The organism is Geomonas ferrireducens (assembly GCF_004917065.1).
Lineage (GTDB): Bacteria > Desulfobacterota > Desulfuromonadia > Geobacterales > Geobacteraceae > Geomonas > Geomonas ferrireducens.
On sequence record NZ_SSYA01000003.1, the window covers coordinates 387,391 to 444,463 of the forward strand.

Annotated in this window: 53 protein-coding genes and 3 tRNA genes (2 of these 56 running past the window's edge); 49 read left to right on the top strand and 7 right to left on the bottom strand. The window is 61.9% G+C overall.

Annotation, left to right across the window (positions count from 1 at the left end; all coding sequences use genetic code 11):
• From clpX to acnB, 25 genes are all read left to right on the top strand, one after another.
• A protein-coding gene (gene clpX / locus E8L22_RS17540) for an ATP-dependent Clp protease ATP-binding subunit ClpX (RefSeq protein ID WP_129127478.1) crosses the window boundary here: on the top strand, positions 1-853 show its 3' portion. 401 nt of this gene lie to the left of the window's left edge; only the last 853 of its 1,254 coding nucleotides appear in the window; its start codon lies beyond the left edge, outside the window; the stop codon is at positions 851-853.
• Between the two features lie 9 nt (positions 854-862).
• Positions 863-3,286: an endopeptidase La gene (gene lon / locus E8L22_RS17545; protein ID WP_136526432.1), complete on the top strand. Its 2,424-nt coding sequence runs from the start codon at positions 863-865 to the stop codon at positions 3,284-3,286.
• Positions 3,287-3,372: 86 nt separating this feature from the next.
• The gene (locus tag E8L22_RS17550) at positions 3,373-3,648 is read left to right on the top strand and encodes an HU family DNA-binding protein (RefSeq protein ID WP_129127480.1); all 276 of its coding nucleotides are present in this window, start codon (positions 3,373-3,375) and stop codon (positions 3,646-3,648) included.
• Between the two features lie 28 nt (positions 3,649-3,676).
• Positions 3,677-3,753: transfer RNA gene (locus E8L22_RS17555), tRNA-Asp, on the top strand.
• Positions 3,754-3,763: 10 nt separating this feature from the next.
• Positions 3,764-3,839 (top strand) — tRNA-Val (locus E8L22_RS17560).
• 104 nt (positions 3,840-3,943) lie between these two features.
• Positions 3,944-4,020, top strand: a tRNA-Asp gene (locus E8L22_RS17565).
• A 211-nt stretch (positions 4,021-4,231) separates the two neighbouring features.
• Positions 4,232-4,972, top strand: a complete 741-nt coding sequence (locus tag E8L22_RS17570) for a polyprenol monophosphomannose synthase (RefSeq protein WP_136526433.1) — start codon at positions 4,232-4,234, stop codon at positions 4,970-4,972.
• Positions 4,972-5,157, top strand: a complete 186-nt coding sequence (locus E8L22_RS17575; RefSeq protein WP_136526434.1) for a hypothetical protein — start codon at positions 4,972-4,974, stop codon at positions 5,155-5,157. The genes E8L22_RS17570 and E8L22_RS17575 overlap by 1 nt, the downstream gene beginning before the upstream one ends.
• A 73-nt stretch (positions 5,158-5,230) precedes the next feature.
• Positions 5,231-6,436 carry a type II secretion system F family protein gene (locus E8L22_RS17580; RefSeq protein WP_136526435.1) on the top strand — a complete coding sequence of 402 codons (1,206 nt, stop codon included), beginning with the start codon at positions 5,231-5,233 and terminating at the stop codon, positions 6,434-6,436.
• Between the two features lie 7 nt (positions 6,437-6,443).
• Positions 6,444-8,165: a GspE/PulE family protein gene (locus E8L22_RS17585; protein ID WP_136526436.1), complete on the top strand. Its 1,722-nt coding sequence runs from the start codon at positions 6,444-6,446 to the stop codon at positions 8,163-8,165.
• A gap of 15 nt (positions 8,166-8,180) precedes the next feature.
• Entirely contained in the window at positions 8,181-9,089 is a 909-nt protein-coding gene (pilM, locus tag E8L22_RS17590) for a type IV pilus biogenesis protein PilM (RefSeq protein WP_246044763.1), read from the top strand.
• Between the two features lies 1 nt (position 9,090).
• Positions 9,091-9,660: a PilN domain-containing protein gene (locus E8L22_RS17595; RefSeq protein WP_136526438.1), complete on the top strand. Its 570-nt coding sequence runs from the start codon at positions 9,091-9,093 to the stop codon at positions 9,658-9,660.
• Entirely contained in the window at positions 9,660-10,214 is a 555-nt protein-coding gene (pilO, locus tag E8L22_RS17600) for a type 4a pilus biogenesis protein PilO (protein ID WP_136526439.1), read from the top strand. The genes E8L22_RS17595 and pilO overlap by 1 nt, the downstream gene beginning before the upstream one ends.
• A complete protein-coding gene (locus E8L22_RS21415; RefSeq protein WP_162604867.1) occupies positions 10,211-10,846 on the top strand; it encodes a type II secretion system protein PulP in 636 nt (211 codons plus the stop codon). Before pilO ends, E8L22_RS21415 begins: the two co-directional genes overlap by 4 nt.
• Before the next feature lie 22 nt (positions 10,847-10,868).
• Positions 10,869-13,409 carry a cohesin domain-containing protein gene (locus E8L22_RS17610; protein WP_136526440.1) on the top strand — a complete coding sequence of 847 codons (2,541 nt, stop codon included), beginning with the start codon at positions 10,869-10,871 and terminating at the stop codon, positions 13,407-13,409.
• 18 nt (positions 13,410-13,427) lie between these two features.
• On the top strand, positions 13,428-13,928 hold the full coding sequence (locus E8L22_RS17615; protein ID WP_136526441.1) for a type II secretion system protein: 501 nt from the start codon (positions 13,428-13,430) through the stop codon (positions 13,926-13,928).
• Positions 13,929-13,932: 4 nt separating this feature from the next.
• Positions 13,933-14,346 carry a type II secretion system protein gene (locus tag E8L22_RS17620; RefSeq protein ID WP_136526442.1) on the top strand — a complete coding sequence of 138 codons (414 nt, stop codon included), beginning with the start codon at positions 13,933-13,935 and terminating at the stop codon, positions 14,344-14,346.
• Between the two features lie 18 nt (positions 14,347-14,364).
• Entirely contained in the window at positions 14,365-15,036 is a 672-nt protein-coding gene (gene ftsE / locus E8L22_RS17625; RefSeq protein ID WP_136526443.1) for a cell division ATP-binding protein FtsE, read from the top strand.
• Positions 15,023-15,970, top strand: a complete 948-nt coding sequence (ftsX, locus tag E8L22_RS17630; protein ID WP_136526444.1) for a permease-like cell division protein FtsX — start codon at positions 15,023-15,025, stop codon at positions 15,968-15,970. The genes ftsE and ftsX overlap by 14 nt, the downstream gene beginning before the upstream one ends.
• 1 nt (position 15,971) lies before the next feature.
• On the top strand, positions 15,972-17,168 hold the full coding sequence (locus E8L22_RS17635; protein ID WP_136526445.1) for a murein hydrolase activator EnvC family protein: 1,197 nt from the start codon (positions 15,972-15,974) through the stop codon (positions 17,166-17,168).
• Between the two features lie 36 nt (positions 17,169-17,204).
• Positions 17,205-18,539 carry a S41 family peptidase gene (locus E8L22_RS17640; protein ID WP_136526446.1) on the top strand — a complete coding sequence of 445 codons (1,335 nt, stop codon included), beginning with the start codon at positions 17,205-17,207 and terminating at the stop codon, positions 18,537-18,539.
• 172 nt (positions 18,540-18,711) lie between these two features.
• Positions 18,712-20,091, top strand: a complete 1,380-nt coding sequence (locus tag E8L22_RS17645; RefSeq protein WP_136526447.1) for a cohesin domain-containing protein — start codon at positions 18,712-18,714, stop codon at positions 20,089-20,091.
• A gap of 163 nt (positions 20,092-20,254) precedes the next feature.
• Positions 20,255-21,712, top strand: a complete 1,458-nt coding sequence (gene gabD / locus E8L22_RS17650) for an NADP-dependent succinate-semialdehyde dehydrogenase (RefSeq protein ID WP_136526448.1) — start codon at positions 20,255-20,257, stop codon at positions 21,710-21,712.
• A gap of 23 nt (positions 21,713-21,735) precedes the next feature.
• Entirely contained in the window at positions 21,736-22,488 is a 753-nt protein-coding gene (gene fdhD / locus E8L22_RS17655) for a formate dehydrogenase accessory sulfurtransferase FdhD (protein ID WP_136526449.1), read from the top strand.
• A gap of 219 nt (positions 22,489-22,707) precedes the next feature.
• Positions 22,708-25,227, top strand: coding sequence for a bifunctional aconitate hydratase 2/2-methylisocitrate dehydratase (gene acnB, locus E8L22_RS17660; protein WP_136526450.1), 2,520 nt, complete (start codon positions 22,708-22,710; stop codon positions 25,225-25,227).
• Between the two features lie 174 nt (positions 25,228-25,401).
• Here acnB and E8L22_RS17665 read toward each other — a convergent pair whose 3' ends face one another.
• Positions 25,402-27,168 carry a M3 family oligoendopeptidase gene (locus tag E8L22_RS17665; protein ID WP_136526451.1) on the bottom strand — a complete coding sequence of 589 codons (1,767 nt, stop codon included), beginning with the start codon at positions 27,166-27,168 and terminating at the stop codon, positions 25,402-25,404.
• Positions 27,169-27,455: 287 nt separating this feature from the next.
• Here E8L22_RS17665 and E8L22_RS17670 point away from each other — a divergent pair, with 287 nt between their 5' ends.
• Complete coding sequence (locus E8L22_RS17670) at positions 27,456-27,836, top strand: helix-turn-helix domain-containing protein (protein ID WP_246044765.1); 381 nt, start codon at positions 27,456-27,458, stop codon at positions 27,834-27,836.
• Between the two features lie 3 nt (positions 27,837-27,839).
• On the opposite strand, the gene yrfG is transcribed toward E8L22_RS17670, so the two are convergent.
• Positions 27,840-28,535 carry a GMP/IMP nucleotidase gene (gene yrfG / locus E8L22_RS17675; RefSeq protein WP_136526452.1) on the bottom strand — a complete coding sequence of 232 codons (696 nt, stop codon included), beginning with the start codon at positions 28,533-28,535 and terminating at the stop codon, positions 27,840-27,842.
• A gap of 69 nt (positions 28,536-28,604) precedes the next feature.
• Positions 28,605-29,981 carry a threonine synthase gene (gene thrC / locus E8L22_RS17680; protein ID WP_136526453.1) on the bottom strand — a complete coding sequence of 459 codons (1,377 nt, stop codon included), beginning with the start codon at positions 29,979-29,981 and terminating at the stop codon, positions 28,605-28,607.
• Positions 29,982-30,387: 406 nt separating this feature from the next.
• Between thrC and rimP the strand changes: the two genes are divergently transcribed.
• The 8 genes from rimP to rpsO all read left to right on the top strand — a co-directional run bounded on the left by rimP (position 30,388) and on the right by rpsO (position 38,254).
• On the top strand, positions 30,388-30,867 hold the full coding sequence (rimP, locus tag E8L22_RS17685; RefSeq protein ID WP_136526454.1) for a ribosome maturation factor RimP: 480 nt from the start codon (positions 30,388-30,390) through the stop codon (positions 30,865-30,867).
• Between the two features lie 40 nt (positions 30,868-30,907).
• The gene (gene nusA, locus E8L22_RS17690) at positions 30,908-32,062 is read left to right on the top strand and encodes a transcription termination factor NusA (RefSeq protein ID WP_136526455.1); all 1,155 of its coding nucleotides are present in this window, start codon (positions 30,908-30,910) and stop codon (positions 32,060-32,062) included.
• 1 nt (position 32,063) lies between these two features.
• Positions 32,064-32,657: a DUF448 domain-containing protein gene (locus E8L22_RS17695; RefSeq protein WP_136526456.1), complete on the top strand. Its 594-nt coding sequence runs from the start codon at positions 32,064-32,066 to the stop codon at positions 32,655-32,657.
• The gene (gene infB, locus E8L22_RS17700) at positions 32,658-35,558 is read left to right on the top strand and encodes a translation initiation factor IF-2 (RefSeq protein ID WP_136526457.1); all 2,901 of its coding nucleotides are present in this window, start codon (positions 32,658-32,660) and stop codon (positions 35,556-35,558) included.
• A gap of 94 nt (positions 35,559-35,652) precedes the next feature.
• Positions 35,653-36,012 carry a ribosome-binding factor A gene (locus E8L22_RS17705; RefSeq protein ID WP_136526458.1) on the top strand — a complete coding sequence of 120 codons (360 nt, stop codon included), beginning with the start codon at positions 35,653-35,655 and terminating at the stop codon, positions 36,010-36,012.
• The gene (locus tag E8L22_RS17710) at positions 35,993-36,961 is read left to right on the top strand and encodes a DHH family phosphoesterase (protein WP_136526459.1); all 969 of its coding nucleotides are present in this window, start codon (positions 35,993-35,995) and stop codon (positions 36,959-36,961) included. Before E8L22_RS17705 ends, E8L22_RS17710 begins: the two co-directional genes overlap by 20 nt.
• A gap of 2 nt (positions 36,962-36,963) precedes the next feature.
• A complete protein-coding gene (truB, locus tag E8L22_RS17715) occupies positions 36,964-37,848 on the top strand; it encodes a tRNA pseudouridine(55) synthase TruB (RefSeq protein ID WP_198420202.1) in 885 nt (294 codons plus the stop codon).
• 139 nt (positions 37,849-37,987) lie between these two features.
• A complete protein-coding gene (rpsO, locus tag E8L22_RS17720) occupies positions 37,988-38,254 on the top strand; it encodes a 30S ribosomal protein S15 (protein ID WP_129127510.1) in 267 nt (88 codons plus the stop codon).
• Positions 38,255-38,270: 16 nt separating this feature from the next.
• On the opposite strand, the gene E8L22_RS21420 is transcribed toward rpsO, so the two are convergent.
• Positions 38,271-38,540, bottom strand: coding sequence for a hypothetical protein (locus E8L22_RS21420; protein WP_162604854.1), 270 nt, complete (start codon positions 38,538-38,540; stop codon positions 38,271-38,273).
• Here E8L22_RS21420 and pnp point away from each other — a divergent pair.
• The 12 genes from pnp (at position 38,434) to E8L22_RS17780 (ending at position 51,350) form a co-directional block, all read left to right on the top strand.
• A complete protein-coding gene (gene pnp / locus E8L22_RS17725) occupies positions 38,434-40,524 on the top strand; it encodes a polyribonucleotide nucleotidyltransferase (RefSeq protein ID WP_136526461.1) in 2,091 nt (696 codons plus the stop codon). The genes E8L22_RS21420 and pnp overlap by 107 nt on opposite strands.
• 53 nt (positions 40,525-40,577) lie before the next feature.
• Positions 40,578-41,834 (top strand): M16 family metallopeptidase, encoded by a 1,257-nt coding sequence (locus E8L22_RS17730; protein ID WP_136526462.1) that lies wholly within the window; start codon positions 40,578-40,580, stop codon positions 41,832-41,834.
• Positions 41,834-42,274 (top strand): dUTP diphosphatase, encoded by a 441-nt coding sequence (gene dut, locus E8L22_RS17735; protein ID WP_136526463.1) that lies wholly within the window; start codon positions 41,834-41,836, stop codon positions 42,272-42,274. The genes E8L22_RS17730 and dut overlap by 1 nt, the downstream gene beginning before the upstream one ends.
• A 100-nt stretch (positions 42,275-42,374) precedes the next feature.
• Positions 42,375-43,478, top strand: a complete 1,104-nt coding sequence (locus E8L22_RS17740) for an aminopeptidase (protein WP_136526464.1) — start codon at positions 42,375-42,377, stop codon at positions 43,476-43,478.
• Between the two features lie 2 nt (positions 43,479-43,480).
• Positions 43,481-44,089, top strand: a complete 609-nt coding sequence (locus tag E8L22_RS17745) for an L-threonylcarbamoyladenylate synthase (protein ID WP_135872210.1) — start codon at positions 43,481-43,483, stop codon at positions 44,087-44,089.
• 23 nt (positions 44,090-44,112) lie between these two features.
• Positions 44,113-44,466 carry a hypothetical protein gene (locus E8L22_RS17750; RefSeq protein WP_136526465.1) on the top strand — a complete coding sequence of 118 codons (354 nt, stop codon included), beginning with the start codon at positions 44,113-44,115 and terminating at the stop codon, positions 44,464-44,466.
• Positions 44,467-44,580: 114 nt separating this feature from the next.
• Positions 44,581-44,949, top strand: a complete 369-nt coding sequence (gene queD / locus E8L22_RS17755) for a 6-carboxytetrahydropterin synthase QueD (protein ID WP_135872206.1) — start codon at positions 44,581-44,583, stop codon at positions 44,947-44,949.
• On the top strand, positions 44,942-45,694 hold the full coding sequence (locus E8L22_RS17760) for a 7-carboxy-7-deazaguanine synthase QueE (RefSeq protein WP_136526466.1): 753 nt from the start codon (positions 44,942-44,944) through the stop codon (positions 45,692-45,694). Before queD ends, E8L22_RS17760 begins: the two co-directional genes overlap by 8 nt.
• 144 nt (positions 45,695-45,838) lie before the next feature.
• Positions 45,839-46,756 carry an AAA family ATPase gene (locus E8L22_RS17765; protein WP_136526904.1) on the top strand — a complete coding sequence of 306 codons (918 nt, stop codon included), beginning with the start codon at positions 45,839-45,841 and terminating at the stop codon, positions 46,754-46,756.
• Between the two features lie 113 nt (positions 46,757-46,869).
• The gene (locus E8L22_RS17770) at positions 46,870-47,619 is read left to right on the top strand and encodes a DUF58 domain-containing protein (protein ID WP_246044766.1); all 750 of its coding nucleotides are present in this window, start codon (positions 46,870-46,872) and stop codon (positions 47,617-47,619) included.
• A complete protein-coding gene (locus E8L22_RS17775; RefSeq protein ID WP_136526468.1) occupies positions 47,606-49,492 on the top strand; it encodes a transglutaminase family protein in 1,887 nt (628 codons plus the stop codon). Before E8L22_RS17770 ends, E8L22_RS17775 begins: the two co-directional genes overlap by 14 nt.
• 61 nt (positions 49,493-49,553) lie before the next feature.
• The gene (locus tag E8L22_RS17780) at positions 49,554-51,350 is read left to right on the top strand and encodes a tetratricopeptide repeat protein (protein ID WP_136526469.1); all 1,797 of its coding nucleotides are present in this window, start codon (positions 49,554-49,556) and stop codon (positions 51,348-51,350) included.
• Positions 51,351-51,354: 4 nt separating this feature from the next.
• Here E8L22_RS17780 and E8L22_RS17785 read toward each other — a convergent pair whose 3' ends face one another.
• Both E8L22_RS17785 and E8L22_RS17790 read right to left on the bottom strand, forming a co-directional pair.
• The gene (locus E8L22_RS17785) at positions 51,355-52,083 is read right to left on the bottom strand and encodes an energy transducer TonB (RefSeq protein ID WP_136526470.1); all 729 of its coding nucleotides are present in this window, start codon (positions 52,081-52,083) and stop codon (positions 51,355-51,357) included.
• 258 nt (positions 52,084-52,341) lie between these two features.
• Entirely contained in the window at positions 52,342-54,591 is a 2,250-nt protein-coding gene (locus tag E8L22_RS17790) for an NADP-dependent malic enzyme (RefSeq protein ID WP_136526471.1), read from the bottom strand.
• A 289-nt stretch (positions 54,592-54,880) separates the two neighbouring features.
• Here E8L22_RS17790 and E8L22_RS17795 point away from each other — a divergent pair, with 289 nt between their 5' ends.
• From E8L22_RS17795 to E8L22_RS17805, 3 genes are all read left to right on the top strand, one after another.
• The gene (locus E8L22_RS17795) at positions 54,881-55,357 is read left to right on the top strand and encodes an HIT family protein (RefSeq protein ID WP_136526472.1); all 477 of its coding nucleotides are present in this window, start codon (positions 54,881-54,883) and stop codon (positions 55,355-55,357) included.
• Positions 55,354-56,256, top strand: coding sequence for an ROK family protein (locus E8L22_RS17800; protein WP_136526473.1), 903 nt, complete (start codon positions 55,354-55,356; stop codon positions 56,254-56,256). The genes E8L22_RS17795 and E8L22_RS17800 overlap by 4 nt, the downstream gene beginning before the upstream one ends.
• A 105-nt stretch (positions 56,257-56,361) precedes the next feature.
• Positions 56,362-57,060, top strand: coding sequence for a DsbC family protein (locus tag E8L22_RS17805; protein WP_136526474.1), 699 nt, complete (start codon positions 56,362-56,364; stop codon positions 57,058-57,060).
• Positions 57,061-57,062: 2 nt separating this feature from the next.
• On the opposite strand, the gene E8L22_RS17810 is transcribed toward E8L22_RS17805, so the two are convergent.
• Positions 57,063-57,073, bottom strand: partial view of an endonuclease Q family protein gene (locus tag E8L22_RS17810; protein ID WP_136526475.1) — the 3' end only. 1,231 nt of this gene lie beyond the right edge of the window; only the last 11 of its 1,242 coding nucleotides appear in the window; its start codon lies beyond the right edge, outside the window — the gene reads right to left on this strand; its stop codon occupies positions 57,063-57,065.

A 57,073-nucleotide genomic window follows, 5' to 3' on the forward strand; every position in this document is an offset into this window, starting at 1 on the left:
CCTCAAGGTCCCCTTTGCCATGGCGGACGCGACCAACCTGACCGAAGCGGGCTACGTGGGCGAGGACGTCGAGAACATCATCCTCACCCTGTTGCAGGCCGCCGACTACGACGTCGAGAAGGCACAGAAGGGGATCATCTACATCGATGAGATCGACAAGATCGCCAGGAAGTCCGATTCCCCCTCCATCACCCGCGACGTGTCGGGCGAAGGTGTGCAGCAGGCGCTTTTAAAGATCATCGAAGGGACCGTCGCCAGCGTGCCTCCCAAGGGGGGACGCAAGCACCCGCAGCAGGAGTTCCTGAAGGTCGACACGACCAACATCCTCTTCATCTGCGGCGGCGCCTTCCCGGGCCTCGACAGCGTCATTCAGCAGAGGATCGGCGTGAAGACGCTCGGCTTCGGCGCCGACGTCAAGAAGAAGGTCGAGAAGAAGGCGGGCGAGCTCCTGGCCGGGGTGACTCCTGAGGACCTCCTGAAGTTCGGCTTCATCCCCGAGTTCGTCGGGCGTCTCCCCATGCTCGCCTCGCTTTCAGAGCTGGACGAGGAGGCTATGGTGCAGATCCTCAAGGAACCGAAAAACGCGCTGATCAAGCAGTACCAGAAGCTGTTCGAGATGGAGCACGTGAAGCTCAAGTTCACCGACGGCTCCATGATCGCCATCGCCCGCGAAGCGCTCAAGAGAAAGACCGGCGCCCGCGGCCTCCGTTCCATCCTGGAGAACGCCATGCTCGACATCATGTACGAGATCCCGTCCCAGAGCATGGTGAAGGAGGTGGTCATCAGCGAAGAGGTGATCTACAACAAGGAAAAACCGATCATCGTCTACGAGAACGTGGCGGAAAGCGCCTAACAGGACAATATGACCGAAGAAACCAGCACCAGACGCAGAAAGAAGAGAGGGAATCCGGAAAGATTCCCTCTCTTTCCTTTACGGGACATCGTCATCTTCCCCCACATGGTGATCCCCCTCTTCGTGGGGCGCGAGAAGTCCGTGCTCGCCCTCGAAGCGGCCATGGCTCAAAACGACAAGCTGATCCTTTTGGCTACCCAGAAAAACGCCCGCACCGAGGATCCCGAGCCGGGTGACATTTATACGGTGGGAACGCTGTGCCAGGTGATCCAGCTCCTGAAGCTTCCCGACGGCACCGTTAAGGTGCTCGTGGAGGGGAAAAGGCGCGGCTCCATCGTTTCCTTCAATGACAGACCCGACTATTTCGAGGTCGACGTTGAGCCGCTTGTCGAGAAGCCGGACAACGTCACCGAGGTGGAAGCGCTCAAGCGCGGCGTGCTCGCCTCCTTCGAGAGTTACGTCGGGCTGAACGGCTCGGTTCCCTCCGAGATCCTCCAGTCCGTGCAGGGGATCGCCGATCCTTCCCGTCTAGCCGACACCATCGCTCCGCACCTGAACCTCAAGGTGGCCCAAAAGCAGGAACTCCTGGCCGCGGTGCAACCGGCCCGGCGCATGGAGCGGCTCCTCTCGCTCATGGGGGCGGAGATCGAGATCCTGCAGATCGAGAAGAAGATCCACGCCAGGGTCAAGAAGCAGATGGAGAAGACCCAGAAGGATTACTACCTGAACGAGCAGATCCGGGCCATCCAGAAGGAACTGGGTGGGAAGGACGAGTTCAAGCAGGAGTTGAGAAACCTCGAGGCGAAGGCCGGGAAGCTCCCGCTTTCGGCCGAGGCGAAGCAGAAGGTCCAAAGCGAGATCAGGAAGCTGAAGTTCATGTCCCCCATGTCCGCCGAGGCGGCCGTGGTGCGCAACTACGTGGACTGGCTCCTCGCGCTCCCCTGGGGCAAGTTCGCCGAGGAGAGACGCGACATCCCGGCTGCGCGCGCCTGCCTGGAGGCGGATCACTACGGCCTCGAGAAGGTCAAGGTGAGGATCCTCGAGTACCTCGCCGTCAACGCGCTCGCACCGGGGATGAAAGGACCGATCCTCTGCCTCGTGGGACCTCCCGGCGTCGGCAAGACCTCGCTCGCGCGCTCGGTCGCCAAGGCCACGGGCCGCGATTTCGTCAAGATCTCGCTGGGCGGGGTGCGCGACGAGGCGGAGATCCGCGGGCACCGGCGCACCTACGTCGGGGCGATGCCGGGGAGGATCATCCAGTCGCTCAAGAAGTGCGGCTCCTCGAACCCCGTGTTCCTCCTGGACGAGATCGACAAGATGAGCTCGGACTTCCGCGGCGATCCCGCCTCGGCGCTCTTGGAGGTGCTCGACCCCGAGCAGAACGCCTGCTTCAACGACCACTTCCTCGACCTCGACTACGACCTCTCGAAGGTGATGTTCATCACCACGGCCAACTCGAGCCACACCATTCCGAGGCCGCTTCTGGATCGTATGGAGGTAGTGCGGCTGGACGGCTACACCGAGCATGAAAAGCTCGCCATCGCGAGGCAGTACCTGATCCACAAGCAGGCCGAGGGCAACGGGCTTGCCGGCAAGGGGGTCGCCTTCACCGACGCGGCGCTTCTCGAGCTGATCCGGCGCTACACCCGCGAGGCCGGCGTCAGAAACCTCGAGCGCGAGATCGGCGCCGTCTGCCGCAAGATCGCCTTCTCCATCGCCGAGGGGGGAAAGCCGCGCCGCTCCGTGCAGCCCAAGCAGATCGCAACCTACCTTGGCCCCCCGCGCTACAAGTACGGTGAGGTGGGGCAGGAGGATGCGGTGGGGCTCGTGACCGGCCTCGCCTGGACAGAGGTCGGCGGCGAGCTCCTCAACATCGAGGTGGTCGCACTCCCAGGGAAGGGTAAGCTGACCGTCACCGGAAAGCTCGGCGAGGTGATGCAGGAATCGGCTCAGGCGGCGATGACCTACGTCCGCTCTAGAGGTGAACTCCTAGGTTTTCCCAAAGACTTCTACCAACACCTCGATATCCACATCCACGTTCCTGAAGGGGCCATCCCGAAGGACGGCCCCTCGGCGGGGATCGCCATGGCGTGCGCGCTCACATCGGCCCTCACCAGGAGGCCGGTGCGCCGCGACATCGCCATGACCGGCGAGGTGACCCTTCGCGGCACCGTGCTCCCCATCGGCGGGCTCAAGGAAAAGCTCCTCGCCGCCGGACGCGGCGGTATCAAGACCGTCCTCATCCCGAAGGAGAACGAGAAGGATCTGGCCGAGGTTCCCAAAGAGATCCTTTCCGGGCTCACCGTACACCCGGTGGCACACATGGACGAGGTGCTGGGACACGCCCTGCTCGCCGCAGTAGGGCTTCCTGCAGCAACCCTGTATGGGGATCAGGCCCAAGGAGCCGGCGAGGCTCCGGTGGTGCCCCACTGAAAAAAAATTAGAAAAAAGGTTGACAGCCCGAAGCGGGCTCTGATATAAGGTGGCTTCACTTTGCGATGCATCTCTAGGAGGAACTAATGAATAAAGCTGAGTTGGTAAGCGCCATTGCCGAAGAAGCACAGTTGACCAAGGTTGATGCGGACAAGGCTCTCAGCGGTATCCTCGATGCCCTGACCGACTGCCTCGCTGGTGGAGACAAAGTCACCCTGGTAGGCTTCGGCACCTTCAGCGTCGCCGAGCGCGCCGCACGTACCGGCAAGAACCCGCAGACCGGCAAGCAGATCGAAATTCCTGCTTCCTCCGCTCCGAAGTTCAAGGCTGGCAACACCCTGAAGGCCCTGGTTAACGGTTAAGCGGTTCCTTCGGGAACCTGAAGGATGCGGGGTTGTAGCTCAGTTGGTTAGAGTGCCAGCCTGTCACGCTGGAAGTCGCGGGTTCGAGCCCCGTCAACCCCGCCATACAAATAATGGGTGAATAGCTCAGCTGGGAGAGCGCCAGCCTTACAAGCTGGATGTCGGGGGTTCGATCCCCTCTTCACCCACCATTAGAAACACCGTTCAACGTTTAACGTTCAACGTTTCCGACTAACACGTTACGTCCTTGGTTCAAACGCTGAACGTTGAACCGACGCTAACGGGTTCACAAGTTGGGGTTGTAGCTCAGTTGGTTAGAGTGCCAGCCTGTCACGCTGGAAGTCGCGGGTTCGAGCCCCGTCAACCCCGCCATACGAGGAAAGGCCGCCATGCAAGGCGGCCTTTCCTTTTTTCGTTCTGGTCACCGGTCGCGACACCCGGCCCTTACTTTCCCTTTAGCTTGACTTGGCGCCGCTAAATCGTATATCCTCTGCGAAGCTCTTGTTTCGGGTGTATTTGCCGGCGAACCGGCCATGATATTGCGGTCTTAGCGTATTTATTGCGAACAAAAGGCGATCCCCCCTTGAAACCCATCAAGCCCATCGTGGTAATCCCCACCTACAACGAAAGAGACAACCTGGAAAAGCTGGCGCGGGAGCTCCTCGCGCTCGACCCGGCCGTGGAGCTTCTGATCGTGGACGACGCCTCCCCGGACGGCACCGGTGAGCTGGCAGACCGGCTCGGGGCCGAGACCGGACGGGTTTCGGTGATGCATCGAAGCGGCAAGCTGGGGCTCGGTTCCGCCTACCGCGAGGGTTTCGCCCGGGCTCTTGATATGGGGGCCGACCTCGTGGTGCAGATGGACGCCGATTTCTCCCACGATCCCGCCATGATCCCGTATTTCTTCGAAGAGGCCCGGCAGGCCGACCTGGTCATCGGTTCGCGCTATCTGAACGGCGTGAGCGTGGTAAACTGGCCGCTGCGCCGCCTCATGCTGAGCTACTTCGCCAGTGTCTACACCCGGGTGATAACCGGGCTCACCATCTCCGACTGCACGAGCGGTTTCAAGTGTTTCCGGGCCGACACCCTAAGGGCGATCGATCTCTCCAGCATACGTTCCGACGGCTACTCGTTCCAGATCGAGATGAACTACCGCTGCAAGGAAAAGGGTTTCCGCATCAGCGAAATACCCATCATCTTCATAGACCGGCACGCCGGAACCTCCAAGATGTCCAAGCGCATCGTCCGCGAGGCGGTGGTGATGGTATGGAAGCTGAAACTCGGCACGCTGCTGCGCAAACTGCTGCCGTGGGGGAGGGGATAATGTCCTCGTCTTTTTGGTCTGCGCTCTGCCTGGCCGGGCTTTGGGGCGGAATCTTCTGCACCATCCTCCTGATTCTCAAGGCGTTCCCCGCCCGGGACCGCTTTGACGGGCGCTCGGCGTTGCAGTGGGGTGGGGCTGGACTCGTCTGCTTCGCGATCTGGATACTCGGCATGACCCAGGCGTGACGCCGTTGTAGACGGAATCACTCCCTGTTTTACTGTTTTAATTCTCTCTTAATTGTGATAGTGATATTGGCTTATGCCCATATATACCTGCAAAATAGGCTCCTCTGACGGCAGGATTCTGGTCAAGGAGCTTGATTCGGTCAACGCCAACCTGCTAAGGCAGAGTCTGGAAGAGCAGGGTTACGTCGTATTCGAGGTGCGCAAGAAGCCGTTCCAGTTCCTGCTTGAGTCCGGCATCGGTCGCAGGAAGATCGGCAGCAAGGAACTCCTGCTCTTCAACCAGGAGTTCCTGGTGCTGCTCAAGGCGGGGCTTCCCATCATACAGGCGCTCGATACCATCCTCGAGTCGGGCACCGGTAAGCTGAACGAGATCCTCGGCGCCGTGCGCGAGGACATCAAGGGGGGGCTCGCGCTCTCCGCAGCGCTGGAGAAATACCCGAGGATATTCCCGCAACTCTACATCGCCTCGATCCGCGCCGGCGAGCGCACCGGTGACCTGCCACAGACCATCCGGCGCTACATCGCCTTCCTGAAGAGGACCGAGGGGTTCCGCGGGAAGATCATAAGCTCGCTTTTCTATCCGGCGATCCTGATTTCCGTTGCCGTGATCGCCATCGCCCTGCTCCTTGTTTACGTGGTCCCGACCTTCAGCCAGATCTACGCTGACTCGGGCAACGCCCTCCCGGTGCCGACGCAGATGCTGATCAACTCTACTAAAGCGCTGCGCCACTATCTACCCGTGTTCATCGGCATGGTCGCGGTAGGTGCGGTGCTGTTTCGGCGCTGGAAGGAAACCGAGGCTGGACGCTACCGGGTGGATGCGATAAAGATCAAGACGCCCTTCGTGGGGGGCATCGCCATTCGTTACGCGCTGGCGGGATTCACGAGGACCCTTGCCACCGTGCTCGGCTCCGGGATCCCGGTGGTCGAGGCGATGCGCATGTCGGTCGGCACCCTGAACAACAAGGTGCTGGAGCGCGGCCTGTTGATGGCGGTGCACCGCGTCGAGGAGGGGAGTAAGCTCTCCACAGCACTTGAAAACATGAAACTGCTTCCGCCGCTGGCGCTACGCATGCTGACTGTCGGCGAAACTACCGGCGCACTGGAGGAGATGTTGGGCGACATCTCGGACTACTTTGAGGATGAGATCGAGCGTAACCTCCACGTTTTGAGCACCGCCATCGAGCCCGCCATCATGATCGTCATGGGCGTCGTCATAGGCACCATCATCATCACCATGTACCTGCCGATCTTCAAGATCGCCAGTACCGTAGGCTAGAGGGACCATGCTGAAGCCGTTCAAGAGACAGAGGCTCGGTGACATCCTCGTGGAGCGGGGAGACCTGACCAAGGACCAGTTGGCGTACGCTCTGGACAAGCAGCAGTCCACCAAAGAGCGCTTGGGGGCCATATGCCTTGCCGACGGCCTTATCAGCGACACGGTTCTCGGGCGGGCACTGGCCGAGCAGTTTGGCCTTGAGTTCGTCGATCTCAAGGGGGTTCGCCCGGACGAGTCGCTCTTCAACGTCGTCCCCCCCGAGGTGATGTTCCGCTATCACTTCGTTCCCCTTGAAATGGAGGGCGATCTCCTCGTCGTCGCCATCTCCGATCCGACCGCGGTGCTGCAACTGGACGAGATGGCGCTGCTTCTGGAGCGCCCCTTGAGCTTTCGGGTCGCCGCGGACTCCGAGATCACCTACCTCCTGAAGCGGGGTGAGGGGACGAGCCGTGTCCTGAAGGAAGTCTCCGAGGACTTCATGCTCCAGCTCGTCACCGAGACTGACAAGGGGGAGGAGATCCTCTCCGTCGAGAATGTCTCGGCCGACACGAGCCCCATCATCAAGCTGGTCAACTCCACCATCCTCGATGCGCTCACCCGGCGCGCCTCCGACATCCATATCGAGACCGCCCAGGAAGGGGTGATCATCAAGTACCGCATCGACGGCGTGCTCTACAAGGCGACCGACCCGATCGACAACCACTTCCAGGGACCGCTCATCTCCAGGCTCAAGGTCATGAGCGAACTGGACATCTCGGAGCGGCGCATCCCGCAGGACGGCAGGTTCAAGGTGAGGATCGGCGCCAAGTCGATCGACTTCCGTGTTTCCATCATGCCCAGCGCCTTCGGCGAGGACGCCGTCATCCGTATCCTCGACAAGGAGAGCATCGCAAGCGACCTCCGGGGGCTCACCCTCGAGACCCTCGGCATGGCCTCCCACGAGATCAAGCGCTTCAGGAAGATGATCAAGGAGCCCTACGGCATGGTGCTCGTTACCGGCCCTACCGGCAGCGGCAAGACCACTACCCTCTACGGCGCGCTCACCGAGATCCATACCGGCCTCGAAAAGATCATCACCATCGAGGACCCGGTCGAGTATGTCCTTTCCGGCATCACGCAGATCCCGGTGAACGAGAAGAAGGGGCTCACCTTCGCCCGCGGCCTGCGCTCCGTTTTGCGCCACGACCCCGATAAGATCATGGTCGGTGAGATCCGCGATTCGGAGACGGCCCAGATCGCGGTGCAGTCCGCCCTCACCGGTCACCTCGTGTTCACCACTGTGCACGCGAACAACGTCTTCGACGTCATCGGCCGCTTCACCCACATGGGTATCGACCCCTATAACTTCGTCGCCTGTCTGAACTGCGTCATGGCGCAGCGCCTGGTCAGGAAGATCTGCCCGGCGTGCAAGAACGCCGTGGTGCACACTGACGATGAGCTGCGCGAGTCGGCCATCGATCCCGAGCGCACCCGCGGTCTTACCCTCTACGAGGCGCGTGGGTGCGACGACTGCAACGGAACCGGATACCGGGGACGTTCCGCCATCGTGGAGCTGCTGGACTTAAACGACGAGATCCGTGAGCTGATCATCTCGAAGGCGCCGGCCGCCGCGCTGAAAAAGGCCGCCAAGGCAGCCGGGACCATGTTTCTGAGGGAATCCGCGGTGGCCAAGGTGCTGGCCGGGGAGACGACCCTCAAAGAGATTAACCGTGTCACCTTTGTGGAGTAGGTGCCTGATATGCTAATGTCCAGCAAAAGTCTCGGGCTTGAGCTCTCCCCCGCCGGGTTCAGCTTTGCTCTTGCGAGCGGTGGGAAACTCCCCCGCGTGGAGGCGGGGATCTCCCTGCCGTTTGCGCCGGGGATGCTGACCCTGTCCCGCCGCGAGCCCAACATCACCGACGCCAAGGGGTTCGTGGCCCAGTTGAAAGAGGCCCACCTGCGCCTGCTCACCAGGGAGCGCGCCGTGAACGTCTCACTCCCCGACGCCGTCGGCCGCGTGGTGCTCCTTGAACTTGAGGCGCGCTTCAGGAGCCGCGAGGAGGGACTGGACGTGATCCGCTGGAAGCTCAAAAAGAGCCTCCCTTTCGACGTCGGCTCAGTCCAGCTTGACTACCAGATTCTGGAGGAGAAGGAGAACGGCGCCGTTTCTCTCCTGGTCTCCCTGATCTCGCGTCCGGTGGTGACCCAGTACGAGGAGCTGCTCGTGGAAGCGGGGCTCGAGCCCAAGCTGATCGACTTCACCTCCTTCAACCTCTACCGTCTCTTTACCCCGCGCCTGGACCTCGCCGAAGACGGTGCCTTCGTTTCCTACTACGAAGGGACCATGACGGTGCTGATCTTCAACGGCGGCGTGCTGAACTTCTACCGCAGCAAGGACGCGGCCGGGGAGGTGCAGCACCTGTTTCGCGAGGTGAACAGCTCTTTCCTGGTTTACGGGGACCAATTCCCCGGACAGGCGGTGAGCGAGGTCTTCTGCATGGCATCCCCAGGGGATGCCGAGTCCTTCCGTGCGCTCGTCGCGGAAGCGAGCGGCATGGAGCCGGTACTGCTCGACCTGGAGCGCATGGTGCGCCAGGGTGCGACCCTTGGGCTGGACCGCCCCGGCATGCACGCGCTGGCCGGCGCCCTCGGCGCCGCGCTTAGGAGCCTTTAACATGAGACTCACCATCAACCTCGCCACCAGGCGCTACGTCAACAAGCGCCAGCTGAACGCGGTGCTGGCAGTCTGCTTCGCGGTCGCCGCGCTGCTGCTCGTCTACCTCGTGCGTGAGGTCGCCACCAACCAAGCGGAGATCAACAGGCTCAAGGGACAGATGGCCGCGGCGAGCCGCGGGCCTGCGGGTGCTCCCCCCATCCCGGCGGCGCAGATGGGCGAGCTCGATGCAAAAATCGCCTTCGCCAACACCTTGATCGATCGCAAGACCGTGAACTGGGTGGGGCTTTTGGACAAGCTGGAGCAGGTGGTGCCTGCCGGGGTCATGGTGACCCTGGTCGATCCGTCCGAGCAAACGGGAGCGGCAGAGAAAGTGAAAGAAACGAAGGGGACGCAGGCGATCAAGGTCTCCGGCGTCGCCCTTAGCTTCGCGCACCTTCGCGCGCTGCTGGAGAGCATGGAGCGGACGCCCGGCTTTTCCGACGTCCTTCTTTTGAACCAGGGCGAGTTGAAGGTGGACGACTCCCAGCGCGGTTACACCTTTTCCATTTCCTGCAAGGTCAGCTACTGATGAACTTCCAGACGATACTCGACATGATTGCCGCACGGCGCAACGCGTTTGCCTTTCTGGCGTTTCTGCTGCTGATCGCCGGAGGGGTCGAGGCCTACCTCGCCACCTCCCAAAGGCCGGAACTTGCCAAGCGTCAGCAGGAGTGGTTCGCCAAGCGCGACGCCCTCGCCCGCGGGGAGACCGAAGCCGATGCCACACGGTACCAGCGCGGCATGCACGACCTGGAGCAGTTCCAAAAGCTCCTTATACCGAAACGCGATTTTGCTGCCGCCTTGACTCGAATTTACGAGACCGCCAGCCGCAACTCCCTGTCACTGCAAGGCATTTCCTACAAGCCGGGAAAGACGGTCAAGGGGACGCAGGTACTGCCATACGTCGTCTCCTTTCAGGTGAGCGGGAAGTACGGAGCGGTCAAAAAGTTCCTTGCTGAGATGGGGCAGTTTCCGGATATGGTGACGGTGGACAGCATGTCGATCGGCAACCCGAAGGTCACCCAGGAAAAGGTCGATTTGAAGCTCCAGACTACGGTCTATCTGCTTACGGAGGGGGCATGAACCGCCAGAAACTTGCGCTTTTCCTTCTGTTGATAGCCCTGATCGGTGCCGTGGCCTACGCTTTCCTACGTTCTCCTAGGCAGCAAGAAGCCGTCGTCCTCAAGAACCGGCCCGGGGCAAAGGCCACCGCGATACGCAAGGAGCCGGGGGCGCAGAAAACGGCGCCGGTTCCTGCCGGAGTGGTGCGTCTGGACCTGTTGCATGGAAACATCGCCGGGGCCGGCGCTTACCGGCGCAACATCTTCGCCCCGCTTTTCAGGGAAGCGGTAAAGCCCGGGACGCTCAAACTCCCGCCGCCACCGCCGCCGCCCCAGAAACTACCTCCGCCGCCTCCCCCGGTTGCCACGCCGGTGCCGCCGCCACCGCCGCCGCCACCGACACAGGCGCAAATGGACGAGACGGAACTTGCGAAGATCGTCTTTCTTGGGTTCCTCAAGAAGGGGGGGGAACGTACCGTGTTTCTCTCCAAAGGGGGGGCGATCTTCGTGGTCAAGAAGGGGGGGCAGGTTGGCCCCAAATTCAGGGTCGCCGACATTACCGATGACGCCATCACGATAAAATCGGTCGATTCCGACCGGCAGATGGTGATACCGCTGGTAGAGAACAGGTCGCTCAGCACGCGCCGCAAGTAACCAGGCCTCAAGGAGCAACTGCATGCATAGACTAAGATCGATCTCAACCCTCATGCTGGTTACCGTGGCCCTCTCCGGCTGTGCCGCGGGACGCACAGCTTTCAGCAAGGCCGAGCAGCTCGAGCGCGAAGGGAACCTGGACGGTGCGCTGGTAAAGTACGCCGAGGTCGCCTCCGCACATCCCGACAACGGCGAGTACCGGGTCAAGCTCCTCAACGTGACCGCTTCCGCCGCCAGGGTCCACTTCAAAAAAGGGGAGACCTTCTTCGACAAGAAGAACTACGACGAGGCCGTGCGCGAGTTCCAGAGCGCCTTCGCCATGGACCCCGGTTACGTGGAGGCGAAGCTGCGCGCCGAGCAGGCGCTGAAGCTCAGGAACGCCCAGACCTATCTGCAGGAGGCGCTGGACTTCGAGAAGGAGCACAAGCTGCGCGACGCCATGATCTCCTTCAGGCACGTGCTGCAGTTCGACCCTGAAAACGGCCCGGCGAAGGAGGGGCTGGACCGCATCCTCCTCACCAAGAAAAGCAAGCTGGACGGGTTCGATCTGAATCTCAAGTCGACCAAGCCGATCACTTTGAAATTCAAGGACGCGAAGCTCAAGGACATCTTCTCCATCCTGACCCAGCTCTCCGGGATCAACTTCGTCTTTGACGACGCGGTGAAAGACGTCAACATTTCGCTGCACCTGGAAAACGGGAGTTTCCAGCAGGCCATGGAGCTTTTGACCGGTTTGCAGAAGCTGGACAAGAAGGTGCTGAACGAAAGCACCATCATCATCTATCCGAAGACCCCGGACAAGCAGAAGCAGTACGAGGAGCTCTTCCTGCAGACCTTCTATCTGAACAAGCTTGACGCGAAAAAGGCGGTCAACCTCGTGCGCACCATGCTCCAGGTGAAGAAGATCTACGTGAACGAGGAGGCCAACGCCCTGGTGATCCGCGACACCCCGGAGGTGATCGAGGTGGCGCGCAAGATCCTGGAGGCGAACGACGTCCCCGACGCCGAGGTGCTTCTCGAGGTTGAGGTGTTCGAGCTTTCCAAGAAGGACTCCGAGACCTTCGGCATGCTCCTTTCGCGCTACGGGACCTCGATGGGAGTCACCACCCCAAGCGGCAAGTTCTTCTCTGACTCGCTGAGCACCACGGCGACCACTTCCGCCACCACCGGGACCACTACCACCGTCGCGGATACGAGCAGCCTGCTCAACCTGTTCCGGGTGAGCGGCTACAACGGTTACATCACCATCCCCAACGCCACCTTCAACTTCGGCAAGACCATGGCCAACGGCGAGACCCTGTCCAATCCGAAGATCAGGGTGAAGAACCGCGAGAAAGCGAAGTTCAACGTGGGGACCCGCGTGCCGATCACCACCACCTCCTCCACCTCCACCGGCACCAGCGTCAACGTCCAGTACGTCGATGTCGGTGTCAAGGTGAACGCCGAGCCGACGATACAACTGAACAACGAGGTCGCCATCAAGCTGGGCCTTGAGGTCAGCTCGATCCTGCAGCGTGATACCGTCGGTACCGACCAGGCGACCACCGTGGTCACCATCGGCACAAGAAACCTCGACACGGTGCTGTCGTTGAAAGACGGGGAGACCAGCATCATCGGCGGTCTGATCCAGAAGAGCAAGACCGACAGCAAGGACAAGGTCTTCCTGCTGGGAGACATTCCGATTATCGGATCGCTCTTCTCGAATACCGACAAGTCGAACGACAAGAACGAACTGCTCCTGGCGATCACGCCGCGCATCGTGCGTGGGGTCTCGGTGCCGGACACCGATGTGGCGGCCTTTTGGTCCGGCCGCGAGGACGATCCGTCCACGAACAAGCCTTACCAGTCCTTCATCGAACCCGAGTTCGTGCCGCAGGACGCGGCTCCGGCTCCGGCCAAACCGGCCCCGGCGACGAAGCCCGCACCCGCGCCGGCTGCGGCTTCCGCTCCTCCCCCGGTCGCGGCACCGGTCCCAGCCCAGGTCCCTTTCGATGAGCCGAACCCGGAGGACAACCCTGAGCTTCTCCAACCGGTGAACCTGGCTCCCGAAGCGCCTGCGGCCCCGGTTACCGCGCCGGTCGCTCCCGTGGCCCCCGCAGCACCCGCGGCACCGGCGGCTCAAGAGACGCCCGCCGCCCCGGTAGCGGCCGCCCCGCTGGCCAAGGCGCTGCTCGCTTTCACGCTGCCCCCTTCGGTTAAGATCAACGACCAGTTCACCGTGCAGGTGACCGTGGCGGATGTGCCGGGTCTTGAGAGAGCGGTGTTCGTTGTGAACTACGACCCGAAGGTGCTCGAGCCGGTTGCACAGTCGGAAGGCCCGCTGCTGGAGCAGACCGGGAAACCTGCCTCCTTCCAGTCCTACGCCGACAAAAAGAAAGGTGAGGTCTGGATTTCCGGCACGAAAGGGGAGGGGACTCCTGCCAACGGCGCGGTGGCCCTGCTGACCTTCAAGGCGATAGCGAAGGGGAGCACCGCTCTTTCCTTCTCCAACACGAGCTTCACCGGCAAGGGGGGAGCTGCGATCACCGTCACCCCTTTCAAGTCGGTAGTGGAGGTAAAATAGCCCCTCGGGCTTTTCATCATGCGGAAAACCCTGGCAGACAATCGAGGACTTAGCCTGATCGAGCTGGTGGTGACCATGGTCATCCTCACCTTACTCGCTTCGCTGATTCTCCCTTCGGCGCAGTTGGCCTCGAAGAGGACGAAGGAGCTTGAGCTGAGGAGGAGCCTGCGCGAGATGAGGACCGCCATCGACGAGTACAAAAAGAACCACGAAAAAGTGCAGTCGGAGCAAAAGACCCTGCCTGGTGTGGAGGGGTTGACGACTCACTACCCCAAGACGCTGCATCTGCTGGTTGAAGGCGACGATTTCGGCGGGCTGGTCAAGGAGAAGAAGAAGTTCCTCCGCCGCATTCCCAAGGACCCTTTCTATACTGGCGACGGGGATGACGATACCGTGTGGGGGCTGCGCTCCTCCCAAGACCCGCCCGACAGTACCAACTGGGGTAAGGAAGACGTCTTCGATGTGTACTCCAAAAGCGACGGGGTCGCGATAGACGGCACGAAATACAAGGAGTGGTGACCTCATGTTGAAGAGGATACTCAATACAAAACGGGGCTTCACGCTCATAGAGCTGATGATCGTCGTCACCATCGTCGGCATCCTTGCGGCTATGGCGGCTCCCAACTACCAGTGGGGCATCATCAAGGCGCGTGAGGCCGTGTTGAGGGAGGATCTCTACAACTTCCGCACCACCATCGACCAATACTACGCTGACCAGGGGAAATACCCGGAATCGTTGCAGGAACTGGTGGACAACAAGAACAAGTATCTGCGGGAGATCCCCAAGGACCCCTTCACCAAATCTAAAGAGACCTGGGTGGTGAGTGCCCCCCCTGCGACGGAGACCACCGACGGCGCCGCAACGGGAGGCGTCTACGACGTGCACAGCGGCTCCACGCTGATCGGCAGCGACGGCGTCCCGTACAACGAGTGGTAGCGGAGAGGCTTTCAGACGATGATACAGATGCATAACGTTTTCATGTCGTACCAGCCGGAATCGAGCGCGCTGGCCGATATCAACCTCAAAATCCCCAAAGGGGATTTTGTTTTTTTGACCGGGCAGTCCGGAGCTGGCAAATCCACGCTCTTGAAGCTGGTCTACGCCGACCTCACCCCCACCCGGGGGCAGGTGCTCATCGACGGGGTCAACCTGACCAGGCTCTCGCGGTCGCAGATCCCCATGCTGCGCCGCTCCATAGGGGTGGTCTTCCAGGACTACAAACTCCTTCCGAACCGCACCGTACTCGAGAACGTGGCGATCACGCTCGAGGTGCTCGGGTGGGGCAAACGCGACATCGGCAAGAAGGTCTTCCACATACTCAAACGCATGGGGCTAGAGGACAAGGTGAACGCGACGCCGCTCAGGCTCTCCGGGGGCGAGCAGCAGCGCGTAGCCCTCGCGCGCGCCCTGGTGAACGACCCGAAGATCCTCGTGGCTGACGAGCCTACCGGTAACCTCGACGACGAGAACAAGGAAGCGATCCTCTCGATCTTCAAGGAGGCCAACAACCGTGGGACCACGGTGGTCGTGGCGACCCACGACAGGCGCGTCATCGAGAACTCCCATCGCACGGTGATCCGGCTGGACAAGGGGCGGATCGTGGAGGTGCCCGATGTCCAAGGGTAACAAGGGGGCGGTGCGCCCGAAGCTCGAACAGGAAGGGTTCTTCGGCAGGTTTTCCTACTTCTCCAGCCGCGCGGTGGCGAATCTCAGGCAAAACGTCTTCGTAAGTGCGGTGACCGTCGGGACCATCGCCCTTGCGCTTCTCATCGCCTCGCTATTTCTCCTGGTGTATGTGAACCTGGATGGGATGGCGCAGGGGTGGAGCGACAAGGTGCAGGTGACCGCCTACTTCGATCAGGAACCCGCGCCGCTTGTCGTGGCCGCGCTGAAGGGGAGGGTGCAGGCACTCCCCGGCACCGCGAAGGTGATCTTCGTGAGCCAGGCCGAGGCGGAAAAACGGCTCAGAAGCCGCCTGAAGGGGCAGGAATCGCTCCTCGAAGGGATCACCCAGGAGGTGCTCCCGGCATCGCTCGAGATCCGCCTCGACCGTGAGCACCGTGACAACGATTCGGTTGCCGCCTACGTCAGGAAACTGAAGCAGATCCAAGGAATCAATGAGGTGCAGTATGGCGAGGAGTGGGTGCAGCGCTTCAACTCCTTCATGAACCTCTTCCGGCTCATGGGGGGGCTGCTCGGCGCCTTCTTGACCATCACCGTGCTCTTCATCGTCTCCAACACGATAAAGCTCACCATCTACGCGAGGAAGGACGAACTGGAGCTTTTGGGCCTTGTGGGAGCGACCCGCTTCTTCATCAAGGCCCCCTTCCTGATCGAGGGGGTGCTGCAGGGGGCCGCCGGCGCGGTGATATCGCTTCTGGCGCTGCTTGCCTGCTACTACACGTTCCTGAAGAACGCCGGTGATTTCCTCGGCATCAACCCGGCCTCGGCCGGACTCTCCTTCCTCCCCGCCACGCACCTGGCCGGCATCGTCGCCGGCGGGGTCCTGCTCGGCTTTATAGGAAGCGCCACCTCGCTCAAAAGGTTCATCAACGTCTAGCATGCGCCTACTAACTGCCATAAACCTGCTCATGCTGGTTCTCGCTCTGCCGCTTTTAAGCTACGCCGGCGCGAAGGAGGACCTGCAGGACATCAAGAAGCAGATCAAGGAGAAGAACCGCCTCATCACGAAGACCCAGAAGGTGGAGACCAAGGTCTCGGGTGAGCTGGTGCAGATCCAGAAGTCCCTCGCCGAGAAGCAGTCGACCCTCGTGGCGCTCGGGCGTGACCTGGCCGTGGTCGAGAAGGGGGTGGACCGCACCCTCCAGGACATCGAGAAGGAGCGTCAGGAGGCGGAGCGCAAGAAGGCCCAGATCAACCGCCGTGTCGCCGCCCTCTACAAGGGGGGGGACACCGGGAACCTGCGTGTCTTCTTCTCCTCGGAATCCTTTCCGCAGATGAGCGAAAACCTGCGCTACATGCGGAGCATCCTGCAAAACGACAAGAAGCTCTTCCAGCAGTACAACGACAACGTACAGCGGCTGAACAAGCTTAAACAGCAGCTGGAGCAGGATGCGGCGCGTAAGGAAGGGATCCGCCGCTCCATGGAAGCGAAAAAGCGCGAGATCGAGCAGGAAAAGAGCCGCAAGGCAACCTACCTCGTCAAGGTGCGGCAGGACAAGCAGGGGTATCTCACCTCGCTGCAGGAGCTGCAGGCCAATGCGGCGCGCCTGCAGAGCATGATCCGGAAGCTTGAAGCCAAAAGTAGAAAAGCGTATAGTGCCAAAGGTCGTTCCAAGGGTAGCGAGGGGAAACAGCCCGGGGTGACCGCCAAGGCGACGCCCGTCCCCGGTCGCGGTCTCGGGGCGCAGAAGGGGAAACTGTCATTGCCGGTAAGAGGCAACATCGTGGACCGCTTCGGCAGGCACAAGCACCCCGACTTTGACTCATTCACGGTCAGCAACGGGATTTCCATCCAAGCCCCAGCCGGCAGTGCCATTCATGCCATCGACGACGGCGAGGTGATTTTCGCGAACTATTTCAAAGGGTATGGTAATATGATCATCGTCGATCATGGAGAGGGCTTCTTCAGTCTCTACGCACACGCCTCATCGATCGCGAAGAGAGTCGGCGCCAAGGTCACGAGAAACGAGGTACTTGCGAGTGTGGGTGATGTCGATTCGACGAAGGGACCCATGCTTTATTTCGAGATCCGCTACCAGGGAAAACCGGTTGACCCGTCCCCCTGGTTCAGATAAGCAGGGTATCGCAAGAGAAAAACTCAGGGAGGCAAAATGTTCAAGGGCAGCAAATTCAAGAAGACAACCCTGTTTGTCACTACCGTTGCACTGCTGACGCTGGTCATCGCGTTCGGCGTACAGCGCAGATGTGCCGCCCAAGGGGGCGGAAACGATTATCAGTCCATCGAACTGTTCACCGACGTCCTCGCCATCGTGAAGAAGAGCTACGTCGAGGAAGTAGACACCAAGAAGCTCGTCTACGGTGCCATCAACGGCATGCTGAGCTCGCTCGATCCGCACAGTTCCTTCATGCCTCCCGAGACGTACAAGGAGATGAAGATCGACACCAAGGGCGCCTTCGGCGGTCTGGGGATCGAGATCACCGTGAAGGAAGGCATCCTCACCGTCATCTCCCCGATCGAGGACACCCCCGCCTTCAAGGCCGGGATCAAGGCGGGCGACCAGATCCTCAAGATCGACGACAAGTACACGAAGGACCTGACGATTACCGACGCGGTGAAGAGGATGCGCGGCGTTAAGGGGACCAAGGTCACCCTCACCATAATGCGGGAAGGGTTCGACAAGACGAAGGAGTTCGTCCTCGAGCGCGACATCATCCAGGTGAAGAGCGTCAAGTACAAGGTGCTCGACGACGGTTACGGCTACGTCAGGATCTCCCAGTTCCAGGAGAAGACCGACGACGACCTCGAGAAGGCGCTGCAGGCGCTGCAGGCCGACAAGAAGGTGCTGAAGGGACTCGTGCTCGACCTGAGAAACGACCCAGGCGGGCTCCTGGACCAGGCGGTCCGTGTCTGCGAGCACTTCGTACCGGAAGGGAAGCTCATCGTCTATACCGAGGGGCGCGAGAAGGATTCCCAGATGCGCTTCACCTCCAGGAAGAGCCACAAGCAGGGCGAGTACCCGATCGTGGTGCTGATCAACAGCGGCTCGGCCAGCGCTTCCGAGATCGTGGCGGGCTGCCTGCAGGACCACAAGCGTGCCGTCATCATGGGGACCCAGAGCTTCGGCAAGGGTAGCGTGCAGACCATCATCCCGCTCTCCGACAACTCGGGCTTGAGACTTACCACCGCGCGCTACTACACCCCGAGCGGCCGCTCCATCCAGGCCAAAGGGATCACCCCGGACATCGTCGCCGAACGCGTCGAGATCGCCTCCACCGGCGAAAAGCGCGAAGGGATGCACATCCGCGAGAAGGACCTCGAGAACCACTTCGAGAGCGACAAGAAGGACGACCAGGACGAGAAGACGGCGAAGCCCGCCCCCTATAAGACCGACGAGATGATCAAGAGCGACTCCCAGGTGCTGCGTGCCCTCGACCTCTTGAAGGGGTGGGAGATCCTCAAGACCATGGGAAAACTCCCTTCCTAGGGGTAAGGACGATCTGGAACCACAAAAAAGAAGGGGTAGCATGGCGCCGCCCCTTCTTTTTTTTTGCCACAGCAAGGCGGTGTAACCGGCTCAGCCGTTCTCTTGACACCCGCCTCCGTGCTGCGTAGAGTAACCCGGGTGCGGCAGTCACCCAAAGCAGTCGAGGTCAGCCATGATGATACAGACTCTCTCGCGTGTGCTTCTTTTTCTTTCACTCACCCTCCTTCCCGTTCCAGCTCTAGCCTTGCCGATCCTCTCCATCTCATCGCCCGGGGCTGACGGTGTCTTCGTGCTCTACGGCGCACAGATGTCCGGCGTCGCCGGTCTCGACGTGACGGTAAGTTTCGACGCTGCGACACTCAGCAACCCTCGGGTGACCATGGGAAGCCTCGTTTCCGGGATGATGAGTGCGGCGAACGCGGGTACTCCGACCATCCGCATGGCCATCGTCGGCACCAAAGAGCTGAGCGGCAGTGGTGTCATCGCCACCATCGCCTTCGATCGTACCGGGAGTTCTCCCGGAAGCATCACCCTGCTTACCGCGAGCCTCATCGATGCCGCGGGGAAGAAGGTCGCCATGGCCTCACCCATAGTCACCAATCCCCCACTGCCGTCGACGTCGGACAGTGCAAGCGGCGACGGCCAGACCGGAGGGAGCTCCGGGAATAGCGGTGGAAGCGGAGGAAGCGGAGGAAGCGGAGGAACCGGGACCGGGACAGGAACAGGAACGGGGACAACAGGGACAGGGACCACAGGAGAAACGTCCGGCTCGGGCGTGGGCACGCCCAAAACGGGTGGATACGTCGGTGGTACGCTCACCATGCCGGGGCAGGATACGACAGGCCAGGAGACCACGACGGGGCCAATCACCTCTGGAGACGATTACTCCTCCGCGCAGGAGTCGCAGAGGCGGGTACGGACCAAGAAGGGACAGCCGGACAACGTTGAACCTCAGCTCGAGCCACGGCCTTCGGACGAGCGCGGGGGGGCATCGACCGCCAACGGGAAGCCGGCCCAAGTCGTGGAACCGGTCAAGATCGAAAGCGTGCTGGCCAAATTCAAGGATTTCAAAGGGGAACGCACCCCGGCCAACCTGACGGCGCTCTTCGCTCCGACGCAACAGACGCAGTACACCCAGGTCCCGGCGGTGGTGCTGGCGGACGGCAAGGCGACGGCCACGCTGCATGTTTATATCAACGTGGGCGACGCGACCCCCAGGTTCAGTTTCGCCGACTGCAGCTATGTTTCCTACGGCCGCATCGAGAAGGGGTGGGAGATCCAGGCCCGCCCCGACCGCGACGCGGTGAGCGCAAGCATCGCGGTGCTCTACAACGGTCAGAGACAGGAATTCCCGCTGGTGGTGGCCCCTGCGGTTCGGCTTGCCAAGAAAGGTCAGAAAAAGGTCACCGAAGCAGACTTCCAGCGCTTCCTCGCTGATCGCGGCACCGATTCTGCACCGCACTTCGACTTGAACAAGGACGGCAAACGAGACTACGTCGATGATTACATCTACACGGCGAACTACCTGGTGCAGACAGATCAGGTCAAATAAAAGCACAAGCAACAGTTGTTTTCTGTTTCAGCACTGACACAGATGCCCTCCAGCCCATTAGCCGGAGGGCATCTGTCGTTGCGGAGGGGCTTTTCAGTTGCCGCACCGTCGACGATGTTGTATACAAAAACTGCTGCGATCATTTCACACATGGGAGGAACAGATGTTGAACCTAAAAGACGGCAGTCTTTTTCAGCAACTCTGCTTCATCAACGGTGCCTGGACTGCGGCCGACAGCGGTGAGACCATCGACGTAACCAACCCGGCAACGGGAGAGAAGCTCGGCACCATACCGAAAATGGGAGCGGCCGAGACACGCCGCGCCATAGAAGCGGCGCAAGCCGCACTCCCCGCGTGGCGCGCGAGGACGGCCCAGGAGCGCTCCGTCATCATAAGGCGCTGGTCCGAGCTGATGCTGGAGCACCAGGAGGATCTGGCGGTACTGATGACCGCCGAGCAGGGCAAGCCGATTGCCGAGGCCCGCGGCGAGACAGTCTACGCCGCCTCCTTCCTCGAGTGGTTCTCCGAAGAGGGGAAAAGGATTTACGGCGACGTCATCCCCTCGCACCAAAGCGACAAGCGTATCGTCGTCCTCAAGGAGCCGATCGGGGTCTGCGCCGCGATAACCCCGTGGAACTTCCCTTCCGCCATGATCACCCGCAAAGCCGGGCCCGCGCTTGCCGCCGGCTGCACCATGGTCGTTAAGCCTGCGACGGCGACACCTTACTCGGCCCTCGCTGTAGCCGAACTCGCGCGGCGTGCCGGCGTGCCGGACGGGGTCTTCTCCGTCGTCACCGGTTCGGCGGCGGGTATCGGGGGCGAGATGACCGCGAACCCGCTGGTCAGAAAGCTCACCTTCACCGGGTCGACCGAGATCGGTAAGAAGCTGATGGCCGACTGCGCGGGGACGGTGAAGAAGGTCTCCATGGAACTGGGCGGCAACGCCCCCTTCATCGTCTTCGATGACGCCGATCTCGACGCCGCGGTGGAAGGAGCACTCATCTCCAAGTACCGCAACACCGGCCAGACCTGCGTCTGCACCAACCGCTTCCTTGTGCAGGACGGCATCTACGACCGGTTCTCCGAGAAACTCGCCGCCGAGGTTGCCGCGATGAAGGTGGGCGACGGCCTGAAGGGAGAAACCCAGCAGGGGCCGCTCATCGACATGGCTGCGGTGGAGAAGGTGGAGGAGCATATCGGCGACGCCCTCGCCAAGGGGGCGCGCGTGGTGACCGGCGGCAAACGCCACGCCCTTGGCGGCTCCTTCTTCGAACCGACCGTGCTCGCCGACGTCTCACCGGATATGCTGGTCGCGCGGGAAGAGACCTTCGGGCCGGTGGCCCCGCTGTTCCGGTTCAAGACCGAGGAGGAGGCGATCCGTCTTGCCAACGACACCGAGTTCGGCCTCGCCGCTTACTTCTACAGCCGTGATATCGCGCGGGTGTGGCGGGTGGCGGAGGCGGTCGAGTACGGCATCGTCGGCATCAACACCGGCCTCATCTCCACCGCCGTGGCTCCCTTTGGCGGGGTGAAGGAGTCCGGTGTCGGTCGCGAAGGATCCAAGTACGGCATCGAGGACTTCCTCGAGGTCAAGTATCTCTGCATCGGCGGGATAAGATAGCTGCGCAGAGAAGCAGGTAAACCATGACCGAGGTGCTTCAATACAACGACGGGAAGGTGCTGCGCGGCGAGATCGATGTCGTGCGGGAGTTCCCCCTGGTTCTCAGGGTGAACGACCGGGAATTGGTTACCCTGGTTGCGTCTCCGCACGACCTGCGCTTCCTGGTGGCCGGCTTCCTGAGGCTCCAGGGGTTCGTCGCTTCGGCCGATGATTTTCTGGTCCTGAGCGTTTGCAACGACTACGGCATCGCCAACGTCCGTATAAAGGGGGAGCTCCCCCATGAACTGAAGCCGGTGCTCACCTCGGGGTGCGGCACCGGCGTTACTTTTTCCCTGCCGCAGGGCAGGCAGGCTTCAACCCCGCGCGGCGGTATCGCGGTCGGTGCCGTCTTCGAGCTGATGAGGCAGCTCGCCCAGACCTCGGACCGGTACAAAAGCCATGGCGGCCTCCACTCCGCCGCCATCGGGGACGTGGAAGGAAGGCTCCTTCTGCACGCCGAAGACCTCGGCAGGCACAACACTATCGACCGCCTGGCGGGGGAGGCTTTGCTTAAAAGGATTTCTCTCGAAGGCACCATCCTCGCCACCTCAGGCCGCGTCTCGACAGAGATGGCCGCGAAGGCGGCGCAACTCGGTATCGCGGTCGTCGTATCCCGTACCTCGCCCACCGACATGGCGGTGCGCATCTGCGACGAAAGCAGCATTACGCTGATCGGCTACCTGCGCGGCGCCAAACTCACCGCATATACCCATTCCGAATATATTTTATTTTCTTAATATTTTCACTCCGCACACCGCTAAACACCTCCGCTGATTCCAGATAAAACGCCATAGTAACAGTCTTTTCACACGGATCTGCGCCATGTTACAGGCACTTTCAACAATTGACAAAGCAGGGTAAAAATTGTATACAGTATCCGTTCAAATGAAGTACCAGCTGAGAGAAGAGTTATCATAACTTCCGTAAATAGCTGCACATTATCTGGAGGAGGAATCATGATCGAAGCGTACCTGAAGCAAGAGGCAGAAAGAAAAGCACTCGGGATTCCTGCGAAACCGCTCGACCCTGAGCAGACCGCGGAACTTTGCAAACTGTTGGAAGCACCCCCGGCAGGCAAGGAGGAGTTCCTGCTCCACCTCCTGAAGGAAAGGGTCTCCCCGGGCGTCGACCCGGCTGCCGAAGTGAAGGCCGGCTTCCTCGCCGCCATCCTCACCGGCGCCAAGAAGTCCCCGCTGGTCTCCAAGAAGGACGCGGTTCAGATCCTGGGCACCATGCTGGGCGGCTACAACGTCTCCCCGCTGGTCGCAGCGCTGAAGGACGCGGAAGTTGCCGACGAGGCCGTTAAGGCGCTTTGCGGCACCACCCTCGTGTACGACGCATTCGACGACGTTTTCGAGCTCTCCAAGAGCAACGCCGGCGCCAAAAAGGTCCTCGAGTCCTGGGCCAACGCCGAGTGGTTCACCTCCAAGCCGGGCCTGCCGGAAGTTGTGAAGGTGAAGGTCTACAAGGTCGAAGGCGAGATCAACACCGACGACTTCTCCCCGGCGGGTGACGCCTGGAGCCGTCCGGACATCCCGCTGCACGCCCTTGCCATGGGCAAGACCCGCTTCCCCGACGGCAACGCCACCATCGCCAAGTTCAGGGCAGAAGGGTTCCAGGTCGCTTTCGTGGGCGACGTAGTGGGTACCGGTTCCTCCCGTAAGTCCGCATGCAACAGCGTGCTGTGGCACATCGGCCAGGACATCCCGGCCGTTCCGAACAAGCGTCGCGACGGCATCATCATCGGCGGCGTCATCGCCCCGATCTTCTTCAACACCGCGCAGGACTCCGGCGCGTTCCCGATCAAGACCGACGTGACCAAGATGAAGACCGGCGACGTCATCGTGATCAACGCCAAGAAGGGCGAGGTCACCACCGAAGCCGGTGAGGTCCTCTCCACCTTCACCGTGGCCCCGAACACCCTGTTCGACGAGTTCCGCGCCGGCGGCCGTATCCCGCTGATCATCGGCCGCGCCCTCACCGACCGCGCCAGGAAAGCACTCGGCATGGCACCGACCGACGTCTTCACCCTCCCGGTCAACCCGGTTGCCAAGGCAGGCCAGGGGTACTCGCTGGCCCAGAAGATGGTCGGCCAGGCATGCGGCGTAGCCGGCGTCCTTCCGGGGACCGCTTGCGAGCCGAAGATGACCACCGTAGGTTCCCAGGACACCACCGGCCCGATGACCGCCGACGAGCTGAAAGAGCTCGCCTGCCTCAAGTTCCAGGCTCCGATGTTCATGCAGTCCTTCTGCCACACCGCGGCCTACCCGAAACCGGCCGACGTGAAGATGCACAAGACCCTGCCGCAGTTCATCATCGAGCGTGGCGGCGTGCCCCTTAAGCCGGGCGATGGCGTCATCCACTCCTGGCTGAACCGTCTCCTCGTTCCGGACACCGTCGGTACCGGCGGCGACTCCCACACCCGTTTCCCGATCGGGATCTCCTTCCCGGCAGGTTCCGGTCTGGTCGCCTTCGCAGGCGCCCTTGGCTTCATGCCGCTCGACATGCCCGAGTCCGTCCTTGTCCGCTTCAAGGGCAAGTTCAACCCCGGCATCACCCTGCGCGACGCGGTTAACGCGATCCCGTACTGGGCGATCAAGCAGGGCCTTCTCACCGTGCCCAAGAAGAACAAGGTCAACATCTTCAACGGCCGCATCCTCGAGATGGAAGGTCTTCCTGAGCTCTCCGTCGAGCAGGCCTTCGAGCTGACCGACGCCGCTGCCGAGCGTAGCGCCGCCGCCGGCTGCATCAAGCTTTCCGAGAAGTCGGTAGCCACCTACCTGCGCTCCAACGTGGCCCTCATGAAGCAGATGATCGCCGACGGGTACCAGGACGCGCAGACCCTGCAGAACAGGATCGACGCGGTCAACGAGTGGCTGAAGGCTCCGAAGCTTCTCGAAGCGGACGCCAACGCCGAGTACGCAGCGGTCATCGAGATCGACCTCGCCGAGATCACCGAGCCGATCCTCGCCTGCCCGAACGATCCGGACGACGTGAAGCTCCTCTCCGACGTTGCCGGCACCCCGATCCAGGACGTGTTCCTCGGTTCCTGCATGACCAACATCGGCCACTTCCGCGCCGCAGGTGAGATCTGGAGGGGCCAGAAGTTCAACCCGAACGTCCGTACCTGGATCTGCCCGCCGACCCGCATGGATCAGGCGAAGCTCAAGGACGAGGCGTACTTCTCCGTCTACAGCGCGATGGGCGCACGCGTCGAAATCGCCGGCTGCTCGCTCTGCATGGGTAACCAAGCACGCGTGCCCGACGGGGTGAACATGTTCTCCACCTCGACCCGTAACTTCGATGACAGGATCGGCAACGGCGCCAAGGTGTTCCTCGGCTCCGCAGAGCTCGGTGCCGTCACCGTGAACATGGGCAAGCTCCCGACCCCGGCCGAGTATCTGGCCGTGTACAAGGAGAAGGTCGAGCCGAACAAGGCAACCGTGTACAAGTACCTTCAGTTCGACGAGATGTAGGAAGAACTGGTAACAAGCAGCAAAAAGGCCCGCCGGGAAACCGGCGGGCCTTTCTTTTTTTGTGGCGGCAGTTCGACTGCCTGGGAGTCCCAGCTGTCCGACCTGTCCGACCTGTCCGACTGGTCCGACTGGTCCGACTGGTCCGACTGGTCCGACTGTGGGCGGAGCCCGACGCTACAGCAGCGCTTTCAGCTCTGCGATGAGATCGCCGAGGAGGTCGTAGCCCCCCTGCCAGAAGCTGGGGTCGCTGAAGACGATGCCTGCGGGTGCGAGGGTGTCGCCTGGCGACTTGGAGCCGCCATCGGCCAGTATGCCGCGGTAGACGGGGACGAAGCTCTCGCGCTCCTTCAGGTAGCGCTGGAACAGCGACAGCACCACCAGTTCCGCGCAGGTGTAGGAGTAGCAGTAGAAACGTGCGTGGATGAAGTGGGAGATGTAGCTCCAGCCGTAGCGGTAAGGCTCGATCATCTCGACCGAGTCGCCGTAGAGCTTCGCGTTCTCGTCCCACCAGAGGTCGCAGAGCTCGTTCGCGGTGAGAAGGCCGTCGTTACGCCTTAGGTGCATCTGCTCCTCGAACCTGGTGAGGACGTTCTGCCTGAAGGTGGTGGCGATGATGTCCTCGATCTTCGCGCACAGAAGCGACTTCTTCACCTCCACGTCGGTCTCGCGCTCCAGCAACTGTCGAGTGAGGAGCATCTCGCCGAACACCGAGGCGGTCTCGGCAAGCGGCAGCGGCGGGTGGTAGTTGAGCATGGTCTGGCGCTGCGCAAGCAGGTAGTGGATGCCGTGCCCCACCTCGTGGGCGATGGTCGCCACGTCGCGCAGGTTGCCGGTGAAGTTCAAAAGCAGGTACGGCGGGAGCGCCGGGGTCATCCCCATGCAGAACGCGCCGCCGCTCTTGCCGGGACGGGGCATGACGTCCACACGCTTCCCGGTGAAGAAGGAGTCGGCGAGCTCAGCGAACTCTTCGGAGAACCCGCGGTACGCCTCAACCGTCATGGTGCGCGCTTCCTCGAAGCTGTATTTGCGGTCGCTCTCGGTGAGGGGGGCGTAGACGTCGGTGTTTTTCAGCCTAGGCATGCCGAGGAGCCGTGCTTTCAGGCGGAAGTATTCCTGTGCCAAGGGGTAGTTTTTCTCGGAGACCTGCATGAGGCTTTCGACCACCTCGTTGGGGATCTCGTTACCGAGGTTGGTCGGCTCCATCGGGTGCCGGTAGTTTCTGAGCTCCATCTCCTGGGAGTGGTCAAGCGCCACGTTGTTGAACACTGCGGAATAGAGGATGCCGTTTTCCTCGTGCTTCTTGAGGAAGGTGCCGAAGGCGCGCTCGCGCAGCCCTGCGTCCGGGTGATGCAAAAGGGCAAGCAGTTCCTCGCCGGTCACCTCTTTGGTCTCCCCGCCCATCTCGAGGGTGTAGCGCAGGGAGGCGGAGACCTCGTCGAAGAGACGGCAGAAGGCCTGCACCCCGGTCAGGCTTTTTTGCGAAAGCAGGCTCTCCTCCCGCTCGGAAAGGGTGTGCGCCTTGAACTTGCGCAGCACCTCGAGGAAGTGGCGGTAGTTGTCGAGCAGGCTGTCTTTGGCGAACTTTTGAAACGGCTCTTCCTCCATCTGGATGATCTCCAGATCGAAGAAGAGGAGCTCCCGTCCCATGGCGTTGCCGAACTCCTCGGACTTCTGGGAGAGCCGTTTGTGCAGATCGCTCTCGCTGTCGGCGGCGAACAGCAGGTGTGCGTAGAGCTGCGGCACCGCCAGATTCTCCTGCAGCTTCTCGTAACTTTTAAGCGCCTCCAGCAACCCCTCGGCGGAGAGTTCGGCTACCTTGCCGCGGTAGCGCTCCCTGAACGCTGCAACCTGCGAAGTAGCACCCTCGAAAGCCTGGTTGAGCTCGGGTGCTGAAGGGGAAGAGTAAAGCGGGGTGGTATCCCAGCAGAGGTTGGTTGACATGGTTCCTCCTGAAGCTGATTTCCTAATGATTTCAAACGAATGCAACCGATAGTAATGCAAGGTCGCCAAGGTGTCAAGAAAGGGGAGGCGGGGTTTTGGTGGGTGAATCAGCGTCCGCTGCTGCATTTACGCGCCTTGACAACCAAAAGGGGCGCGATAGAAATAGCTGCTGTTAAAAAAATATAATAATCGTGTATCAGCCGCTGACAGCTCTTCCCGGTGGGGGTGGCAGGGAGCCTCCCCCGCAAGTGGTTCTTTCGTTAACCGCTAGTGCGAGGATGGACGCCATGAAAAAGCGTCAGGTGGTTCAGGATGCGGCTTATCAACCTGCACCGGGTACGGCAACAGGTTGTGACCGTTTCGGGGCAGGAAGCGGTGGTCAGTGCATCGTGTTGCAGCGGCTTTTTTCCTGCCGCAACGATGCGATGCCAACGGGCGCGGAAGCGGGGCACGGCGCGGATGTCGGGTGCAGTGTTGGGGCCATGGCCTTCGCGTCACTCACCCTACGGGAAGCGCGGGACAGGATCGAGCGGTGGATGGTGTACGACGCGATCCGCGCCTGTGCGGGAAACATGAGCAAGGCGGCGGACATGCTGGGCGTCAGCCGTCCGGCCCTTTACGATCTGGTGAAGAAGTACGGGGTGTGCAGGATCAAGACGCGCGGCTGACGGTCAGATACGTACCGCCATGCCGCCGTCGCGCGGAATCAGTTCGCTGAAATAATGGATGGTGTGAAAGTCTTTCGACTGGAGCGGCTGCATCGTCGAGCTGAAGCGTCCGACGTAAATCAGGTAGCGGATGCCGAAGCGGCGCGCCGTGTCCAGGTTGGTCTCGCTGTCCTCTCCCAGCATGGTTCTTTCAGGATCGTACGGTACCTTCCTCTGCAGTTCCCCCCAGAAGAGCGGATCCTCCTTTGGCAGTCCCAGGTCGTGAGCCGAGATGATGCCGTCGAAGTAGCCGCCGATCGTGGTCCGGCGCAGTTTCAGGTTCAGCGTCTTACCGTGGGCGTTGGTGACCAGGTAGACCTTCTTGCCGTGCTGTCGCAGGAAGAGGAGGAACTCTGTCACGAACGGGTGCACCGCGATCAGGTGGTGCACCTCCTCCTTGAGCACCGGGATGTCGAGGCCCAGCTGCGCGGACCAGTAATCGAGGTCGGTCCAGTTGAGGGTCTTCTCCTGGGAGCGGAACATGCGGTAGAGCTTTTCCCTCGCCGCGCTCTCGTCGATGCCGTTTTTTTCGGCGTAGCGCCTGGGGACGTGCTCCAGCCAGAAGTGGTCGTCGAAGTGGCGGTCCAGCAGGGTGCCGTCCATGTCGAGGTGGACCGTGTCGATGTGGTTCCAGTCTACTTGCAGTGGGGGGAGGGACATTCAGGAGGTCTCTTTTCTTCGTCGGACCTGTCCGACTGGTCTGACCAGTCCGACAGGTCCGACGTCAGGCTAAGCATTGGCTTTCACGAAGGCTTTCACCAGCTCTTTGTCCGCAGCCATGATCTCGCAGCGCGTTTCCTTGCCCTGCAGCGCGGCGAGCTGGGGCGGCAGCACCGCGGGGGTGCCGATGGCACGCTCGACGGCGTCACCGAACTTCGCCGGGTGCGCGGTGGCAAGGCATACGACGGCCGGATGCCCGTTCACGCACTCGAGGGCGGCGCGCACCCCGACCGCGGTGTGCGGGTCGAGAACGTAGCCGGTCTCCTTGTTGAAGGAGGCGATCGTGTCGAGGGTCTTCGCTTCGTCCACGGTGCAGCTCAGGAATTCGCTCTGCACGCGCTGCACCTCTTCTGCGGTGAAGACGATCTTGCCGGTCTGCTGCAGCTCGGCAAAGGCGCTTCTCACGCGCTCCGGGTTTTCGTTGAAGAGGTAATAGAGGTAGCGCTCCAGGTTCGAGGCGAGCTGGATGTCCATGGAAGGGGAGACGGTCTGCACGACCTTCCCCAAAGAGTAGTCGCCGCTTTGCACGAAGCGCGAGAGGATGTTGTTCTCGTTGGTGGCAAGGAGGAGCTTTTCCACGGGTAGTCCCATGCTTTTCGCGAGGTAGCCCGCAAAGATGTCGCCGAAGTTCCCGGTCGGGACGGAGAATACCACTTTCCCCTGCTCGGGGAGCCTGCCCCAGGCGTAGAAGTAGTAGACCACCTGTGCGAGCACGCGGGCCCAGTTGATCGAGTTCACCGCGCCCAGCGCGTACTCCTTCTTGAATTCGAGGTCGTTGAACAGGGTCTTCACGATGTTCTGGCAGTCGTCGAAGGTCCCCTCTACGGCGATGTTGTGCACGTTGGCGTCGAGCACGCTGGTCATCTGCAGCGCCTGGATGGGCGAGGTCTTCAGGTGCGGATGCAGGATGAAGATGTTGATGTTCTCCTTGCCGCGCACCCCGGCGATGGCAGCACTCCCGGTGTCGCCGGAGGTGGCGCCCAGGATGTTCATCTTCTCGCCGCGCTCCTTCAAAAGGTACTCGAAGAGGTTTCCGAGCAGTTGCAGCGCCACGTCCTTGAAGGCGAGGGTGGGGCCGTGGAAGAGTTCCAGGATGTAGACGCCGTCCTTTTTCACCAGGGGCGTCGTCTCCTGGTGCTCGAAGGTCCCGTAGGAACGGTCGATGAGCGCCTTCAGATCGGCGGCCGGGATGTCGGTGGCGAAGAGGGATATGATATTGAAAGCGAGCTCACGGTAGGGGAGCTTGGACCACGCGGCTAGGGTGTCGCGGTCGAGCTGCGGGATGCTCTCCGGCAGAATGAGGCCGCCGTCGGTGGCAAGACCCATCATTACTGCGTCCTTGAACCCGATGGGGGTGATGTTTCCCCTGGTGCTTATGTATTTCATGTCGGTTCTCTTTCCTTTTACAGGTTTTTGTGCCGTTTCCGGCGACGCCCATATATAACAGCTAATGGTGTAAAAGTGAAGCGATTGCTGGGCTGCTGACTGTGTTCGGGTGCAGCGCGGCTGCCGTGACTTCGAGGCGGCGACAGGGAGCATAGTGAAAAAAACAGAGATGTCTTAAATTGCCCCAATGTCACATGCGACGGCAAAAGATCTCCTTCTTTCCGGCAGAAGAAATATGGGCGCTGAATGAGCCTAAGAACGTGCCTGAAAGCCCGAAAAAACGGCTCACTCTGGGAAAAAAGCGCTTGCATAAAGAAGGCTTCCATGGTAATTAATGGCGTACATGTTAATGTTCACTCAAAAGTGAGCTCCTCCGGCTCGCTTTTTTTTATGGGAAAACCTAGAGATGGCCAAGGTAGATGTAGCAGAAAGAGTCACTGAAATCGTTGCAGAGATCGGCGCACCGCTCGGTATCGGGCTGGTCGACCTCGAGTACAAGCGCGAGGGGCGCGACATGGTGCTCAGGATCTTCCTCGAGAAGGAAGGCGGGATCACCCTGGACGACTGCGCCGACGTGAGCCGCCAGCTCTCCGACATCCTGGACGTCGAGGACTTCATGCCCGAGCGTTACGACCTGGAGGTCTCCTCGCCGGGGATCTGCCGTCCGCTCAAGAAGGTCGCCGACTACGAGCGTTTCGCGGGACACCTGGTGAAGGTGAAAACCTTTGAGATGCTGGCCGACGACGCGGGGAACAAGCGCAAGACCTTCACCGGGAAGCTCCTGGGGGTTGCGGACGGGGTGATCAGCATCGACCTTACCGAGGGGCAGCATGCTTCCATCCCTCTGGACAAAGTGGCCAAGGCCAACCTCGAATTCGAATTCTAAAAATTTCTATTTGTAATTATCAGCAGAAGGAGACAGTCACGTGGAAACGAGCTTTAACCTCAAGCACACGATCGACCAGATCGTAAAAGAGAAGGGTATCGATAAAAGTATTGTGGTAGAGGCGCTGGAACAGGCAGTACTGACGGCCGCCAACAAGAAATTTCGTAATACCCGTGATCTGGAGGCGCACTATAACCCCGAGATCGGCGAGGTTGAGCTGTTCGAGTTCGTTACCGTCGTGGAAGAGGTGCAGGATTCCTACCGCGAGATCGAGCTCGACGAGGCCCGCGAGGAGGATCCGGACGTCGAGATCGGCGACTCCATCGGCATGAAGATGGACGCCTCCGGCTTCTCCAGGATCGCCGCGCAGACCGCGAAGCAGGTGATCATCCAGCGCGTGCGTGAGGCTGAGCGCGAAACCATCTTCAACGAGTTCCAGGAGCGCCAGGGCGAGATCGTGAACGGCGTCGTGCGCCGTTTCGAGAAGGGCGACCTGATCGTCGACCTCGGCCGCGCCGAGGCACTTCTCCCGCACAAGGAGCAGGCTCCGCGCGAGGTGTACCGTCAGGGCGACCGCGTGAAGGCCCTCATAACCGAGATCCGCATGACCACCAAAGGGCCGCAGATCATGCTCTCCCGCACCCATCCCCAGATGCTCGCCAAGCTGTTCGAGGCCGAGGTTCCGGAGATCGCCGAGGGGATAGTCGAGATCAAGAGCGTCGTGCGCGAGCCGGGTGGGCGTGCCAAGATCGCCGTCTACTCCCACGATGCCGACGTCGACCCGGTCGGCGCCTGCGTCGGTATGCGCGGCTCCCGCGTGCAGAACGTGGTCTCCGAGCTGCGCGGTGAGAAGATCGACATCATCCCCTGGAGCGAGGACATCGCCCGCTTCGCTTGCAACGCCCTGGCCCCGGCCGTGGTCACCAAGGTGTACGTCGACGAGGAGGAGTACGCCATGGAGGTCATCGTGGCCGACGACCAACTCTCGCTCGCCATCGGCAAGCGCGGCCAGAACGTGCGTCTTGCCGCCAAGCTGACCGGGTGGAAGATCGACATCAAGAGCGAGACCCGCATGGCCGAGGCCGAGCTGCAGCAGTTCGCCTCCTACGACGGCACCGAGGCCGAAGAGGCAGAGGAAACCGCCGAGAGCGCAGAGAGTGCCGAGCCCGTGGTAGAGGCGACCGAAGAGGATTAGGATGACGAAGGCCGCACCACAGAGAAGTTGCCTCGCCTGCCGTGAGACAAAGGACAAGGGCGAGCTGCTCCGCTTCGTGCTGGCCCCGGACCGTACCCTCGTACCGGATCTGCAGAACAAGCTCCCCGGGCGCGGCGCGTACACCTGCATGAAGGCTGTGTGTCTGAAGCTCGCGGCCCAGAAAAAGCAGTTCGCCCGCGGCTTCAAGGGGGATGTGCTGGGCGCCGACGCAGAGGGGCTGCTCAAGCAGGTGGTCCACAAGCTCGAGGAGCGCATCGCCTCCTACATCAGCCTCGCCAACAAGGCGGGGAAGGTGGTTTCAGGTTCGGATCAGGTACAGGAAAAGCTGAAGAAAGGTGGGGCGGGGCTTTTGTTCGTCGCCACCGATATATCGCCCGATATCGGCGAGAAGTTCAGGGGGCTCGCGAAGCTGAAGGATGTCCCCTGCATCTCCCTGTTCACCAAGGAACGCCTTGGCGAATTGCTGGGAAAGGAACTCAGAAGCGTCCTGGTTGTTATGGAAAGCGGCTTCGTGGGCTCGATTGAATTGGAAATGGAAAAGTACAGGAACTTCTTTGAGGAGGAGCGTGAGTAGATGAGCAAAACCCGCGTATATGAGTTAGCGGCACAGATGGGGATCGAAAACAAGGAGCTTATGGCAAGACTTGCCGAGGCAGGCGTGCAGGTCAAAAACCATATGGCTGTCCTTGAGGATTCGGATATCAAGGCGTTATCCGCCCCCGCGCACCCCCCCGTCAAAGAAGTTTCCCAGGAAGAGGTGAGGGTGAAGCCGACCCTGATCCGTCGTCGTGCGAAGGCGGTCGAGCCTGAGGCCCAGGCGGCAGCCGAGCCGGCCGAGCCGGTCAAGGAGGAGGCGCCCCAGCCGGCACCCCCCGAGAAGGCTCCGGTGGAAGAGGCGCCCAAGCGTCCGGAACCGGTCCGCGCGAGGATCATCGAGCCGGCTCCCGCTCCGAAGCCGGCAGCGGTGAAGCCCGAGGCTCCGGCCCCCCAGGCTCCGGCCGCCAAGGAAGAGAAACCGGTGGCCGCAGCACCTGCCGCGCCTGCGGCACCGGAAAAGCCGGCCGTCGAGGCCCCGAAGGCGGAGGCGCCTGCTGCCCCCGCACCCGAGGCGCCGAAAGTCGAGCCTGCCAAGGTCGAGGCCCCGAAGGCACCCGCCGCGGAAGCGCCGGCTGCCGCCAAGGCGCCCGAGGCGCCCGCCGCCAAGGCCGTGGAGCCCGAGCCGGACAAGCCGACTGCAACCCGCGCGAGGATCCTCGGCCGCGTCGAGATCCCGATTCCGACCCAGCGTCCGGCCGAGCGTCGCGAGTACCAGCGCCCCGCGCAGGGCGATCGCCCGGGGCAGCGTCCCGGCATGCCGCGCGGCGTGGAGCGCCCCGGCACTGAGCGTCCGGCACCGCGTCCCGGCGCAGGTCGTCCCGGCGAGCGTCCCCCCATGGGGGCGCGCCCCGATCGTCCGGCGCCCTTGGCCCCTGTCGAGCCGCCGCCGCTGCTGGACGACCGCAGCCGCAAGGGTAGGAAACCCGCCCCGGCAGGCGGCGCCGATTACGGCAAGAACGCCAAGAAGGGCGGCGCCCCCGCAGGCAAGGGGAAAAAAGAGACTTTCAAGGACCTTCTGGACAAACGCGAGCGGGTTTTCGAGCCCGGGCCGCGCTCCAAAGGTAAGAAAGGGAAGTACGAGAAGGTTCAGGTCGGCAAGAAGACCGAGATCACGGTACCGAAGGCGATCAAGAGGATCATCAAGATCAGCGAGTCCATCACCGTGGGCGAGCTGGCCAAGCGCATGGGGATCAAGGCGACCGACCTGATCCGCGCCCTGATGAAGCTCGGTGTCATGGCGACCATCAACCACCCGCTCGACTTCGACACCGCGACCCTTCTGGCCACCGACTTCGGCTACGAGATCGAGAACGTGGCGCTCGACGTGGACGAGCTCCTCGAGGCGGAGCCGGATGCGCCGGAAGCAATGCAGAAGCGTCCGCCGGTCGTCACCATCATGGGTCACGTCGACCACGGCAAGACCTCGCTTCTTGACGCCATCCGCCAGGCCAACGTAATTGCCGGCGAGGCTGGCGGCATCACCCAGCACATCGGCGCCTACGACGTGGAACTCAAGGGACAGAAGATCACCTTCCTCGACACCCCGGGCCACGAGGCGTTCACCGCGATGCGCGCCAGGGGCGCCAAGGTCACCGACATCGTCATCCTGGTGGTTGCTGCCGACGACGGCGTCATGCCGCAGACCCGCGAGGCGGTCAACCACTCGAAGGCTGCAGGCGTTCCGATCATCGTCGCCATCAACAAGATCGACAAGCCCGAGGCCAACCCGAGCAAAGTGAAGCAGGAGCTGATGGAGTTCGGCCTGGTTTCCGAGGAATGGGGCGGCGAGACCATCTTCGTCGAGGTCTCCGCGAAGAAGCACATCAACCTCGAGTCGCTGCTAGAGATGGTTCTCCTGCAGGCCGACGTCCTCGAGCTCAAGGCGAACCCGGACAAGACCGCCCGCGGCACCGTGGTCGAGGCCAAGCTGGACAAAGGGCGCGGCCCGGTAGCGACCGTCCTGGTCCAGGAGGGTACCCTGAAGGCGGGCGATTACTTCGTGGCCGGCATTCACTTCGGCCGCGTGCGCGCCATGCAGAACGACCGGGGCGAGAAGGTCAACGCTGCCGGCCCGGCCATGCCGGTCGAGGTCATTGGCTTCAACGGCGTGCCTGACGCAGGCGACATCTTCGTCGCCATGAACGACGAGAAGCAGGCGAAGGAGATCGCAAACCACCGCCAGATGAAGCTGCGCGAGTCCGAACTCGCCAAGCACAGCAAGCTCTCCCTGGAGCAGCTCTACGAGAAGATCCAGAAGGGCGAGGTCAAGGACCTCAACACCATCGTCAAGGGCGACGTGCAGGGCTCCGTCGAGGCGGTTGCCGAGTCCCTCAGGAAGCTCACCACGGATGCCATCCGTCTCAACGTGCTGCACGCCTCCGTCGGCGCCATCACCGAGACCGACGTCAACCTGGCCAGCGCTTCCAACGCCATCATCCTCGGCTTCAACGTTCGTCCCGAGGTCAAGGCGGCGGTGCTCGCCGAGAAGGAAGGGGTCGACGTCAGGCTGTACAACATCATCTACGACGCGGTGGACGACATCAAGAAGGCGATGGAAGGCCTCCTCGAGCCGACCTTCAAGGAGAAGTATCTCGGTCGCGCCGAGATCCGCGAGGTGTTCTCGGTGCCCAAGGCCGGCATGGTCGCGGGTTCCTACGTCACCGACGGCAAGATCATCAGGAACGCACAGGTACGCCTGCTGCGCGACAACGTGGTGATCTTCGAAGGCAAGCTCGGCAGCCTGCGCCGCTTCAAGGACGACGTTAAGGAAGTCGCCACCGGCTACGAGTGCGGCATGTCGCTTGAGAACTACAACGACCTCAAGATCGGCGACATCTTCGAGTGCTTCGAGATGGAGAAGGTAGCCGGCAAGCTGTAAGGAAAAACACGGGGAGAGCGGCGTCCCGCGTCCGGCATCCCGGCCCGCGGAAGCCCCTCTCCCCTTAATCGTTTCACGACAAGAGAGAAAGAACATGGTAAAGCGTTCCGACAAGGTAGCCGAAGAGATCCACAAGATCATTTCCGAGCTTCTCATAAAGGGTCTCAAGGACCCGCGCGTAGGTTTCGTCACCATCACCGGCGTGAAGGTGACCCCCGACCTCAGGCAGGCCACCGTCTACTTCACCGTGCACGGCGACGATGCCGCCAAGAAAAACAGCGAAGCAGGGCTCAACTCAGCGAAGGGATTCATCCGCAAGGAGATCGGCCAGGCATTGAAGCTCCGTTTCACCCCCGAGATTACGTTCAAGTACGACACCTCTTTGGACTACGGCCAGCATATCGAATCGATTCTGAAGGAGATAGGGGCTCAGGATGACGGCGACAACAGCTGAGATTAAGCGGATAGTGGCGGAGATCGACCAGGCTCAGAGCTTTCTGATCACCAGCCACGAAAGTCCCGACCCCGATGCGGTCGGCTCCTCCCTGGCCCTGGCCAATTACTTGACCGCGCGCGGCAAGGACGTCACCGTCTACCTTTGCGATCCGGTCCCGGACAACTGCTCCTTCCTCCCGATGGCGGAGCTGGTGTACGGCGAGATGCCGGAGCGCGACTTCGACGTCTGCTTCGTGCTCGACGTGGGGGAGTTCCGCCGCGCCGGCAAGGCGGTCACCGAAAACAAGAGGATCGGCCGTTTCATCAACGTCGACCATCATCTCGGGTGCGAAAACTTCGGCATCTGCAACCTGATCGACCCGAAGGCGAGCGCCACCGCGGCCCTCATCTACCGGATCATCAAGGCGGCAGGAGACGAGGTGGACTATCCCACCGCGCTCTGCATCTACACCGCCATCCTTTCCGATACCGGCAGCTTCCACTACTCGAACTCCGACCCCGAGTCCTTCGCCATCGCAGGCGAGATGATCGGCAAAGGGGTGAACGCCTGGAGCGTGAACGAGAACCTCTACGAGAGCGAGCCGCTGCAGAGGATCGCGCTTTTAGCCCTCGCCCTCTCTGACCTGACCGTCTCACCCTCAGGCGAGTACGCCTCGGTCACCGTTACCCTCGACATGTACGGCAAGACCGGCGCCACCGCCCAGGACACCGACCGTTTCATCAACTACCCCCGCTCCATCAAGGGGGTGCAGGTGGCGCTCTTCTTCCGACAGGTCGAGGATGGGCTCTTCAAGGTCGGCTTCAGGTCCAAGGGGAAGGTGGACGTCTCGGCGGTTTCCGCCTCTTTCGGCGGCGGCGGGCATCACAACGCCGCAGGATGCATGGTGCGCGGCACGCTCGCGGAGGTCAAGGCGCAGGTCTTCGACCGGCTGGAGCAGATGCGCTGATGCTGAACGGCTTTTTCGTGATCGACAAGCCGGCCGGTGTCACCTCCCATGACATCGTGTCGAAGGTCCGCCGCGCCATCAACCAGAAGAAGGTTGGGCACACGGGAACCCTCGATCCCTTCGCGACCGGTGTGCTGCCCGTGGCGGTGGGGGAGGGGACCAAGGCGATCCAGTTCCTCGACGAGTCCGAGAAGGAGTACCGTGCGGTCTTGCGGCTCGGCATCGCCACCGACACCCAGGACCTCACCGGTGAGGTGATCGCGGAAAGGGAGTGGTCGCACCTCTTGCCCGCGGACCTGGAAGACATCGTGCCGCGGTTTCTAGGTCTCCAGAAGCAGCTCCCGCCGATGTTCTCTGCCATCAAGCAGGGGGGCGTGCCGCTTTACAAGCTGGCCAGAAAGGGTATCGAGGTGGAGCGCGAGGAGCGCGAGGTGGAGATTCACTCGCTCACCTTCGAATGGATCCGGCTCCCCGAGGCCTGCTTTACGGTGCGCTGCTCGCGCGGTACCTACGTCAGGACCCTCGCCTGCGACATCGGCGAGGCGCTCGGATGCGGCGCGCATCTGCTGGAGTTGCGGCGCACGAAAAGCGGCCTCTTCAAGGAGGCGGACGCCATCACCATCGAGGCCCTGGCCGCGGCTGCCGACCAGCATGCGCTCCTCTTGCCCATGGACCGGGCGCTCGATCACCTGAGGAGCCTGCAGCTCACCGAAGAAGGGGGGCGCAAGGTCGGCAACGGCGTGGTGCCGCGAGAGGGGGAGTTCGTCGAGGCGCCGGGCCCGTTTCAGGACGGCGAACAGGTGCGACTCTATTTGGGCGAGCGTTTCCTGGCAGTGGCTTGCCACGACCGGCTCAAAGGGCTGCGCCTCATGCGTGTATTCAATTAGTATTCCTTCTTTACACGTACCTGCTTTTGTGGTAAGAGTTGAAGGTCTTGATCTATGCCGTGGCCTTGGGGTTGCGGGAAGGCATAAAAGTACATAAATAAAAGCACTAACAATTAAGATGGGAAGGGGGTGTAACCACATGCTGCAAACGGAAAAGAAGCAGGAAATCATCACAGCTCATAAGCTGCACGATTCCGACACGGGTTCGCCGGAAGTGCAGATTGCAATTCTTTCGGAGCGTATCACCTATCTGACTGAGCACTTCAAGACTCACAAGAAGGATCATCACAGCCGTCGCGGTCTGCTGAAGATCGTCGGTCAGAGAAGGGGTCTGCTTGACTACCTGAAGAAGAAGGATGTAGAGCGCTACAAGGCGATCATCGCCAAGCTCGGCATCAGAAGGTAAAAAAAGGCAGTATACCTCAACGGGTATATTGCCTTTCCTCTTTCATCATGTAAGGGCCTTTGTGCCCTTTTTCTTTGTTGGGGGCGTGGATAAAACCGTCCTGCGGCTTGATATTGCGCAAGGCGATTTTCTCGGCGGCCCCAACACCAACCGGAAGTAAATCAATGGAGGCCGTAACAATGGTACATAGCGTACAGGCAGAATGCTGTGGCAAGACAATCACCATCGAAACAGGAAAGATCGCAAAGCAGGCAAGCGGCGCGGTCATGATCAAAAGCGGCGACACCATGGTCCTCGTGACCGCCGTCGCCATGAAATCCGCCAAGGAAGGGCAGGGCTTCTTCCCGCTCACCGTCAACTACCAGGAGAAGGCCTACGCAGGCGGCCGCATCCCCGGCTCGTTCTTCAAGCGCGAGGGGCGTCCCTCCGACAACGAGACCCTCACCTCCCGTCTTATCGACCGTCCAATCCGTCCGCTGTTCCCGGAAGGGTTCCTGAACGACACCCAGGTCATGGCGACCGTCGTCTCCGCCGACAAGGACCATGATCCGGGCATCCTCGCCATGATCGGCGCTTCGGCCGCCCTCATGGTCTCCGACGTTCCCTTCGCCGGCCCGATCGCGGGCGTCAAGGTCGGGCGCGTGGACGGCCAGTTCATCGCCAACCCGACCGCCGAGCAGGAAGAGAAGAGCGACATGGAGATCGTGATCGCCGCCTCCAAGGACGCCATCCTGATGGTTGAAGGTAGCGCCTCCGAGGTTTCCGAGAACGACCTCCTCGAAGCGATCTTCTTCGGCAAGGAAGCGGTCCAGGGGATCCTGGCAGCCCAGGAAGAGCTGGTCGCCAAGGTGAAGCCGGTCAAGCGCGACATCCCGGCTCCGGTAGTCAACGAGGAGCTGAAGGTCCGCGTCGACGCTCTCGCCAAGGAAGAGATGAAAGCGGCGGTGCGCATCAAGGCCAAGCAGGAGCGTCATGACGCCATCGACGCCATCTCCGAAAAGACCGTGGCGGCTCTCGCTGAGGAGTTCGAAGGCTCCGAGAAAGAGGTCAAGGCGTTCATCGAGGACCTCGAGTACAACCTGGTGCGCGAGCACATCATCAAGGACGGCTCCAGGATCGACGGCCGCGACACCAAGACCATCCGTAACATCGCCACCGAGGTCGGCTTCCTCCCGCGCGCACACGGCTCCGCCCTGTTCACCCGCGGCGAGACCCAGTCCATCGTGGCCGCGACGCTCGGCACCTCGGTTGACGAGCAGCGCATCGACTCGCTCTACGGTGATTCCAGGAAGAAGTTCCTCCTGCACTACAACTTCCCGCCGTACTCCGTCGGTGAAACCAGCTTCCGCCTCGCCCCGGGCCGCCGCGAAATCGGCCACGGCATGCTGGCCGAGCGCGCGCTGCAGCAGGTGCTTCCGAAACACGACGACTTCCCCTACACCATCCGCATCGTCTCCGACATCACCGAGAGCAACGGCTCCTCCTCGATGGCGACCGTCTGCGGCGGCTCCCTGTCCATGATGGACGCCGGTATCCCGATCAAGGCGCCGGTTGCCGGTATCGCCATGGGCCTCATCAAGGAAGGCGACGATTACGCCATCCTCTCCGACATCCTGGGCGACGAAGACCACCTGGGCGACATGGACTTCAAAGTGGCCGGTACCGCCGACGGTGTCACCGCGCTGCAGATGGACATCAAGATCGGCGGCGTGACCCGCGAGATCATGGGTGCCGCCCTGGCGCAGGCAAAAGCAGGCCGCGTGCACATCCTGGGCGAGATGGCCAAGTCCATCTCCACCGCGCGCGGCGACCTCTCCGCCTTCGCTCCGCGCATCACCACCATCTGGGTCAAGGTCGACAAAATCCGCGACGTCATCGGCTCCGGCGGCAAGAACATCAGGAGCGTCACTGAGGCAACCGGCGTCGCCATCGACATCGAGGACACCGGCAAGATCAACATCGCTTCCAACAACAAGGAAGCCTGCGACCTCGCCATCAAGATGATCCGCAACCTCACCGCCGAGGCTGAGGAAGGCAAGCTCTACATGGGCACCGTTAAGAAGATCATGGAGTTCGGCGCGTTCGTCGAGATCTTCCCGGGAACCGACGGCCTGGTGCACGTCTCCGAGCTCGACACCGAGCGCGTGAAGAACGTGAGCGACATCCTCAAAGAAGGGGACAAGGTGCTGGTGAAGTGCATCGGCATCGACAAACAGGGCAAGATCAAGCTCTCCCGTAAAGAGGCTCTGGGCCAGACCTTCACCGAATAACATCTCTCATGTGAGAGCTGGCAATTTTTGGCTTTCCCGGTATAGTTCTAGCCATGATTAAAAAGACCACCCTAAATAACGGGATACGCGTCATCACCGAGCGTATCCCGTACGCAAACTCCGTCTCCATAGGAATCTGGGTCGCCAACGGCTCCCGCCACGAACGGCGGGAGTCGAACGGCGTCGCCCACTTCATCGAGCATCTCCTCTTTAAAGGCACCGAACGCCGCTCCTCATTGGACATCGCCCGCGAGATCGACTCGGTGGGTGGCGTCCTGAACGCCTTCACCAGCCGCGAGTACGTCTGCTACTACGCCAAGGTGCTGGACAAGTTCCTCCCGCGTGCCGTCGATCTTCTGACCGACATCTTCCTTCATTCCGTCTTCGATGACGAAGAGATCGAAAAGGAGCGCCGCGTGGTGCTCCAGGAGATCAACATGATGGAGGACACCCCGGACGACCTGATCCACGACCTCTTCCACCAGCACTTCTGGAAGGGGCACCCGCTGGGGATGTCGATCCTGGGCGATGCCGAGAGCGTCACGGGGCTTTCACGCGATGCCATCATCGCCTACAAGGACAAGATGTACCGTGCCGACGACATCATCGTCACCGCGGCCGGCAACGTCAACCACGACAAGCTCACCGTGCTCCTCGAGGAGTTCTTAAACGGCGTCGAGCCGGGGCACGGCCGGAGCGAGTCCGTCCCGCCGGTGTACGAACGTCGTATCGAGCTGGTCGAGAAGGACCTGGAGCAGATCCACGTCTGCCTTGGCCTCAAGGGGGTGCAGCAAAGCCACCCGCAGCGCTACGACGCCTTCATCATGAACGCCATTCTTGGCGGCTCCATGAGCTCGCGCCTCTTCCAGGAGGTGCGCGAGAAGAGCGGTCTTGCCTACTCGGTCTACTCCTACATCGCCTCCCATGCCGATGCCGGCTCCCTCGTGGTGTACGCCGGTGCGAGCCCGGAAAACTCGAAGGAGCTTCTCGAGATCATGCTGCGCGAGATCGGCCGTTTCAAACGCGAACCGGTCCCCATGGAGCAGCTCGAGGGGGCGCGCGAGCAGTTGAAGGGTAACCTGCTCCTGTCGCTGGAATCGAGCGACAACCGCATGTCGCGCCTGGCGAAAAACGAGATCTATTTTGGCACGCCGCTGCCTCTGTCCGAGATCATGGAAGGGTTCGACCGCGTCACCTCCGAGAGCATCCAGGAGCTCGCCCAAGAGATTCTGGACAACTCCGCGCTGACCCTGGTCATGCTGGGCCGGGTCGGTTCTCCCACCTTTACCGACTCCGATATCAACGTCTGATGAAAACCATACCCATCCGGATAAAGCGCCTGCGGTCGACCTCGCTTCCCTCTTACATGACCGAGCAGGCGGCGGGTGTCGATCTGCATGCCGCGCTCGATGAGGACTTCGTGCTGCACCCGGGCGAGCGCGCCCTGGTCCCGACGGGGATAGCCATCGAGATCCCGCCCGGCATCGAGGCGCAGGTGAGACCCAGAAGCGGCCTGGCGCTCAGGCACGGCATCGCGCTGGTGAACTCTCCGGGCACCATCGACGCGGACTACCGCGGCGAGGTCGGGGTCATCGTGATCAACCACGGCAGCGAGCCTTTCGCCATCAGGCACGGCGAGCGCATCGCGCAGATGGTCTTCGCCCGTTGCGAGCGCGCCGAGTTCATCGAGGTGGACGAACTGGGCGAGACCGCCCGCGGCGCAGGCGGGTTCGGGCATACGGGCAGGTAGATCCATCGCCATTCATCCTTACGGAATATAACCCGCTTGCCGGCCTCCTCTGCCGGTCAGCCGCGTCACCCATTCTTGAACTACCTACGGGGGCACGCTTATGAAAGATCCTCGCGTCAGACAATTCGCCGAAGTGCTGGTCAACTACTCGGCCCGCGTCCAGCCGGGCGACGTGGTGCTCATCTCCTGCGCCGGACTGGAAGGTACGCCGCTCGTGAAGGAGCTCTACGCCCTCTGCCTCGAAAAAGGGGCGAAGTACGTCGAGTACGAGTTCAGCGTCCCCGAGATCGGGCGCCACTTCTTCAACATAGCCAGCGCCGACCAGCTCTCCTATTTCCCGCAGCACAAGCTCGACTTCATGAAACAGGTCGACGTCTACTTCGGTCTCTCCGCCGCCGACAACTCCATGGTGAACGCCAAGGCGAACCAGACCAGCATGATTGCCTGGTCCAAAGTCGTGCGCCCCATCATCGACCAGCGCGTCAAGGGGACCCGCTGGGTGGTGACGCGCTACCCGACCCACGGCGCGGCCCAGGAAGCGCGCATGAGCCTCGAGGAGTACGAGGATTACCTCTTTGCCGCATGCTGCATGGACTGGGAGGAGGAGTCGAGGAAACAGGACGCGCTGAAGGCCTGCGTCGATGCCGCCGACCGGGTGCGCATCAAGGCCTCGGACACCGATCTCTCTTTCAGCATCAAGGGGCTTCCCGGGATCAAGTGCGACGGACGGCTGAACATCCCGGACGGCGAGGTCTTCACCGCGCCGGTGCGCGATTCGGTGGAGGGTTACATCACCTACAACTGCCCGACCGTGTACCAGGGGAAGGAGTTCAACAACGTCCGCCTCGAGTTCGAAAAGGGACGCATCGTAAGAGCGACCGCTCCTGGCATGGACGCTGATCTGAACCGCATCCTCGACACCGACGAAGGGGCGCGCTACGTGGGCGAGTTCGCCATCGGCGTGAACCCGAACATCAGGGTGCCGATGCGCAACATCCTCTTCGACGAAAAGATCTTCGGCTCGATTCACTTCACCCCCGGCCAGGCCTACGACGAGTGCGACAACGGCAACCGCTCCGCGGTGCACTGGGACATGGTGAAGATCCTCGCCGGCGACGGCGAGCTTTGGTTCGACGACATCCTGATCCAGAAGGACGGCCGTTTCGTGCACGAGCCGCTTCTGGGACTGAATCCAGAGGAATAGCCATGCTGCTCGAGATCAACCCTGACAACCCCCAGCCGCGACTCATCGCCAAGGTCGTCGAGATCCTGAAAAACGGCGGCGTCGTCGCCTATCCGACCGACACCACCTACGGCATCGGCTGCAGCATCTTCAGCAAGAAGGGGATCGAGCGGATCTACCAAATCAAGCAGCGCGACAAGAAGAAACCCTTTTCCTTCATCTGCTCCGATATGGCCGAGATCTCCCGTTACGCGCGCGTCTCGAACTACGCCTTCAAGCAGCTGCGCCGCCTGCTCCCGGGGGCGTACACCTTCGTCCTCGAGGCGAACTCGGTGGTTCCCGATCTCGTACAGACCAAGCAGAGGACGGTCGGCATCCGCATGCCGGACAACGCGATCTGCCTGGCCATCGTGAAGGAACTCGGCGCACCCATCGTTACCACGAGCGCCAACCTCTCCGGCGAGGATCCGATCGGCAACCCTTGGGAGGTCGAGCACGAGCTGGGTAAACAGCTCGACCTGGTGGTGGACGGCGGCGATCTCACCGCCGACGTAAGCTCCGTTGTCAGCCTGATCGGCGACCGCCCCGAAGTGCTCCGCAAAGGGGTCGGCGACGTGAGCTGGTGCGAATAGCACCGGTTACCTGAGGTTTTAAGATGCGTAAAACTACCGTGCGTCGCGGCATAAAAGCGATCAACGCGGGCCTCATCGCCCTGATCGCCGCCACCTTCTTCCATGGCGAGATCTCCGCCCTCTTAATGCTGGGCCTCGCCGGCGAGGCACGTCTTACCTTCTTCGGCTTCTTCATGGCGGGGATGCTGGGCGGCTTCGGCGTCCTGGTCGCCGCGCTCGGGCTCGTGCAAGGGAGCGCGGCAGAGTCTCGTACCCGCCTGCTCCCAAGCTTCATGCTCCTTTTCTCGCTGGTCGTCCTCTTCTTCGTCCTGACCTACACCTGGATCACCACCCCCACTCCGCCACCCCTGCAGCGTGGCGAAAGCATAACCATATAGACCAAACCCCGATTCAGGACCTGATTCCGGCTGAGAACCGCTTTTCTTAGCCTGTTTTTCTTTCCCGTTCATGATATATTGCAACCGATAAAAATAATTAAAAGGGAGGGTGGCATGTTTCGTCTCACCATTCACACTGCGTTTGCCGCGGCCCACAATCTGATCAACTACCAGGGGGACTGCGAGAACCTGCACGGCCACAACTGGAAGGTGGAGGTTTCCATCACCACCGACGAGCTCGACAAGGCCGGTCTCGGCATCGACTTCAAGATCCTCAAGAAGGAAACCAACAACCTTTTGAAGACGCTCGATCACAAGTACCTGAACGAGCTCGCACCGTTTTCCGAGATCTCCCCGTCGTCCGAGAACATCGCCCGCTACCTGTACCATGAACTGACCAAGATCTTCGGGTCGGACAAGGTGAAGGTCGAGATGGTCACGGTCTGGGAATCGGACTTTGCCGCCGCGAGCTACTATGAGTAAGCTGCAGGCCCCCCTGGTAGAATGCTTCTCCTCCATTCAGGGGGAGGGGGTGCTGGTAGGTCTGCGCCAGGTCTTTCTCCGCTTTGCCGGCTGCAACCTGAACTGCAGCTTCTGTGACACCCCGGGGATGTCCGCCATTCCGGACGAGTGCCTCCTGGAGCTCACCCCCGGGCGGCGTGACTTTCAGAAGGTGCCGAACCCGGTCACGCTGGAGCGGGTCGCGACGCTTCTGGAGAGCTGGGGTGCCGCCTGGCCGGGCATCCACCACTCGATCAGCATCACCGGCGGTGAGCCGCTCCTGCACGGCGCCCTCCTGGAGGAGTGGCTTCCGGAGCTGAGAGAGCTCCTCCCCATCTACCTGGAGACCAACGGGACGCTTCCCGAGGCCTTGGCGCCGCTCATCCCGCACCTGGACAGCATAGGGATGGACATCAAGCTCCCTTCCGCCTCCGGGTGCCCCGAGCTGTGGGACCAGCACCACGCCTTCCTGGAACTCGCGGCGATGAAGGACGTCTTCGTGAAGATCGTCGTCGACCAGAGCACCGAGGAGTGGGAGATCCGTCGTTCCTGCGCCATGATCGATGCGGTGGACCCCACCATACCGCTCATCCTGCAGCCGTTGACGCGGGAAGACGGGACCATCGGCATCACCGCGCTGCGGGCGCTCGAGCTCCAGGAACTCTGCTCTTCCCTGAAGGAGGTCCGCGTCATCCCGCAGACCCACAAGTTCATGGGACAGCTGTAGTTCCGTCGCCTGGCCTGCAGATAGAAATCTAAACAGGGGCGCCTTCCCGGGTGCCCTTTTCTTTTTACGCCCCGGCCGATATAATGAGTGGCTGCTGCTTCCCAGGAGGTTCCCGCTTTGCCGAAACCAGCCAAAGTAGACGAGATGAACGCGGTACTCGAAGAGCTCTCCAGCCAGCACTTGAAGGGGAAGGTGAGGGCGCTCCGCCTGAGCCTCATGGCCCTTTTGACCGGGGGGCACATACTCCTCGAGGACATCCCCGGGCTCGGCAAGACCACCATGGCGCTCGCCTTCGCCAGCGCGCTGGGCCTTTCCTTCGGGCGGGTCCAGTGCACCAGTGACCTGCTCCCCTCCGACATCACCGGCCTCTCCGTCTTCGACCGCACCGAGGGTCGCTTCAACTTCATCAAGGGGCCGATCTTCAACAACATCGTCCTCATCGACGAGATCAACCGCGCCATGCCGAAGACCCAGAGCGCCCTGCTCGAGGCGATGGAGGAGCGGCGCGTAACCGTCGAGGGGGTGACCTACCAGCTCCCCGAGCCGTTCATGGTGCTCGCCACCCAGAACCCGGTCGAGCAGGTGGGGACCTATCCACTCCCCGAATCGCAGATGGACCGGTTCCTGATCAGGACCGGCATCGGCTATCCCCCGGAGGAGGTCGAGAAGGGGATACTGAGGCAGGGGAGCATCAGGGACGAGATCCTCCACATCCCCCCCCTCTTGCAGCACGACGACCTCGTAGAGGCGATCCGCAGCGTGAGGGAGCAGGTTTACGTGGGCGAGAAGGTGACCGACTACATCTACGCCATCATCAAGGCGACCCGGACCCACCCGCTGGTCCAGACCGGGCTTTCCACCCGCGGCGGCATCGGCATGGTGGACGTCGCCAAGGCCGCAGCCTACCTGCACGGCCGGGACTTCGTTGCACCCGAGGACGTCCGGGACGTGGTGCATGCGGTCTGCCCGCACCGCCTCATCTTCCGCCCGGAGCACGAAGGGGTGGACAAGGAGCACGTATTAAACGCGATACTGAAAGAAATACCCCTCCCTCTCACATAAGGCTCACCAAGGGGGGCGGGCTTTACGTCGCCTCCACGCTACTTCTCGGCGTCTCCGCGGTCAACACCGGCAACAACCTCCTCTTCCTCGTCGTCGCCGCGATGCTCTCCTTCATGGCGGTAACCGGGGTGCTGGGGTGGCTGAACATCCGCGGCATCGCCCTCAGCGTGCGGCTGCCGGACGAGGTCTACGCGGGCACCGAAACGCTCCTGCCGGTCGTCGCGGAAAACGGCAAGCGCTTCCTCCCGTCCTTCCTGATCAGGGTGACCCTGTTGGGGAACTCCACGAGCTTCACCCTCCTTGAACGCAACCGTCCGCAGAACGCGGCGCTCCTTCTCTCATTCCGCGAGCGCGGTCCCCTTAAGCTTCCCGACGCCATGGTGAGCTCCCCGTTCCCGGTCAATTTCTTCGTGCGCGCCGCGGCGGTACATCTGCCGGTTGAGGGAATCATCTTTCCTGCACCCCGTTCCATCCCGGTACCGGCGTCGGGGGGGAAGCCCGACGCGGGGGAGGCGGTTTCCGCGGCAGCGTCCGGCTACGACGGCGAGCTTGCCAAGATTTCGGACTATCGCGGCGGCGAGCCGCTGAAGCTCATCCACTGGCGCCTCTCGGCCAAGCACGAGGTGTTCAAGGTGAAGGAGCTGACGGCGACCGCGGCGGAGCCGCTCGTCATCGACCTCGACGCGGTGCCGGGGCGCGACCTGGAAGAGCGCCTCTCCTGCGGCACCTTCCTCGTGAACCGGCTGGCGCGGGCGGGGCGGCCGGTAGGACTCAAGCTCGGGGAGCGCGTCGTCCCCCCCGGCACCACCCGGACACATCGGCTCAAACTGCTCACGGAGCTTGCCCTATATGGTAAGGGTTGATCTTTTTCTGAGCGGGCTCACCGCCTGCATCGCGCTTATCGGGTACCTCCCCCTGATGGCGCACCTGGGCCTCTTCGCACGGGTTTTCTTCCCTGCCGCGCTGCTCGCAGGAGTGTACCTGTACTACAGCGGACGCTCGCTGCCGGGGCGGGTGCTCACCCCGTTATCGATACTCCTCTTTATCTACCTAGCCTCCGGTTTCAGCGTCAACCGGCTCGTCCCGGTCACCGCCGACCTCCTCGTCATCTTCCTCGGGGTGAGGCTTCTCGGAGAGCGCAGCGGACGCCACTACCTGCAGGCGTTCGCGCTTTCACTCTTCTGCCTAGCCGCTTCCTCGCTCTTCGAGATGTCGGCGCTCTTTCTCGTCTACCTCTTCGCCCTGCTTCTCCTTGTTGCCGTGGCGCTGGTGCTCCTCACCTTCCACGCCCAGGACGAGGCGATCCTTCTCACCCGGTACGAAGCGAAGAAGGTGGTGACGGTTGCGCTTCTCATGCCGGTTGTCGCGCTGCCGCTGCTTCTTTTCTTCTTCTTCATCCTCCCGAGGACGCAGTACCCGCTCTGGAACTTCCTGAAGGCTCCGGCGGAGAAGCGGATCGGGTTCTCCGACACGGTGAAGCCTGGGAGTGCCCCCGCGGTCAGCGCGGTGAAGGGGGTGGTGCTGCGGGCCGTCTCGCCGAAAGTCCCGGAAGAGAAGCTTTACTGGCGCGGCGTGGTGCTGAACTCGTTCAAAAACGACGCCTGGGTCAGGAAGGGGGTAACTGGGGAAATAGAGAGCGTCCCGGCCGGTGAGCGGGTGACGCAGGAAATCTATCCCGAGCAGTCGCAAAGCGCCTACCTCCCCGCGCTGAACGTCGGGCGCGCCGTCTCGGGGCTGCGCAACGATGCCTCGACCGACGGTGTTTTCGTCGCCAGACGCCCGTTGGACCAGAAGGTGAAGTACCTGGCTGAGTCCGCGCTGAGCGACGTCATTCGAGCGCGAGGGGTGGACCGTGCCTTCTATCTGGAGCTCCCCGGCAATATATCACAGCGGATGAGGGGCAAAGGGCGTGAGGTGGCACAAAAAGGTGGGAATGCCGTGCAGCGGATGCGGCTTCTGGAGGATTTCTTCCGGGGGCAGCGGCTCACCTACGCCAACAGCGGTATGGCCGTCGGGGATGACCCGCTCGACTCCTTCCTCTTCGACAAGAAGCGGGGCAACTGCGAGTATTTCGCGTCGAGCTACGCGATAATGCTGCGCCTGGCCGGGGTCCCTTCACGTCTCGTCGGCGGTTACCGCGGCGGGATCTACAACGACATCGGGGGATACTACCTGGTCACCGAGGAGATGGCGCACGTCTGGGTCGAGGCGTACGAGGATGGGGTCGGATGGCGCTTCGTCGACCCGAGCGCGTGGGCCCTGGGGGCGGTGCGCGGCGCGTCGGCCGCCGGATTCGCGAAATACCTCGACATGGCCGGCTTCTACTGGGACAAGGCCGTGGTGACTTACGACCTGGAAAAGCAGATCGCCCTGGTGCGTGAGGCGGGGAGCAGGGTGCGTAACCTGCACCTTCCCGAGAAGAGTGGCAAGGGGCTCCTCGTCGTCATGCTCGTCGTAGTGCCGCTCACCCTCGTGGCCGTCTGGATCAGGCGCCGTCCGCCGAGCGTGGAAGCCCGCCTGCTGCGGCGCATGATCCGCGTGGCGGCCAGGCGTCATCCGGGGGAAATCGAGGGGGGGGAGGGGCTCTTCGAGCTCGCCGCGCGCCTTGACGACCCGCACCTGAAGCGGTTCGCCTCCATCTACGGAGGTGCCGTGTACCGCGACCGCTCCCTGAGCCGGGAAGAGGTGGTGCAGTTGGAGGAAATCATACGGCTCGCGTCCCAGCATCTTCCTTGACACAACGGGCACTTTGCTTTAGTTTTAGGGTTCCAATTTTCAGGTGGTAAGAGGCGTTAACTTGGCTTCCAAAAAAGACAAAATTCTGGAGAGCGCACAAAAGTTCGTGCTCAAGGGGCAGATCGACAAGGCCATCAAGGACTACCAGCAGGTGGTGGCCATGGAGCCCAACGACATCAGGTTTCGGCAGCGCCTGGCCGAGCTCCTGGTACGCGACAACCGCAAGGAAGAGGCGATCCAGCAGTACGAGGATATCGGCAAGCACTACGCCGACAACTGCTACTACCTGAAAGCGATCGCAATCTACAAGCAAATCCAGCGACTCAATCCCGGCAGCATCCCAACCGCCCTCAACATCGCGTGGCTGAACCACCAGCAGGGGCTCATCGGCAACGCATTGGCCGAGTACGGCCAGGTTGCCGCCCAGTACGAGAAGGAAAACCTCCCGAAGGAGGCGCTCAAGGTAGTGGAGAAGATGCTGGAGGTGGATCACGACCACGCCGCCACCCGCCTCAAGTATGCCGAACTCCTCTACGTCACCGGGGCGCACGAACAGTCCCGGGAGGCGTACCAGGATTTGGCTGCCGCCTTTAAGGCGAAGGGCCTTAACAACGAGGCCGCTTCAGTCGCGGCACGCCTCACCGAGCTCTTCCCGGAGCATCTGCAAACGCCAGCGGCAAGCATCACCGCCGAACCGTTGGAGGTGTCTCTGCCGACGGACCCGTTCGGGGGAGGAGCGAGTGTCACAGCTGCCGCGGAACAGCCTGCCGCAGCGTGGGAAATCCAGGAGCCGGCCGATGAGCCGGAGCTTCCCGAGTGGGAGAGCGAGGAGGCCGAACTCCCTGACCCCTTTGCACCAGCGCCGGCCGGGCCGGAGGAGGTTGTTCCCGCCCCCGTGGAGGCGCCGTCCCCGTGGGAGGCGGCACCCGTGCCCGAGGCTGCCGTGGCAGAGACCGCCTGGGAGGAGGAGATCGAGCTCGATCTGGGCGATGACCTCTTCGAAGCCCCCGAGGAAGCCGCGCCGGCGACGCCCCTGGTCCTGAGCGTACCCGAGCCCGCACCGGTCGAAGAGCCTGAGGCTGTGGCGACCGAACTCGAGCTCCCCATGGAATTACCCATGGAGCTCGACTTCGAGGAGGCGGCGGAGTCGGTCGAGGAGCCGGAAGAGGAAGTGCAAGCGGCGGTCGAACTCGATTTCGAAGAGGAAGAGTCGCTGGAGCTCACCTTGCCGCAGGAAGCCTCCCCCTTCGGAGACTTCGAGTGGGAGAGCGAACCGGAAGAGTTGGCGGAGGTGGAGCAGTTGCACCCGGAAGAGGCCGAACTGGCTCAGGCTGAACCTTTCGAGGCGCAGTGGCTCGAGGAACCGGAAGCGGTCTCTGAGGAGGCGGTCGAGTCGCATGGATGGGAGGAGATCTATCCCGAGGCGGCGGCAGGCGACGGTGCCGAGATGGACCTCATGGAGCTCGAAAGCCACTATGACTTGGGGATCGGCTACAAGGAGATGGGGATGTACGCGGGGGCCATCAAGGAGCTGGAGATCGCCGCCGCGAACCCGCAGCGCCGTTTCGCCTGCCTGACCCTGCAGGCCATCTGTTACCGGGAAAAAGGAGAGCCGGAGCGAGCGGAGGACCTGTTGCGGCGCGGCCTCGCGCTGAGCGTGATATCAAAAGACGAGCGCATCGCCCTCAGCTACGAGCTGGCGGTGCTTTTCGAGGGGACCGGCAGGACCGAGGAGGCGATCGAGTTCTACCGCGAGGTGGTGCGGGGCAATCCCGCCTATCAGAACGCCTCGGACCGGCTTTTTGCCCTCTCCGGCGAGGAGCCTCTCGACATCATCGATCTGGAACTGGAAGAGTAGTCGGTTACCAGGACATGAGATTCAGCGGCGGGACCAGTCGGATCGGCGCCATGAAGACGTCGGCCGTATAGCTTTCGGGGACCGGCGGGAGCGGGCCGGCGCTTTCCAGCATCTTCTGCACCGCCCGGTCGTACACGATGTTGCCGGAACTGATCATGATGTTGCTGCCGAGGATCCGGCCGCTCCTGTCGATCATCAGGTTCACCACGATCGTCTTCACCTTGTCGTCCTTCTGCTCGAGCCACCACTTCTCGTTGACCCCCTGCAGGACATTCTGGTAGTACTCCTTGATGTCGGGACGCAGAGAATCGCCGTCGCTGAGTGCCTTGAAGAACCCCTTGGTAAGCCCCATCCCGAAGGAACTTTTCGTCTCCTCCACCGCGGCCTGCGCAGGGGTGGGAGGAACGGGGGATGCCACCTGCTGTGCCGCCTGTGGAAGCTCGCGTGCGGGGGGCGTTTCCGGAAGCGGTTCGGCTTCTTCGTCAGACTTCATCGGCTGCGGGATCGGTTCGGGCTGCGGCTTTACCGCCGGGGCGGCGGGCGCGGGGATGGATTTCAGATCGACGTAGGTTACGGCGGGGCGCGGTGGTGCTCCCCCGCCGCCGGGAAGACCCACTAGAACGACGGCCAGCACCGTGTGCAGAAACAGCGATGCGGCAAGCCCGAGGACGAACTGCTTGTTCGGCCTTAGCGTGTACTCCTCTTCCTCGAGCGGATCCAGTGCATCTTCCATGGTGAAGGTACGTCCTTCTCCCCCGGCAGGGGGATTTTTTGCGTTCGGCGTCCGTCATGTATAACAAATTAGCCGCGTCGCTGGCAACCAAAGAAAGCCGTTTACGTCAAAGCAACGGCTAGATGGCTACGAAGCGCCATAGCTGACCTCAGCTCCCCCCTTTGCGAAGGGGGGGACGGGGGGGATTTGCTTTGAAGAACCAAAACAAAAGGGACCCCGAAAGGTCCCTTTTTACGTTCCAGTTGAATTTCCAGCAGACTACATGCTCTGCGCATCCACCACGGCGATGGCCGCCATGTTGACGATGGTGGCGACGTCGTCCCCTCTTTGCAGCACGTGCACAGGTTTCTTCATCCCCATGAGCAGCGGCCCGATCGCCTCGGCGCCACCCAGGCGGTGCAGGAGCTTGTAACAGATGTTCCCCGAGTTGAGATCGGGGAAGATGAGGATGTTGGCGGCTCCCGTGAGCGTCGAGAAGGTGTAGTTGGACAAAAGCTCCGGCGTCACCGCGGTGTCCGCCTGCATCTCCCCGTCGATCTCGAGCTCCGGGTCGCGCTCCTTAACGATCTCCACGGCCCGCTTCACCTTCAGGGTGAGGGCGTGGTGCACCGAGCCGAAGTTGGCGAAGGAGAGCATGGCGATGCGCGGCACGATGTCGAGAAGCCTCACCTTCTCGGCGGCGAGAAGCGCCGTCTCGGCCAGCTCCTCGGCGGTCGGCTCGATCTCCACCGTGGTGTCGGCCATGAAATAGATACCCTTCTTGAAGACCATCATGTACATGCCGTGCACGCCGGAGAGCTGCGGCTGCCTCCCGATCACCTCCAGTGCCGGCCTGATGGTGTCCGGGTAATGGGTGTCGATGCCCCCTAAAAGGGCGTCGGCGTCCCCCATGTGCACCATCATGGAACCGAAGTGGTTGCGCGACTTGCGGCGCACGATGCGGTGCGCCTCGGAAAGGGTGATCCCCTTTCTTTGCCTCAGGCGGTAAAGCTCCTGCGCGTAGGTCTCGGTGAGCTCGCTCTCCTCCGGGTCGACGATGGGGACCGAGAGCTCCAGCCCGAGTTCCGCGATCCTCGCCTCCACCTTCTTCCGGTTGCCGATCAGGATCGGTTTCGCGATTCCCTCCTCGACGAGGTGGTGGGCGGCCTTCAGGATCTTCTCGTGGTCTCCCTCTGGGAAGACGATCCTCCTCGGATCGCACTTAGCCTTGTTGATGATGGCGCGCATGGTCTCCTTGGCGCGACCCTGCAGGGTCTCCAGCCACTCGACGTAGCGGTCCATGTCCTCGATCGGGGTGCGGGCGACGCCGCTCTCCATGGCGGCTCTCGCGACGGCCGGGGCGACCCGCAGCAGCGCCCTCGGATCGAAGGGCTTCGGAATGATGTAGTTGCGCCCGAAGGAGAAGCTCTCGTTGCCGTAGGCGCGGCAGACCGAGTCGGGACACTCCTCGCGGGCCAGTGCGGCGAGGGCCTCGACCGCCGCCTTCTTCATCTCCTCGTTGATGGTGCTCGCGCGCACGTCGAGGGCGCCGCGGAAGATGAAGGGGAAGCCGAGGACGTTGTTCACCTGGTTCGGGTAATCGCTTCTGCCTGTGGCCATGATGACGTCGGAGCGGACCGAGAGCGCCTCCTCCGGGGTGATCTCCGGGTCCGGATTCGCCATCGCCATGATGATCGGGTCCTTCGCCATGCCGCGCACCATCTGCGGGGTCACCGCCCCCTTGGCGGAGACGCCGATGAAGACGTCGGCCCCCAGCATCGCGTCCTCCAGTGTGCGCGTTTCGGTGTCGAGCGCGAGACGCTCCTTGTAGGGGTTCATCCCCTCGCTTCTCCCCTTGTAGATCACCCCCTTGGTGTCGCACATGCAGAGATTTCCCGGGGCGGCCCCGAGGGAGAGGGCGAGGTTCGCGCAGGCTATGCCGGCGGCCCCGGCGCCGTTCACCACGATCCGCACCTCCCCGATCCTCTTCCCCACGAGATGCAGCGCGTTGATGAGCGCCGCGGAGCAGATGATCGCGGTGCCGTGCTGATCGTCGTGGAAGACCGGGATGTTCATGGTCTTCTTTAGTTCCTCCTCGATGTAGAAGCACTCCGGCGCCTTGATGTCCTCGAGGTTGATGCCGCCGAAGGTGGGCTCCAGGAGCTGCACCACCTTGATCACGTCGTCGGGGTGCTCGCTCTTCACCTCCAGGTCGAAGACGTCCACGTCGGCGAAGCGCTTGAAGAGGACCCCTTTCCCCTCCATGACCGGTTTGCCCGCCAGCGCGCCTATGTTGCCGAGGCCTAACACCGCGGTGCCGTTTGAGACCACCGCCACCAGGTTCCCCTTGGCGGTGTAGAGGTAGGCGTCCGACGGGCTTTCCTGGATCGCGAGACAAGGTTCGGCGACCCCGGGGGTGTATGCGAGTGAGAGGTCCAGCGAGGTGAGACAGGGCTTTGAGGAAACGACTTCGATCTTGCCCCTGCGACCCGCGGCATGGTATTGCAATGCGTCATTCTTCTTCGTCATGGTATCCTCCTCGGTCAGTATGGTGAGGGTGATCTTTTTAGACTGGAGAAAGCTACGTAAGCGCTGGTTCTTTAACAGGAGATGCGGTCACGGAAATGGATGTTGTGGTGGGGCTGCGAAATTATAGCATGACGCGTCCGGTCCACAATGACCGCGCAGGAAACGAGAATCAATGCCGGACATCCTCAAGTTTCAGCTGGTCTTCTTGCAATGTCATGGCGGGGTTGTAAATTGAGAGAGTTTGGTTATAATCAGCCGGCTTTTGACAGGACATCCGGCAGGAGGAGTCATGGACAGGCTTTTTGCTCCATGGAGGGTTGAGTACCTGACGCAGCCGCCGGCGTCGGGCTGCATTTTCTGCGCGCAGGGGGACGACAGGGAGCTCCTGATCGTGCATCGCACCCCGCTTGGTCGCGTGATGCTGAACCGCTACCCATACAGCAACGGCCACCTGCTGGTATCGCTCAACCGGCACACGGCGGAGCTGAACGACCTGACGGGCGAAGAGATGCAGGAGCTCCTCATGACCGTGGCGCTATGCAAGGATGTGCTGATCAAGGCGAGCAAACCAGACGGCTTCAACATCGGTCTGAACCTCGGCAAGGCTGCCGGGGCCGGTGTCGAGGACCATCTGCACATGCACGTGGTGCCGCGCTGGAACGGCGACAGCAATTTCATGTCCGTGATCGCCGACGTCCGGGTGCTCCCGGAGTCGCTCTGGGCAACCTACGATCGGCTGAAGCCGTTTTTCGAGGAGGCGCGTTGAAGGGAAAAGGGTGCATCGGCATCGACATCGGGGGGACCAACCTGCGCCTGGCGCTGGTCGACCAGGAAGGGCGCGTGCTCGCGAGGAACGAAGAGGCGACTCTTCCCGCGGCCGGGCTCCCTTTCCTCCTCTCAAGGCTCGAGTTCGCACTCGAAGGGCTTAGGGAGACGGCCCGCTCGGCGGGGATGGAGGTAGTCGCGGTAGGCGCAGGAGTGCCCGGACTCGTAGGTCGGGACGGCGTGGTGCGCGCCAGCGTCAACATACCCGCGCTCGAGGAGGTGCGGCTCGGGGAGGAGATCGAGAAAACGGTGGGGCTGCCGGTGCTCCTTGTGAACGATGCCAATGCCTGCGCCGTGGCCGAGCATCGCTTCGGTGCAGGGCGCGGCTGCTCTTCGCTCCTCGTCGTCACCCTCGGCACCGGCATCGGCGCCGGACTCATCCTGGACGGAAGGCTATGGACCGGAGCCGATGGCGCCGCGGGGGAGCTTGGACACGTCCCGGTTGAGCCGCTCGGGCGCCCCTGCGGCTGCGGCGCGCGCGGTTGTCTCGAACAGTACGCCTCGGCGACCGCCATATCCGGCGGGAGCGGTGACGCGGAAGCGGTCGCCGCGATGGCAAGGGGAGGGGATGCCGGGTCACTCACCCTCTTTGCGGAGGCGGGACGCTATCTCGGCATCGCGGCGGCGGGGGTGGTGAACCTCTTGAACCTCGAGGCGGTGATCCTCGCGGGGGGCGTTTCGGGAAGCTTCGAACTTTTGGAGCCGTCCCTGCGCCGGGAGCTTTCCGCCCGCAGTATTGCCGTTCCCGGTGCCCGCGTCCGCATCCTCAAAGGGAGCCTCGGCAACGACGCCGGCGTCCTCGGTGCCGCGGCCCTGGCCTGCAGTTCACTCCCTCTGTAGTTCCCGCAGACTTCTCTCATTATTCAGACTACCTTTCGATAAAGATATGCTATAGTTGCCGCTGCCCCGCAGGCCCGGGGACACAAAAGACCCATGGAGGCGCTCATGTCGTTGCATAAAAGCTTCATTGCAGCAGCAATTTCCTTTCTCCTTTTGACCTCAGCCGCAGCATCCTTCGCCGCGACCCCGGAAGAGTCCTTTCGCAGCACTTTCCCGCAGGTAGCCTTGGACAGCATGACGCCGACCGAGATCCCGGGACTGTACGAGGTGGTCAGCGGCCAGAACATCTTCTACTACTACCCTGACAAGCAACTGGTGCTGACCGGCGAGATCGTGAACAAGGACCTGAAGAGCCTGACCGCCGAGCGCAAAGGGCAGCTTGCCGCGAAGCTCGTGAAGGATCTCCCGCTCGACAAGGCGTTGAAGATCGGCGACGGCAAGAAGGTGGTGATCGAGTTCACCGACCCGGATTGCCCCTACTGCAGGAAGGGCGCCGAGTACTTCACCAAGCGCAGCGACGTGACCCAGTACATCTTCTTTGCGCCGCTTGCCCACCCGGGCGCCATCACCAAGATCGAGTACATCCTCTCCGCCGAGAACAAGACCCAGGCCTACGACGCGATGATGCTCGGGCAGGAAATCCCCGCGTCGGCCAAGCCCGCGTCGGCGGAGATCAAGAAGCTGGCGCAGGAGCACATGGCGCTCGCAAGGAAGGTGGGGATCAGCGGGACGCCGACCTTCTTCGTCAACGGCCAGATGGTGGTGGGGGCGGACACGAAGAAGCTGGACGAGCTCCTGAAGTAAGCTTACGGCTCGG

Excerpts from the sequence above, each read along its gene's own strand:
- lon (WP_136526432.1), top strand. The coding sequence starts at position 863 with ATGACCGAAGAAACCAGCACCAGACGCAGAAAGAAGAGAGGGAATCCG.
- E8L22_RS17550 (WP_129127480.1), top strand. The coding sequence starts at position 3,373 with ATGAATAAAGCTGAGTTGGTAAGCGCCATTGCCGAAGAAGCACAGTTG.
- E8L22_RS17575 (WP_136526434.1), top strand. The coding sequence starts at position 4,972 with ATGTCCTCGTCTTTTTGGTCTGCGCTCTGCCTGGCCGGGCTTTGGGGC.
- E8L22_RS17580 (WP_136526435.1), top strand. The coding sequence starts at position 5,231 with ATGCCCATATATACCTGCAAAATAGGCTCCTCTGACGGCAGGATTCTG.
- E8L22_RS17585 (WP_136526436.1), top strand. The coding sequence starts at position 6,444 with ATGCTGAAGCCGTTCAAGAGACAGAGGCTCGGTGACATCCTCGTGGAG.
- pilM (WP_246044763.1), top strand. The coding sequence starts at position 8,181 with ATGTCCAGCAAAAGTCTCGGGCTTGAGCTCTCCCCCGCCGGGTTCAGC.
- E8L22_RS17595 (WP_136526438.1), top strand. The coding sequence starts at position 9,091 with ATGAGACTCACCATCAACCTCGCCACCAGGCGCTACGTCAACAAGCGC.
- pilO (WP_136526439.1), top strand. The coding sequence starts at position 9,660 with ATGAACTTCCAGACGATACTCGACATGATTGCCGCACGGCGCAACGCG.
- E8L22_RS21415 (WP_162604867.1), top strand. The coding sequence starts at position 10,211 with ATGAACCGCCAGAAACTTGCGCTTTTCCTTCTGTTGATAGCCCTGATC.
- E8L22_RS17610 (WP_136526440.1), top strand. The coding sequence starts at position 10,869 with ATGCATAGACTAAGATCGATCTCAACCCTCATGCTGGTTACCGTGGCC.
- E8L22_RS17615 (WP_136526441.1), top strand. The coding sequence starts at position 13,428 with ATGCGGAAAACCCTGGCAGACAATCGAGGACTTAGCCTGATCGAGCTG.
- E8L22_RS17620 (WP_136526442.1), top strand. The coding sequence starts at position 13,933 with ATGTTGAAGAGGATACTCAATACAAAACGGGGCTTCACGCTCATAGAG.
- ftsE (WP_136526443.1), top strand. The coding sequence starts at position 14,365 with ATGATACAGATGCATAACGTTTTCATGTCGTACCAGCCGGAATCGAGC.
- ftsX (WP_136526444.1), top strand. The coding sequence starts at position 15,023 with ATGTCCAAGGGTAACAAGGGGGCGGTGCGCCCGAAGCTCGAACAGGAA.
- E8L22_RS17635 (WP_136526445.1), top strand. The coding sequence starts at position 15,972 with ATGCGCCTACTAACTGCCATAAACCTGCTCATGCTGGTTCTCGCTCTG.
- E8L22_RS17640 (WP_136526446.1), top strand. The coding sequence starts at position 17,205 with ATGTTCAAGGGCAGCAAATTCAAGAAGACAACCCTGTTTGTCACTACC.
- E8L22_RS17645 (WP_136526447.1), top strand. The coding sequence starts at position 18,712 with ATGATGATACAGACTCTCTCGCGTGTGCTTCTTTTTCTTTCACTCACC.
- gabD (WP_136526448.1), top strand. The coding sequence starts at position 20,255 with ATGTTGAACCTAAAAGACGGCAGTCTTTTTCAGCAACTCTGCTTCATC.
- fdhD (WP_136526449.1), top strand. The coding sequence starts at position 21,736 with ATGACCGAGGTGCTTCAATACAACGACGGGAAGGTGCTGCGCGGCGAG.
- acnB (WP_136526450.1), top strand. The coding sequence starts at position 22,708 with ATGATCGAAGCGTACCTGAAGCAAGAGGCAGAAAGAAAAGCACTCGGG.
- E8L22_RS17665 (WP_136526451.1), bottom strand. The coding sequence starts at position 27,168 with ATGTCAACCAACCTCTGCTGGGATACCACCCCGCTTTACTCTTCCCCT.
- E8L22_RS17670 (WP_246044765.1), top strand. The coding sequence starts at position 27,456 with ATGAAAAAGCGTCAGGTGGTTCAGGATGCGGCTTATCAACCTGCACCG.
- yrfG (WP_136526452.1), bottom strand. The coding sequence starts at position 28,535 with ATGTCCCTCCCCCCACTGCAAGTAGACTGGAACCACATCGACACGGTC.
- thrC (WP_136526453.1), bottom strand. The coding sequence starts at position 29,981 with ATGAAATACATAAGCACCAGGGGAAACATCACCCCCATCGGGTTCAAG.
- rimP (WP_136526454.1), top strand. The coding sequence starts at position 30,388 with ATGGCCAAGGTAGATGTAGCAGAAAGAGTCACTGAAATCGTTGCAGAG.
- E8L22_RS17695 (WP_136526456.1), top strand. The coding sequence starts at position 32,064 with ATGACGAAGGCCGCACCACAGAGAAGTTGCCTCGCCTGCCGTGAGACA.
- infB (WP_136526457.1), top strand. The coding sequence starts at position 32,658 with ATGAGCAAAACCCGCGTATATGAGTTAGCGGCACAGATGGGGATCGAA.
- E8L22_RS17705 (WP_136526458.1), top strand. The coding sequence starts at position 35,653 with ATGGTAAAGCGTTCCGACAAGGTAGCCGAAGAGATCCACAAGATCATT.
- E8L22_RS17710 (WP_136526459.1), top strand. The coding sequence starts at position 35,993 with ATGACGGCGACAACAGCTGAGATTAAGCGGATAGTGGCGGAGATCGAC.
- rpsO (WP_129127510.1), top strand. The coding sequence starts at position 37,988 with ATGCTGCAAACGGAAAAGAAGCAGGAAATCATCACAGCTCATAAGCTG.
- pnp (WP_136526461.1), top strand. The coding sequence starts at position 38,434 with ATGGTACATAGCGTACAGGCAGAATGCTGTGGCAAGACAATCACCATC.
- E8L22_RS17730 (WP_136526462.1), top strand. The coding sequence starts at position 40,578 with ATGATTAAAAAGACCACCCTAAATAACGGGATACGCGTCATCACCGAG.
- dut (WP_136526463.1), top strand. The coding sequence starts at position 41,834 with ATGAAAACCATACCCATCCGGATAAAGCGCCTGCGGTCGACCTCGCTT.
- E8L22_RS17740 (WP_136526464.1), top strand. The coding sequence starts at position 42,375 with ATGAAAGATCCTCGCGTCAGACAATTCGCCGAAGTGCTGGTCAACTAC.
- E8L22_RS17745 (WP_135872210.1), top strand. The coding sequence starts at position 43,481 with ATGCTGCTCGAGATCAACCCTGACAACCCCCAGCCGCGACTCATCGCC.
- E8L22_RS17750 (WP_136526465.1), top strand. The coding sequence starts at position 44,113 with ATGCGTAAAACTACCGTGCGTCGCGGCATAAAAGCGATCAACGCGGGC.
- queD (WP_135872206.1), top strand. The coding sequence starts at position 44,581 with ATGTTTCGTCTCACCATTCACACTGCGTTTGCCGCGGCCCACAATCTG.
- E8L22_RS17760 (WP_136526466.1), top strand. The coding sequence starts at position 44,942 with ATGAGTAAGCTGCAGGCCCCCCTGGTAGAATGCTTCTCCTCCATTCAG.
- E8L22_RS17765 (WP_136526904.1), top strand. The coding sequence starts at position 45,839 with ATGAACGCGGTACTCGAAGAGCTCTCCAGCCAGCACTTGAAGGGGAAG.
- E8L22_RS17770 (WP_246044766.1), top strand. The coding sequence starts at position 46,870 with ATGGCGGTAACCGGGGTGCTGGGGTGGCTGAACATCCGCGGCATCGCC.
- E8L22_RS17775 (WP_136526468.1), top strand. The coding sequence starts at position 47,606 with ATGGTAAGGGTTGATCTTTTTCTGAGCGGGCTCACCGCCTGCATCGCG.
- E8L22_RS17785 (WP_136526470.1), bottom strand. The coding sequence starts at position 52,083 with ATGGAAGATGCACTGGATCCGCTCGAGGAAGAGGAGTACACGCTAAGG.
- E8L22_RS17790 (WP_136526471.1), bottom strand. The coding sequence starts at position 54,591 with ATGACGAAGAAGAATGACGCATTGCAATACCATGCCGCGGGTCGCAGG.
- E8L22_RS17795 (WP_136526472.1), top strand. The coding sequence starts at position 54,881 with ATGGACAGGCTTTTTGCTCCATGGAGGGTTGAGTACCTGACGCAGCCG.
- E8L22_RS17805 (WP_136526474.1), top strand. The coding sequence starts at position 56,362 with ATGTCGTTGCATAAAAGCTTCATTGCAGCAGCAATTTCCTTTCTCCTT.